Raw genomic sequence first — 52,240 nt, forward strand, 5'->3', positions numbered from 1 at the left:
CGCGACATCACCCGCGAACTACAACTGGAAGAACAGTATCTCCAGGCGCAAAAGATGCAAGCCGTTGGTCAATTGACCGCCGGTATCGCCCACGACTTTAACAATTTGTTGACGGCCATCAACGGTTTTGCCGAGTTGGCCCAATCCAGGAGGGAGCCTAACCAGGCTTACCAGGACATGTTGGACAAGATTCTACGCTCAGGCCGGCGCGCCGCCGATCTGGTGAAGCAACTGATGGCTTTCTCCCGCAAACAAGTTTTAGAATCTCAAGTTGTGAATCTTAATGCGGTTGTGACCGATATAGAAAAGATGTTGCAGCGCATCATTGGCGAGCACATCACCTTGAAGACGGCGCCTGCGCCCGATTTAGGGTTGGTCAAAGTGGACCCCGCCCAATTTCAACAGGTCATCGTCAATTTGGCCGTCAATGCCCGCGATGCCATGCCGGATGGCGGTTGCCTGACCATTGAAACGGCCAACGTGACCTTGGACGAAAACTATACGGCTGAACATCTGGAGATGCAGCCGGGCGAATACGTGTTGCTGACGGTCAGCGACAACGGCTTTGGCATGAGCGCGGCGGTTAAGGCGCGCATCTTTGAGCCATTTTTTACAACCAAAGAGCCGGGTCAGGGCACCGGCTTGGGGTTAGCTACAGTTTTTGGCATTGTCAAACAGAGCGGCGGTTATATTTGGGTTTACAGCGAAGAGGGCCTTGGCGCCACCTTCAAGATTTACCTGCCGCGCATCCACCAAGCAGCCGGCCATGTGTCTTTTTCTGAATCTACTCAAGATTTGCCGGTTGGAACAGAGACGGTTTTGGTGGTTGAAGATGATGCCGGGGTGCGCGAGTTTATTACCCGCAGCCTGAATCAGCAAGGTTATGCCATGTTAGAGGCGGCCGATGGCCGCGAAGCGATGCGCCTGGTTCAAAACCACCGGGGAGCGATTCATCTTTTGTTGACCGACGTGATTATGCCCGGCGCCAACGGCAAAACCCTGGCCGCCGAACTGGGGCAAATCTGCCCCGGCCTGAAGATACTGTTTATGTCCGGTTATACCAACGCTGCCCTTGCCCAGCATGGCGTGTTAGAGCCAGGGATCGCCTTTTTGCCCAAGCCTTTTACAACCTTGGGCTTGGCCCGCAAGGTGCGCGAGGTGCTGGATGTGGCTTAACTCAACTAAGGTAGTTTGGCCCCCTCCCCGGCCGGTGATGCTCCACCGGCTTTTTTGTTTGGGCTAATTCTCCAAAACCTAACTTTTGATAGGTGACTCTTTGCCAGTCTGAATGATATACTCAATTCAGGAGGTAAAGTGATGCATAAAATACAATTGAAGCGCCTTTTGCTTCTGGCCTTGTTTTTTGTATTCCCGGCTTGTACGCTTCAGAGTAATGAGCTATCCAAACCAAATAGCGCCGCAGGACTTAACGGCAGTTTTGAAACCACTGACTCCGGCTACCCCATTAATTGGGCCTTTGGCCCAAATCCGGAATCTGGTGACATTTTCCAGGTTTCTGTTGACCCAACCAAAGCCCAGGCCGGGAATCAGTCGCTTAAGCTTACTACCAATCAGGGCGATAGAACGGTAGGCTGCCGCAGCCGCGAAATTCCTATCCAACCGGGAAAGACATACAAGCTTTCTTTTTCTATGCAGAACGCTGGATGTACCCTAAAGGTCAATCGTATCATCCAGGATGCATCAGGAAAAACCAATTTACGTTCAAAGATTATTGCGCACACGTCTACCCCCACCAGTGATTGGAAAACATTTGCCGAAACATTGGTAGCGTCCGCCGGTGAGGCCCAGGTGATTTTGATTTTTTTGGTTGATGGGCCGGGCACAATCTGGCTTGATGAGGTTAAAGTTGAAGAAGTTTTAGATTAGAACCAGGCCAATCCAGCTTCGTTGAGGGTTGAATTGGCTTAAGCTGGCAATACAAGGAGGTGATTATGGTAGGGTTATCTATTCTTATGTTCGTAACCAGTGTCATCCTGGCGATGGTGGTTTTCCGCCAAAACCCTGATCAAGGGGTGGTTTCTAACAGGCGGGCCAAATGGTTCCTGGGTGGGGGTCTTATCTTAATGGGGGCTTATGGCGTTTTCTGGCTAATATTTGGCATTGGCGAAATGCTCTCGGGAGATTTGAGTGGGGTGATACACTTTATACCGGTGCTGATGATCGTCATCCTGATGCTGCTGGCGATCATGCGCCCCCTTGAGGCAGGAATAGTGCTGGTTGGCCTCGGCATCTTTGCCTCAATTTTCACCAATGTTTTGATTGGCGGTATCCCCTTTCTGGTATTTGGTTTGCTCTTTCTCGCCGGCGCGGCCGTGGCTCATCTTGGCCGATAATAAAGATTAATAATTTTCTTCGGTAGTGTTACTCCAAAGGCTCCAGACCCTAAAGGTCTCAGAGACCTTTAGGGTCTTCAATTTTACCGAACCATTTTGTAAAACTACATTAAAACCTGTCGGGTCTCTTTGGATCACTCACAACTTGACCAGGATTTGTGCGTATTAAGTAATGCCAGATACATTCAAACCAATACAAATAAATTAGGAGAAGGTTATTATGCCAACGCACGAATCAGTAACTTCAAACCCTCAATCAAACAAACCCGCAAGACGCCACGACATTGATTGGCTGCGGGTGCTGGCGGTATTGCTGCTCATCATCTTTCATACCGCCCGTATCTTTGATATTTGGGAACCTTTTTATGCCAAAAATAGCCAAACCAGTGTTAGCCTGACCTACCTCTTCATCAGCAGCATCTTTGTTTGGCACATGCCGCTGTTTTTTTTGCTGGCCGGCGCCTCAACCTGGTTTGCCTTGCAATTTCGGAGCGGCCAACAGTATGCGTTAGAACGTTTTAAGCGGCTGTTGTTGCCTTTTATTTTTGGGCTGTTGGCGCTGGCGCCGCCGCAAGCCTATGTTGGGGCGCTCACCTATGGTTATTTTGAGGGATCATTTTTTGAATATTACCCCCTGTTTTTCCAAATTGGTCCTACCGGCGACTTGACCGGCTATATGGGCGGCTTTACCCCCGGCCACTTGTGGTTCATTCTCTTTTTGTTTGTTTTAGCCCTGGCCGGGTTGCCCCTTTTTCTCTGGCTCAAACAAGAAAGTGGCCGGCGCCAAATCAACCGGCTGGCCAATTTCTTCGCCCACCCCGGAATGATCTATTTGCCGGCGCTGCCCCTGGTGGTAACCCTGGCCTTACCCGACCTTGGCGGCAAGAACCCCTTCTACTATTTTGTCTTTTTTACCTATGGTTATGTCCTGATGGCGGATGCACGCTTTAAGCAGATAGTGGCCCGGCACAAGGGCCTGGCCCTGCTCTTGGGGCCGGTGGCCCTGGTGGCCGTGCTGATGGCCGAGATTTTGCTGGGGCCTAGCACCGGCTGGCTCAACCTAGCGGCCAATATCTATTTTCCCACTATGGGCAGTTGGTGCTGCCTGATTGCGCTGCTGGGTTATGGTCAAAAATATCTAAACTTTACCAACCGATTTTTGCAATATGCCGGCGAAGGAGCTTATGCCTTTTACATTCTGCACCAAACGGTCATCATTGTTATTGGGTATTACGTAACGCAGTGGGACCTTGGCGTATGGCCCAAATTTTTGATCATCGTCGTAGCCGCCCTGCTGGCCACTACCCTTGTTTATGATCTCCTGGTCAGGCGCGCCAACATGACCCGCTTCCTGTTTGGCATGAAACCCCGGCCCAAGGGGTCTATAAGGCCGGCCATAGGCCACCCTGCGCCGGCAAATCTGGGGGACATCGCTTCGCCAAAGTTGTAGAAATTAGGAGACGTGAAAAGGCGCGCTACCGGCGCAGAAAGCGCTATCTAAATGAGGTTCCCGATAAAACCGGACTGTTGAAGTTATCGGGCGCCTGATAATCGAATATGGCGGGTTCCCGGTATATCAAAGTTAGCGATTCCCGGCTTGGGCAGAAAGCTTCCCCTGTGAACCAAGGCTCTGCCTTCACCCAATCAAGGAGATTCCTTTTCACCCAAAAGAGCCTGGTCTACGGACCAGGCTCTTTTTAATTATGTCTAACAATACCCTGCGCCGGGAAAAAGTTTTGGGTTAGGGGGCGACATTCTTGAATAGTAGACTCGGTAGATCCAAAATGTTGTTTGGAGTGGGTATTTTAATGCCTAAAAAAACGCACTAAAGTGCGGACTACCAGCCCAAATTTGGATCTACTAAGACTCGATAGATCCAAATTTATCGTAGGACGGCATCCCTATGCCGTCTACCAAAAATTGGGCCGGTAGTACGCGCTTTTGCTACCCTGCGCCTTCACTAATTGGGCAAATTTTTCTTTTGTGGTACTATATCTTTGATAAATTATTTCTTTGGCGGAGCATCTTGACCTTGATGGATCTCTTTGAACAAGAATCTCTACCCTCAATAGCTGCTGACGAAGTAGATTTACCCCTGTTGCCGGTGCGCGACACGGTGGTTTTTCCCCGCATGTTGACGCCTCTTTTTGTGGGGCGCGATCGCTCGATGCTGGCCCTGGAGGCGGCGCTGGCCGAAGGCAGCGAAATGATTGTGGTGGCCCAGCGTAACATTGATGTGGAAGAGCCGGTTATTGACGACCTCTACACGGTGGGCACTGACGTGGTGGTGGGCCGCATGTTAAAAATACCCGACGGCAGCATGAATATCCTGGTTCAGGGCCAACAACGGGTAAAAATTATTGAATTTACGCAACAAGACCCCTTTTTTAGAGTTCGGGTGCAGCGCCTGGATGAAGAAGCAGAAAAAACCCTTTCTTCCGAAGCCCTGATGCGGGCTGTTTTGGCCCTCTTTGAAAAATGCGTGCAACTGAATCGTAACATTCCCGACGATGCCTATATTGCGGCCATGAACATAGATGAACCGGGCTGGCTGGCCGATATGGTCTCCTCGGTGATGGACTTTAAGGTGGAACAGCGCCAGCAAATTTTAGATTCGGCCGATCCCACGGCCCGGCTCCAGCACTTGAGCATTATGCTGGCCCAAGAATTGGACGTGTTAGAACTGGAGTCGCATATCCAGGACCAGGTGCAGCAAGAAGTGGACAAAGGCCAACGCGAGCACTTTTTACGGGAGCAGATCCGGGTCATTCAAAATGAGTTGGGCGAACTGGATTTTCAAACCGCCGAGATCAATGAACTGCGCCAGAAATTGGCCGGTATCGAATTGCCGGAACAGGTCAAGACCAAGGTAGAAAAAGAACTCAACCGCCTGGCCGCCATGCCTCCGGCGGCCCCTGAAGTGGGGATCATTCGCACTTACCTGGATTGGCTCATTGAAGTGCCCTGGTTCAAAACCACAGAAGACAGCCAGGACATTAACCACGTGGCCAAAGTATTAAACGATCATCATTACGGCATCCCCAAAGTGAAAGAGCGGATCCTGGAACACATTGCCGTTAAGCAGCGGGCCGGCGACAGGATGCGCACGCCTATTTTGTGTTTTGTCGGCCCGCCCGGCACGGGCAAAACCTCCCTGGGGCGTTCGATTGCCGAGGCCCTGGGGCGTGAATTTGTCCGGTTTAGCCTGGGCGGCATTCACGACGAGGCCGAAATCAGGGGCCACCGCCGCACTTACATTGGCGCTTTGCCCGGCCGCCTCATCCAATACATGCGCCGGGCGGGCACAATCAACCCCGTTTTTATGTTGGATGAAATTGACAAACTGGGCGCTGACTTTCGGGGCGACCCCGGCGCCGCCCTGCTGGAAGCCCTGGACCCCGAACACAACAACAACTTTACCGACCATTACCTGGAACTGCCCTACGACCTTTCTAAAGTTTTTTTTATCACTACCGCCAATATCTTAGACCCCATTCCCCCGGCCCTGCGCGACCGGACAGAGGTGATTGAATTTTCGGGCTATATTGAAGAGGAAAAACTGCAAATTGCCCGCCAATTTCTCATCCCCCGCCAAATTGAGGAGCATGGCCTGGGCGACGTGGCCCTGAAAATAACCGACAGCGCGGTACAGGGCATTATCCGTGAATACACCTACGAGGCCGGCGTGCGCAACCTGGAGCGAGACATTGGGCAGATTTGTCGCAAGCTGACCCGCCGGTTGGCCGAACAAAAAACAAACCCCAAAACCATTACCCGGCAATCATTAGCCAAATATTTGGGGCCGCCCCGTTTTACCGAACAACTGGCCGAAAAAGACGACGAAGTGGGCGTGGCCACCGGCATTGCCTACACCGAAGCCGGGGGCGATATTATGCCGGTGGAAGTCACCCTCATGCCGGGCAAAGGCCAATTAACCCTAACCGGCCAATTAGGTGAGATAATGCAAGAATCGGCCCAGGCCGCGCTTTCTTTTGCCCGCGCCCACGCCAAAGAATACGACATCAAACCCTCCTTTTTTGAGAGTTACGATATTCACCTGCACGTGCCCGAAGGCGCTATTCCCAAAGATGGCCCCAGCGCCGGCGTGACCATGGCCACGGCCCTTGTTTCGGCGCTCTCCAACGCCAAAGTGCGCCACGATGTGGCCATGACGGGCGAGATTACGCTGCGGGGAAATATCTTGCCCATCGGCGGCCTCAAAGAAAAGATTTTGGCGGCGCATCGGGCGGGCATTACCACCGTCATTGCTCCCTCTCGCAATAAAAAGGATTTGGTTGACGTGCCCAAAAAAGTGCAGCGCGAGTTGAACATTATTTTTGCCGACAAGCTGGAAGAAGTGTTAAAAACCTCGCTGATTGCCCCCCCCAAGAAAAAACGAAGCAAGAGTGCGGCCGCGTCCTAAATTTTATTCGGCTGTCAGCCGCTATTCATCAAAAAGTGACTGGCATCCTCTAATTACGCACATCCTAAGAGCGTGTTTCTTAAATCGAATTTGACCGCAAAATCACCTCAAAATGTCACTCTGAGCGACCATCGGGAGCGAAGAGTCTCCAATCCGCAGGCGGAGATTCTTCGGCTTCGCCTCAGAATGACATTTAAGAAACAGGCTCTAAAATCAATAGACTCCGGCCCGGGTTATCACAATCCGGGCCGATTTTTTGTTATGAGCCTGGTTTGACATAATCCAAATCTTTAACAAACGTTTGCACTTTATGTCTACATAGTGTAGAATTTAAGAAAAAGCGTATTGTTACCCCAAGCCCTTGTTGCCACTGTAAACCGATGTTTTTGGCAGCAACAAATTGCCCGTTTCTGGCAAAAAGTTTATGGCGTTGTCGCTGATATTAAAATGGAAATGGGCTTGTCAGGAGGTCTATTTTGGCTCTTGATCTCAGAATATGGTTTTTATTTTTTCTGGCCATAACCGCTTTTCTCTTCATTTTGCGCCGCGGCCCATTTTTGAGCCTGAACGATTTGCTGCAAATTGTGGTGGATTTCTTTTTGGTTTTGGCTATGGCCGGGACCGCCCTCACCTTTGGTTTCTTGCTAACCAGGCAGGATCCCCTGCCTTTGCTGCGCAATACAGCCTACCAATTGAGTCTACAACAGCTTGTTTCTTTTGAGCATATTGTGCCTGAACACCTTGAAAAGAGTTTAGCCACCAATAACATTTTGCGGCTGGATACGGATGGGGACAACTATAAAGAGTGGATTGTTTTTTATCAATTTGACCTGCAAAACTCGTCAAATCCCGTCCAGGCAATGGTTTACGACAATGACCGGGGCAACCCGCCCGTTATCTTCCCTTATGCCTTACGCCCTCCCCATCGAGATTACCTGGGTGAAGGCGAAGTTTCACTTGAATTGGAAAATGCCACCATAGATCAAAATGGGCCTGACCAGGAAGACCTGCAAGAAATTTTGGTCCGGGGGTCAAATGAGTTGGGCATTTTCCGCTTCAGGCAAAATTCTGAACAATGGGACTTTCCGCGCGACGCCCCCCCCCGCTATCAACCGATTGGCTTCTTCCGGGGCAGCGGCGGGGTGAGCTTTGATAAAAACACCAAAAATGTCACCGTGCTCGACCGGGCCGGTTTTGAACGCAGTCAATTGGTCAATCGTTTGGTTTATGCCGTCAACAAGGCTACCAATACTTATTGGGATCAGTTTTACGATCCGGCGGAGTTAGACCGAAAACTGGCCGCGCCGCTCATCTCTACCATAGACTTTCTGGGCGACCCGCCTCAAAATATACACGATTCCACGTTTCCAGAAAAAATTGTCCTGGCTTTTTATGCTTCTACTTGCGGTAGCAAAGCCGATGGGCTTTGCCGTAATTACAACACCGGCTGGAATCCCGACGATTTTTTAGACCCCAACGGTGACGCCTTTGCCGAATTGAAAAACGGAAACCCCGGCGACTTTGGCTTGCCCAGTTTTAACCACACATCAGATATTTTGGTAAAATACCTTCAATACTTTCCCCAATTGGAAACCGACCCGGATTTGCGAGAGACAGGTGGCGGACGGGACGTTGTCACCGGCGAAGAAGCAGGCAGAAATGTTGTAGACATAACGTTTGCCGTCAAAGATCGAAATGGTGTTTCTCAAGAAGAAACTCGTCGTTATCACATGACTTCGGTTAACGGCCAGTGGAAAATTCATAGGCGGTTAGAACTTGACGAGATGCCGGAATTGGGCCAACCCACCCAAATCCTTAACCGTTGAAATGTCCTGGCTAATATCCATCCCTATAGAACCGGGGTCAAGTCCCATGTCTCCCCCCTCAGTTTGATAAAGTCGGCATATTTTGGTACAATCGGTTTGAGTGGACATGCGGAAATCAGTTGGCCTTGTTCGTTTTCCGATTTTTGGTAAGCTAAAAAAGGAAAGGTATCAAAATCATGAATTGTCCAACGTGTGGCGCTGCCAATGAACCCGAGGCCCGTTTTTGCGCCGAGTGCGGGGCGCCTCTTGAAAGTCAAACTGACCGGCCGGTGGAAGATGATGATCGCACTATTCTATCCACCGTCAGCCAAATCTCTGAAGAGGCAAAAACAGTGGCCGTTACTCAAGAAGATATAGCCGAATTAGAGGCTGACCTGGAGCAAGCCGGGGAATATAAGTCAGAACCGCCCTCTCCGCCACCCGCTTCACCGGCAGGAGGAGGCGGCAGCAGTAATACCCAACGCTACATTATTATCGCCGTAGTGGTGCTTTTGGTATTGTGCTGTTGTTGCTGCTTGTTGTCCGGTATTTTCGGTTATATGTCCAATCCAGACATAATAGACGAGTTTAGCTTTATGCGTATGTTCCACCCGATGTTGGCTTTTATTTAAAATGGTTGAGTTACCTGATAAAGGCCGTCCGGTGGGGACGGCCTTTTTTATTTGTAAGTTTGATCTTAAGTTATCTATTTGGGGAGGATACCATGCATAAAATTAATTGCCTGATCAAAGACCCACCTTCTGGCCTGGCTTTTAACCCAACAAGTATTTACCCTACGGTAGACTTTTTGCCCACCTCGCCGGAAACCAAAACAAACGCCGGCGGCGACCAGCACGCTTCCAGACCCGGCGCGGCCAAAAACGCCACCCGCTCGACCCGTTACTTGCACTACCTGGCGCAAAGGCATCAGCAGGCCAGTTTTGAACGTCAACCGGCGTTGGCGGCCCAAATTGATGATTTCGATTGGCAAAACGTCAAAAAATATGTAGCCGATAATGCAGCCAGACTAAACACAGATTCGGTGGAGGAAGCATTATTTAAGCGGGGCTGTTTGCTTAAAGACGAGCAAGGCCGCCCGTACCCTACCAATGCGGGTCTGCTGCTTTTTGGCCGCGACCCCGCCCATCTTTTTCCCTCCGCCGAAATCATTGCCGTGTGTTATCAAGGTTGCCAGGCCGACGACCCCCTTGCCCGCGAGGATATTCGCGGGCCGCTGCCCACCCAGATCCGGCAGGCCGAGGCGTTTGTATTGAAATATCTGACGCCCAATTTCCATTTGCAAAACCTGGAGTGGACGGAGCAGCCGGGCCTCCCCCTCGACGTGGTCCGCGAAGTGATGATCAATGCTGTGGCGCATCGCGCCTACGATATCAGGGGCGACAGCGCCCGGCTCAGCATTTTTGCCGACCGGCTGGAGTGTTATAGCCCTGGCCGTTTGCCTGGCCAGGTAACGGTGGACAACCTGCTTGTTGAACGGTTCAGCCGCAATGAAACGATGGCGCAGGTTCTTGCGGAGATGGGCTTTATGGAACGATTAGGAGCCGGCCTTGACCGGGTAGTGCGCCGGATGGCCGAGGAAGGATTGCCCGGGCCAAGATTTGAGGAAACGGCGGCGGGCTTTAAAGTTACCCTCTTCAGCCAGCCTGCGGCGGTGCTGGCCGGCCAGCCGGATGTCCCTTCTCTGCACAAATGGCTGGCGCAAGGGTTATCCGCGCGACAGATCAAATTGATGAATTTTGTTTGGGAAAAGGGGCGGCTGGCCCACAGCGACTACGGCCAATTGTGCCCCGATGTGGCCGGAGAAACTTTACAGCGCGACCTGGCCCACCTGGTGCAGCGGGATTTATTGCTGCGGGTAGGGGACAACGGCGGAACCTACTACATTTTAAAATAAAAAAATGCCCTCGACGGGATTTGAACCCGTGTCGCAGCCTTGAAAGGGCTGTGTCCTAGGCCCCTAGACGACGAGGGCAAATAACGCCATCCGGCAGGCGGATACTATACCATTGTTGATGATTTCGGTCAAACTGAAGGTTGACTATTATGGGTGGTTGGCCCTCTTTCAGCTTAGAAGCGTATTTGCCAGCCCTATGATGGCCGTTGCCCCGGCGCAGTTGGGGCTATTGAGCACCAGCGGCTTGCCGCTATTGATGGCTCTAATCATTTCAGGTTCATAAGGGATGCTGGCTGCCACCGGTCGTTTAATAGCCTTTTGAATGGTTTCCAGGGGTAGCGCCCCCTGGGCCATAATCTGATTGACCACCAGGGCAATTTTATCTTCAGTAACGCCCAGCCGGGCCAGGCTTTGCAGGGCAATGGCTGTGGATTGCAAGGAGGGCATATCGGGGGAGAGGACCAGACCTATCTTGTCAAATAATTGCAAGGCAGCGGCAAAGTCTGGTTCTAAAAAACAGGGAATGTCTAAAACTACAAAAGGAAAACCGGACTTCAAAAGAGACACCAGTTGCTCTAACCGATGATCGGCTAACGACAACTCATGCCCATAAACATGGGATGAAGCCAGCAAATGCAGCCCGGCCGGATGCGGCATTAGATGGGGTTTGATGGCGTCGGGGGTGAGCGTGTTTGAGGCGTTGGTCAGGGCCTGGGCCAGGCTGCCGGTTGGGCGCAGGCCCAACATCAGGGCGGCGTGCCCGCCCAAGCGGGCCAAATCTACCAGAGATGTTGGCTTTTTCTGGGATTGAGCCAGAACCACGGCTAAATTAACGGCCAGGCTGGTTACCCCGGCGCCGCCGCGCAGGCTAAACAGCCCCACCACGCCCCGGGCGGCCACAGGCTTTTGGCTGGTTGAAATAAGTTCATTGATGCGTTTAATCAAATGATCAGGGGAAGTGGTTTTGGGCAAATAATCCGTGGCCCCGGCCTCCAACGCGGTTTGTTTGTCAACCGGCTGGAAGCGGGCCGAAAAAACAATGATGGGCGTTTCCTGGAGAACGGGATTGGCCCGGGCCTGCTTGCAGAATTCGTAGCCGGTCATATTGGGCATCATCACGTCGGCCACAATCAGGTCGGGTTTTTGGGCCTCGGCCTGGGCCAATCCTTGCAGGCCATCGGTGCTGGTGATGATATTGTGCCCGGCCCGTTTGATGGTAAATTCCAGCAGGCGCAAGATGCTCTGGTCGTCGTCTATTACTAAAATAGTGGCCATGGCTTCTTTCTTATTTTTTGTCGCCGATACACAGCATTTCCACTCTGGGTTTATTGACCAGTATAGCCGGCCCCTCAAAGGTAACGTCGGGGAAGTGGGCGTTACGGGCCGTGCCCTTCAAAATGGGTAAAAATCTTTGGGTGTCGGTGGCCATAATCTTTTTAACTTCAAGGTCGCCCAGCCATTGAAATTGGCCTTGTATTTCAAAGGAGGGGACGGTGATAAAAATGGGTAGCGTGACCCGGTTGGGCGTGTAAAACCGGTCTTTGGAGATACTCTCGCTTAAACTGGACAGAAGAATGAAGTTGATCTCTTGTTTAACCAGCGAGCCTCGGGGATAAGTAGCCACAATATTGCCGGGGCTATTAATCCGAGAAACATAAACGTCAACCAGGTCCAGATAGTCTGTGGTTCGATCAGCCAAAATATCAACCAGGCGCCGTTTGTAAACCAGAACGCTGGCCGAAAGACGATAGCTGCCGGTAAAAAAATCGGCTGTAACCCGACCCGTGGAAAGCGGACGAATATTGCTCATAAAACATTCCTGAATTTGGGGGTTGTCTTTATGCCGTATTTCCGGCTGTTTTTAAGTATTACTGCTAGAGATGGTTCTGGCCGGAGGCGGCGGATAAGACCAGAGCAATTGCTGCAAACTTTCTACCGCGTCGTGGTCGTAAATGCGGTCACCGCATACATCGCACACGACAGCCGGCATACGGTTGGCAATGAGCAGGGTATCATCGTGCCATTGCAGGTAAACCATAATCCGTCGCTGTAAACGACCAACATGACAGGATGGGCAGATGTTCATGATGCTTACGCCTCTTTAGCAATTTTTACGCCGACGCTACCCCCCAATCAGTAGCGCCCGCAGCAATCATTTTTGCAGTACCGGTCAGAGCCTCATTCACTCCCCGCATTCGCGTCGGGAATCAGTTTGCCAAAAAAGTGCTTGAGCGTCGCCTGTTCAGTGGGCGCATCATACGGAATAACGCCCCACTCGTGGGGCGGCCAATAAGATATCCAGGCCCGCCCCACAATATTTTCAATGGGTAAAGGCCCCCAGTTGTGCGAGTCGTTAGAATTATTACGATTATCGCCCAAAACATACACGTGGCCTTCAGGGACCACCTGCGGCGCCAACTGATAGGCCGGCGTTTTTGGCTGGAAAGGTTCCGGCAACTCCTGGCCATTAATGTATATCTTGCCGCCTGTGATTTCGATGGTTTCACCCGGCAGGCCAACAATGCGTTTGACGTAATCTTCGCCGGGATGGCTGGGCGGCTCAAACACCACCACGTCGCCGTGGCGGGGACCGCTCCAGCCCAAGGTTTCTCTGAGCAATTTACTGTAGGTCAACTTATCAATAATCAGGTATTGGCCGTCGTGCAGGTTATCAACCATGCTGGTGCCCACCACGCGAAAGTTGCGGATAACGGTTTGGATTAAAAAGAAAATGATCAGGGTGAGAATGATGGTTTCGCCCACCTCACGCAGCACTGCCCACGCTGTTTGCCAGCCGGAGGGGGATTCTGGTTCGGGCGCTTCATCTTGAAGGGGGGGCAAACTATAATCCGACCAGTCTGGCTCTGCCGGCGAGATTTGGTAGATATGTTTGGGGGGTGGGGGAAGCGCCAGCCTTTCGTTATTCAAGATAGCCGCTAACTCCGGCAAGGTATTGACCAGGGCTTTAAGGGGGGCCTCGTTTTCCGTTTTGGTGGGATCAAAAGCAGGGAGAGGCGTTTCTTCCGGCCCAAACGGGTAATCATCAGCAGGGTCAGGGTTGGCCTGCCTATCCAGAAAATCAGCATTATCAAAATCTGATTCTGAAGAAGGATTGGGCTTTTGAGGATTGTTCAATGAAAATGACATATTTTTAGACTGCGGACATAAAAAGTAGTTTTTTGCCTTGCCCCTCGCACCAGAATTTTAATTGGGCTAATTGGAATTATAGCCAACATAAGGTTAGGAGGCAAGATAGGGAGATAAAGCATCTAATCAGCGGTTGCCGATCTTTATTAAGGAATTGTACTCTAGCAGGCAGTGAGCGTCAATTCACGCCGGCGTTTGCCGGCTTGAATAGTGACAAATTTTTAATCAATCCCTGTCTCCGGCTCGCCGCGCAGCAGGTTGACCCGTTCCTCCCGGTTGTGGCGCAAATTAGTAGAACCCACCGCAGCATAAAAACTGGCGTCGTAGGTGCGGGTGTGGATAACAACAGGCATGGGTACGGCATGGCCCAAAATGAGGGCCTGCTGCCTGGTGTCCAAACGAGCCAACACCTCCCGTAACGCCCCCGCGCCGGAAACGCCGGTAAATACGGCATTAATATCCCGTTCGTTATCCAGCAGCGCGGTAACGCGAGTGCCAACTTGGCTCATTACCTCGTCGTCAATGCCGGAGGGGCGCTGGTCAACAATCAACAAAGTCACGTTATATTTGCGCAGTTCGCGCGCAATCACGCCAAAAATCGTTTGGCGGGCAATTTGGGGGTCCAGGAATTTATGCGCCTCTTCGATGACAATGAGCAGTTGGGGCGGTTCCTGGGCGGCTTCACCCAGGGCGCGTTCCATCCGTTCCACATACATCTGGTGGATGCGGCGCGTCAAATAATTGGCTACCAAAATGTAAGCTTCCAGCGAGTTGCCGTATCGGCCAAACTCCAGCACCACGCTGATGCCCTTTTCCAGGTATTCAATAATCCGCTGGGCCGAGTCGCCTTTCCAACTGTCGCGCAAAAAGTCAAAGCGGGTCAGCCGCTCCAGACGGCGGTTGAGCGCGTCCAGGCTGGAACGGTTGATGGTGGTGCTTTCCACCAACATGTCAATTTCATCTTTTTCGGCGCCGAGCAGTTGTTTGATCCAACCTCGTCCCCAGGCCCGGCGCAGGGTATAGGCGGCGCCAATCATCTGGTCGCTCAGGTCAAGGGTGGTGCGCAGCATTTCCAAATCTTCAGGCTGGATGTCGGACCAGTCCAGGACCACGGTAAAATCAGGCCGCACCCGCCGCCGCCGGCTAGATTCTTCGTCCAGGGTAAAAATGGCCACCTGCTGCTCAAAAAGTTGTTTCAGCCCTTTAACTTTGGTGCGACCCTCGCTTTGCACTTCCCAGCCGTAATCGTTGTGCATGTCAAAAATAAGGCTAACGGCCACCCGGCGCTGGATCACGCCGGCCAGCAGCATGCGCGTCAAAAAGCTTTTGCCCGTGCCGCTTTTGCCAAAAACGCCCACGCTCCGCTCCACCATCCGGTGGAGGTCCAGATTGATGTGGACATCCTCCATATCCAGCGGCTGGCCCACGTGAAAGTGCTGCTCATCTTCCCGGCCAAAAACCATATTAACATCCTCCTCGGCGGCCACGCGCACGGCGGCAAAGTGGCCGGGAATGGTTTTGACCGGGCGGGGTTCGCCGGCGCTTTTATCCAGCACCAGCATGGGGGCAACGTGCAGGCGGCCAAACACGCTGTTGCCGGTATACACGGTCCGCAAAAATGGGTCGCTGACATCGGGCGGGATTTTTTCAATTTGGGGATTAATATTGTCCAGGGCCACGTCGGTGATCATGCCAAAAAATTTCAATTGAGACCCCTGGATGGTAACGTAACGCCCTACGGCAATCTCTTCCACCGGCGCGTCGGGATTGAGTTTTACCTCCAGCCCCTGGCTCAATGAGCCGCTGATGACCACGCCCAATTCGCGGGTGGGGCGAGGGAAAAATTCATCGAGTTCGTTCATGTTATCGGCCATGTTGATTTTCCTTACTGATCCTGTTTGGATTTGCTTATTAGACCAGTTTTTATACCATTAGAGTATTGGACACATTTGTTATTTTTAGAGGAGATATGGTTATGGATTACAATTTTTTCAACGCGCCCATCCAAAAACTGCTTGAAGAAGTGCTTATTTTTATTCCCAAACTCGTCGTGGCCATTGTTATTTTTTTGGTGATGCTCTACGTGGCCAACCTGGCCGCCAAAGCGGTTAAAAACGCAACCCAAAAACGCCGGTTTGACGCCGAACTGTCCATGCTATTTTGCCGTTTGACCCGCTGGTCGCTCATTATTCTGGGCACTATCTGGGCCTTGCAGCAGGTTAGTTTTAATGTGACCGGCTTTGTGGCCGGCTTGGGCATTGCCGGCTTTACCATTGGCTTTGCCCTCAAAGACATTGCCGAAAATTTTGTGGCCGGTATCCTGCTCTTGCTGCAACAACCCTTTGACATTGGCGAATCAATTGAAGTGGCCGGTTACAGCGGCACCGTTACGGATATTCAGATTCGGGCCACCACCATCCATACCTGGGATGGTCTGCTGGTGTTAGTGCCCAATGCCAGTGTTTACACCAGCGCCATCACCAACTACTCAAAAGTAGACAAACGCCGCATTGGCCTGGACATCGGCGTAGGTTACGAAACCGACCTACAAAAAGCCCACGATACCATGCTCAAGGTTGTATCCGATCTGCCCGGTGTTATCAAAGACGATCCAGAGCCAACCGTTATCTTTAAAGAATTTGCCGACAGCGCTATCAATGCTTCCCTCTATTTTTGGGTTGACCTGCACCAAGCCGATTATTTTCCCACCCTGGATGCAGCTGTCAAAGCGATCAAAGTGGCTTTTGAAAAGGAAGGCATTAATATTCCCTATCCTATTCGTACGGTTTATGTAAATCAAGTAGCAAGGTAGCAGAGTAGCCAAGTAACAAATTTTATTACCTGCCTGCTACTCTGCTATCGCCCACACCTTCAAATTATCAAACGTTATGTGCGCGCCCGGCTCTTCGTAAGTGCCAACCACCAGGCCAATATCTCCCTGGCTAAAATCCGCATCTATGGCCGCGTCAACCAGTTCATCATTAATGTACAGGGCAAAGTGGGAACCAATTGCCTCCACCCGCAGAGTGTTGCGCTGCCGGCCCTGGTTGATGAGGTCGCTTTCTTGCCAGGGAATAATGTCAAGCAGTTCATCATCAACCAGCTTGGTGAAGGTGTAAAAACCATCGCCGCTAATTTCAAAACTATAGAAATTGGCATCGTCCTGATAGCGCAGGATAACGCCATAGTCGTTATTGTCGGGACCGGCCAGTTGGGTGGTCTCTACTTCCAGCACAAAATCCTGGTACGTCTCTCCGGCTACAGACCAGTAATTATAGTCCGTTGCCTCCACAACAATAAAATATTGGCCGTTAGCGTACCCCTTCCGATGTTCATTATCGTGGTGAACCGGCCACTGCTCAACACTAAAATCATCCTCCCGTAGCAGCCGTCCCTGCCGGGCCGGGCGTTCCGGGGGTTGGTAGGGGGCTGGCGCTTCGGCTGGCGCTTCGGCTGGCGCTTCGGTTAGCGCCAATTCTGGTTGGTCGAAAAAAGATGGGTCAATTGTGTTGCTCAAACCCATCCCCAAGCCCAGGCCGCCGGCAAAAACAAGGCAAACACAAAAAAGAATTAGAGCTGATACCAGAATAATGGTTTTGTTTTGTTGCATGGATCATTTTTCAAATGAAAGATTGATGAGACTTTTAGAAATCTGCAGATTTTGGGCGCACTTTGATAAAGGGGGGCACATCCAACCCGTTCCGCCTCATCATCCCCGGCCAACGAGAAGGCCAATGGTTTATTACGCTGCCTTAAATTGGATCAGGGTAACGGCCCCCTCCTCGTTATGAAGCGACAACTCTCCCCGCAACCCGCCCTGGACAATGGTTTGGATCAAATACAGGCCTACGTTATGACGCTCCAATTGCAAAACGTCCGCCGGGTAGCCTGGCCCATTGTCGCGGAATTTGAACCTGATCACGTTTTCATCTTCACCTATACGCACGCTGATTTTGGCCTTTTCCTGCTCGCGCAGGGCATATTTTATGGAATTGGTAGCCAGTTCATTAATAATCAGGGCCAGGTGATTGGCCTGGGCCGGCGACACCTCGATGGGTGAGGAAGACACGTCTACCGATACAGTTTGCACCGGCGAGAGCGCGTGCACGGCCGCGTGGATGATTTGGGTGGCCAAATCACTCAACGGCAGGGGGCGCCACTCGGCGGCAGACAAAAGTTCATGCACGGTGGCCAGACCCTGCACCCGATTGACCAGGGCATTAATAATCTCCTCGTAGGGGCGCGTTTCCTGGGCATGGCGTCGTTCGGCGTAGAGCAGGCCGATGATGGCGGTAAGATTATTCTTGACCCGGTGGTTGACTTCGTGGAAGAGGGCTAACTTGGTTTCCGCATCTTGACGCGCCTGCTCGTACCACTGGGCGTTCTGAATGGCAATGGCCGCCGTGGCCGCCAGCGATTCCAGCAGGGTCTCGTGGGTTTCGTCAAAACGATGCGGGCGCTCGTCCACCACCTGCATCACGCCAAGCACCTTTTGTTTAACCAGCAGCGGCACGGTAAGAATGGAGCGCAAGTGCAGCCCGGTTTTTTGGTCAACGCCTTTAAAGTGACGGACCTCGGCCAGCACATCCGGCACATTCAGGCTCTCTTTATGCTCAACCACCCAACCGCCAAGGCCCTGCCCCGGCGCCAGCCGCCAGCCTCGCACAAGCTGGCCCTGCGGTTCGGTGACCTGGCGGCACACCAATTCGTTTGTCTCCGGGTCAATCAACCACACCGAGCAAGCTAAAACGTTGAGCAAACGCTGCACCTCTCCCAACACGTTAGCCAGCACCTCGTCCAAATTGAGCGAAGAACTGAGCGCCCGGCTGGCCTGGTTGAGCATGGCCAGTTCGCGGTTGCGTTGGCGAAGAATTTCTTCGCTCTCCTTGCGCTCGCTCACGTCACGCGAGATACCAAACAAAACGTCTTGCCCACTCCATTTACCTTGCGTAACCTTGGTTTCAACCGGAATCTGGGTGCCATCCCTGGCCAGTAAGGGGATGGCACAAACGGTAGCCTTTCCGGCCAACATATCCGCAATAACGACGGCGGCTTCGCGCTGCTCCGCCGGATGTACAGTGAGTATGCTGGCCCCCACCAATTCTTCGGCCGAGTATCCCAATCGAGCCTGGAAGGCCGGATTGACCCGCACAATCCGGCCCTCGGCGTCAAGAATAATCAAAAAATCATCCAGGGCGTCAAAAAAAGCCTGCAAATTTGCCTGACTCTCCCGCAGCGCGGCTTCAGCCTGCATGTGGGCAATCGCCCCGCCAACTTGAATAGCCACAGTCTCCAGCACCTCTCGCGCCCTGCCGGGAATCTCGTCGTGCGTGTGCGAGGCCAGGTTGAGCGCAGCCATAACCTGCCCCTCATACCGGATGGGGATGACGGCCATAGCGCGCAAGCCTTCACCCTGCCGGACTTCATCCGTGATAGGGACAATTTCAGCATAGGAGCGGTAGACAGGCTTGCCGGCCATAATCAAGCGCGTTTGGGGCGAGTTAGCCTTGTAATGAGAAACCCGCTCCACAAATTGAGGCGGCAAACCTTTATGATAGATCAGGTCCAGCTCCCCCGTATGCCTATTAACCAGATACACCCCGCCGCAATCAAGGCCCTCTATATTGAAGGTGGCCTCCAGTAATCGGCGCAAAGCCTCTGCCAACTCGTTGGTTGAACTTAAGGCCAGGGCCAGGTCTCGCTGAAGTTGCAGCGCCTGCTCTGCGTGGGCCCGTTCGGTAACGTCTTCAATGGTAAAAACCACCCGCTCTACCTGATCTGACTCATCAAGTAGCGGCGCGCCGTTGACGGAAAGCAAAACCCGCCGTCCATCAGGCCACTCAATGGCGTGCCGCACGTTGGACACCGGTTGGCCGGTGGCCATCACCCGGCGGAAGGGTAGTTTTTCGTCGGGGAAGGGCCGACCTTGATAATCGGTAATGCGCCACTCTGGCGCATTGTAAGCGCGGTCGGTAATTTCAGTCTTGGTCAAGCCCAATACCTTTTCGGCCTGAACATTAGCAAATATAATTTGCCCGGCCCGGTTGACGATAGTAATGCCGGCCGGGCTGGTCTCCATAATCCAGGCCAATAAACTGTGCTCGCGGCGCAGCGCCTGCTCTGTTTGCTTGCGGGCGGCCAAACCGTTTTGAAAAAATCGTTTTATCCCGGCGGGCCAAGGCCAGAACTTCATCACCCTACTCCGCCACCATGCCGTTGGGCATAATGGCAAATTCTAAATCAGCGCCGGCTAAACTTGCCTCAACCAGATTGGCCCCACTCAGGTCGGCTTCCCGCAGCGTGGCTTCTCTTAGATTGGCTCTATACAGATTCGCCTGGCGCAGATTGGCTTCACTCAGGTTAGCCTGGCTCAAGTCGGTTTCACTAAGATTGACACCACTCAGGTTGCTCTCGCTCAGATTGACCTGGTTGAGCGCGGCCTTGCTGAAATCCGCCCCGCTCAAAGTAGCCCGGCTCAAGTCAGCCTCGGTCAAGGTAGCCTGGCTCAACACGGCCTGGCTCAAATTAGCGCCGCTTAAAGCAGCCTGGGTTAAATTGGCCCCATTCAGCTTGGCCTGGCTCAAATTGGCATAAGTCAGATCGGCCCCGTTGAGGTTTGCCCCGTTGAGGTTTGCCCCGCTCAAATTGGCCCGCAATAAACGGGCCTGGCGCAAATCTGCTCCCTGGAGGGTTGCCCCGCTCAAATCGGCGTTGGTCAACCAGAGGGGACGCTGGCCGCTTTGGAGGAGTTGGTTGAGTTGGGTTTGGGTGTATTTCATCATGCCTCGGGTTTAATGCGTTTCAAAATTCCGTCCAGTCGTACCAGGTCAAAACTGAGCAGACGGGCCAACTCGCGTCCGGCATTTAGCAAAAATTGGCGACGGGTTTCAGGAGAGTACACCGCCGCAGCCTGGCGCAAGTTGGCAATAAGCAATTCATCGGCCGGAATCTGGCCGGCGTTAAGCACCAGCCGCATATAGTCTAACTGTTTGGTGAACGCCCGAATGTCGGTTTCGTCGCACATTACCAACACATCCAGGCTGATCGGCGGTTGGGGCGGCAAGCCTTGAATAATTTCCTGGCCCTGTTGATAACCCACCACCAGCACCCCAATTTCAATGGGCACCAGCCGGTTCTCCCGTTGGTCCAGGATTGCCTCTGTTTCCATCTCTCCGGCTAAAATCAGTTGGCGGACGGCCGGGTCGTCCTGCACTTGCACGTCGTAGATCAGGCCAAAGATGTGGGTTTTTTCATGGGGCAACGGCACTTTAACCAGATTGCCAAATTGGGGCACGCTGGGCTGCAATACGCGGCAGCCAACGGTAAAACCAACGGTGCTGGCCCGCAAAACCCAGCCAATGGTGAATGTTGCGCTCATAATCTAAAACCTTCCTTGCCGGTGAGTAGGGTTTTGTTGAACTCTTTGGGAGAAAGCGCCGGCAGCAAACCCTGGCGACGCATTTCCACGGCCAGCATCATTTCCACCGCCTCCCGTTCCTCGCCGGAAATAATCGCCAGTTCATGGGCGCGACTCAAAACATAAGGATAACTGCCGGTAATGCGGGCTTGCCGAACCAGCGTGGCGTGTAGGAGGTCAATGGATTGAGGATTGGCCGCCACCCAGGCTGGAATTTCTACCCGGGCCAGGTTGGGGCTGGCCTGGTTACTGCCAACGTTCAGATAAAAGAAATGGATGGCGTGTCCGGCCAGGCTGTATTTTTCCACGTTTTTGGCCTTAATGGTAAAAATGGCGCTCCGCTCGCCCGGGTCAAGAAAAGTGAACAGATCCAGATCGGTCAGATGGCGGAACGGATTCTGGCGCAAGTTTTCTTCGGTGATGGCCGCCGGGTCCAGGGAGGCCAGGTGCAACAGGGCCAAAACAAAGGTGCTGCGGGGGCGGTCAACATAACCGGACGGCAAAACCTGGGTTTCCCGCAGGCGGTGGAGTAGCTCAATGTATTCGTTTTGACACGCCTCTTGCCGGTCAAACGGCAAATCAATAACTCGCAGGGTCAACCGGCCATCCATCAGGGCCACTACCGGCTCTGTTCCGGCGTGGGTGTAGGCCGGGGCCAAGTCGGCCAACACCCCCAATTCCGCCAAATCACGTTTCACATTGACCTCGCCCGGCGAGATGAGGCGGCCTTGCGCGTCAAGAAGTTCATCCGGGGCGTAACAGAGCAGGGGCTTGGGGTTGTAGGTTTCCGGCTTTTGGTTTGAACCATGCCGGTAAACAATACTGCCAATGTTAACCAGATAGTAGAGGGTGATGGCGTGACGGCTGGGCAGTATCTGAGAGCCGTCACTGGCAATCACGGTGACGCGCTCCGGGCAGGGAGGGAGAGGGTAGGCCTGGCCCAGGGCTTCGGCGGTGGGGGCCGCGCCTACCCAATCAAAGCGTAATTTTTGCTGCACTTTTTCGGCCAGGCGGATGCGCTCGTGGAGCGTGGACTGGTTGGTAGAAAATTGTTGTAAAAGTGCTTGCGCCTGTCGCCCGGCTGCATCGCGCAGCGGGTTTTGTTCGGCCAAACTACGTCCCATGGCTTTCACCTGGGGGGCAACTTGATTGAGTTCAAGCGTCATAGGCTTCTGTTTCCAAAAATACGGACCAGCCAGCTAAATTTTTGCTGAAAAAAGTTTTGGGTTTCCGCTTCTGCTTTTTGCTCAAAAAATAAAAGTTGGGCGGTGGGGAGATGGTGTTCGTTATAATCAATGCGGGCGTAGGGCAGGCGAGCGGCGGCATGATGGGACTGCCAGGAGCCGCTAAAAAGCGCGGCCCAGGTTTCAGGCGAAGCATCGGAAAAATCTTCTATCCAACTGCCGGTATTAATGTAAACACTGTCGTTGTTTAAAAATTCTTGAACCGGATAGTGGGTGTGTCCAAACAGAACCACCCTGGCCCCTTCTCGTTTGACTATTTCTGTAGCCGCATGATGTAGCATGGCTTGTTGTCGCTGCCGGTCGGCCTGGCCTATGGCCAAAGCATTATCGCCAACGACAAGTTGAGGAGAGGAGGCGACTTCCCGGTTATCTTCATCCGTTAGCCGGAGATACGGTTGCAGTTGTTGATGAAACTGCTGCCGAAAAGTCGGATCATTGGCGTAACGCCGGGCCATAGCCCCCCGTTTCTCATCATCTTCCAAATCTTGTAACAAATCGTCTTCCGTTGAAACCGTATGGCGGATATAGTGGGCCAACATTTTACCGGCAAAGTCAAAATCCCAGGGCAGGGCGTACCAGATTAAAGTGGTGATAGGTTTAATATGGTCCACAAACCAGTATTCATTTTCAAGTTTATGGCCGGCATTAATCACCAGCCGGGAGCCAACCGGGTAGTGAAGTTGGGTGGGATTATCGGGCGAGCGAGGGTCAAAAAAATCGGGATAACGATTCATTTTTTCGGCGCGCTGGTGGCCATGTTCAACGTATATTTTTTCCCGGCTCACAAATTCGTCGGCAAAAAGCAACAGCGAGGCCCGGGTGCCCGAAGCGCCCAATATCTCGCGCAAACGGCTTTTAACGCCGGGCCAAAAGAGGTTGACATCGTGATTGCCCTTGATAAGGGTAATCCGGCGTTGGGGCTGTTCAACGTGCATAAAGTCTGAAAGGGCATTGAATACCTCGGGATGGCCTTCGGCAATAATGTTGAGCCGTTTGATCGAGGCTGCTTGAGAGGAGTCAAGGTAAGCTTCCAGAGGATAATGTTTGAGGGGTTCGTAAACTTCTACGGCTGGCACTTGTAGAAACTCAAAAAAATCGCCATTGATGATCAGTTCAATTTCACGCTGCTCTCTTTCGCTTTCGCGCCAAATTGTATGCAAAAAATCACATAATTCCCGGTCGGCGGTAAAACCTTTCCGGCGATTTTGGCTCTCCCGGGCATAGCCGGCGCCCAGGTGTAAATCTGAAAGAACAAATTTTAGTTTTTGGCCCGTCATGCCCTACATTCTCCGCTGTAGTTTATGAGGGCATTATACCACACTCAAGGGGGAACGTTAAACAGCGTCAATTTGCATAAAGAAAAGTTGCTTTTGCTAATTGGGGGTAACGTGATAAACTCATGGGGGAGAATTTAAAATTGTAAAATTAAAGAGGAGGTTGACATGCTCATCGGCGTTTTTTCAGACGTACACGACAATCTTGAGAATTTGCACAAAACTCTGGAAATCTTCAACGCGCAAAGGGTTGGCGCGCTGATATTTTGCGGTGATTTTTGTTCGCCCATTCCCTCCAGGGTGATAGCCGGTGAATTTAAGGGCGATATTCATTGTGTATTTGGCAATGGAGATGGGGACAGGTTTGCTATTTTAAATGCGGCCCACACCCAATATCCCAATCTTAAATTACACGGCGAGTATGCCGAGCTTGAGTTTGAGGGAATCAAAATTGCGGTTACACATTACCCGTTTTACGCCAAAGCGTTGGCGCGCACCGGGGATTACCAGGCTGTATTTTCGGGACACACCCACCAACGCCACCAAGAAAAAATAGGCCATTGCCTGTGGCTGAATCCGGGCGAGGTGTTGGGCTGGCAAGGTGAAGCAACGTGCGCCATTTATGATACCGCCACCAATTCGGCGGAATTCGTCAGGATAGGGGTTTAGCGGCTAATCGCCAAACAAATCATCGCCCTCTTCAGGTTGCCGAGGGGCAAAGTTGGGGGGCATTGTTTGCAATACTGCTGCCGCCACCTGATTTAAAATTAAAAGCAAAGCTACATCGGCCTCGGTGAATTCATTATCCTGTTTGTTGACCAATTCAATCACGCCAATGGGTTTGTTATCGGCCAGCACCGGGGCGCACACAATTGAGCGGGTGGAGAAGCTAAATTCCTGGTCAACGGCCAGCGAAAACCGCCAATCCTGGCGGGGGTTGTTGACGATGATGGGCTTTTGATTACTGATAGCCCAGCCAACCACGCCGGCATCGCCTTTAAGGCGATACCCCGGCAGTTGCTCTCGCAGATCGCCGTGGACGAGGACAAAAACTAATTCGCCGGTTTCTTCATCCAGGCGTGATAAAGAACCATCTTTGGCCCCCACGGTGTTTATCACCTGGTAGAGCAGTTGATCGAGCACATCAAGCGGTTTTTCGGCAAAGGGTATTTCTTGATTGGCCTGGTAAATCTCTTTAACAATGTCCAGGTAATGATACAGCGTTTTGTTCTTCTGTTTCAACGCCTCGTTCTCTCTTTTTAAACGGATATTCTCTTGCTGCAAAAATCGGGTGGCTGACGTATCCATTGGCAACCTCCTGAACAAACCCTGTCACTTTTCTCTAAACATTTACCACCAGTATAACAAAAATAAGCTTAAAACAAAAGAAGATGTTGGTACTAAGGCTGCTGCTTGCATAAATTTTGCTTAAAATTGACATATCCGGTAAATCGTGCTATCGTGTTTTGTTATGCCCGGCCAAATGGGAACACTCCGGTTGGAGAATGGGCCGGTTTGAAGGAGTTGCGGCGCAGAGCCAGGCGATTTTTTGTTGCCTGCCCGCAGCTTTTGGCGATTTATCTGGATAGTGTTTGTTAGTGTTTGCAGGAAGGATGCGTGCATGATGAAAACAGTCACCAAATTAGTGGCTTTGGCGGCGGTATTGCTGCTGTCCACGGCCCTTCCGGCCTGGGCCAGCCAGGGCGTGGGCGGCAGTCCCTATACCGCGGACCTGTTGATTAGCGGTTTGAATACCGGCCAACTCAATCCCGGCCAGGAGTATTGGTATGCCTACAGCCGGATAGACCTGGGCGATCCGGGCTACAACTCCGTTATTCTCAGTTTGAACTTTGAAGCCGAAGGCCGGTCCATCGCCAGCCGGGTTAATTTTCAGGTCTTCAACTTTTCGCAGGTGGAAGCCTGGCTCAAAGATAACAGCGGCCCGGTTGACAGCCTGGGACTGGGCATCCCGGCCAGCGCCGATTTTGACGTAACTACCGGCGAACGTTTCTGGGCCGGCTCGGTTGCGCCCAATGATATTTACTACGTGCGCGTATTTAACATCTCGCCCAGCCCGGTCCAATACCGGCTGACCGCCCTGGGCCAAAAAAGCGCCGGGCTTGAACCCCTGGCCGCCTCTGCCGCTGCTTTTGAGCCGCAAGTGATTCCGGCGGCCATCAGCGTGCATAATCCGGCCGCTCCCGGCAAAGCTGCCGCCCCGGTTTCGGTGGCCCCGCCTGTTTCCGCCCAACCTTCCGTTATTGATACGTTGCCTATTCAACCGGACGACAGTTCCCCGGTTTCCACGGGTTGGCTGCTGGCCGCCCAGGCCATCAACGGCTTGCCTCCGGCTGAAGCGGCGGCCTGGCTCATGTCGGCGGCCTCATTGGGTTGGCTGCCGGTCGGTTCACCGGCCCTGGCGCCCATTAATCCCGACGCCCAGGTAGCCGGGGTGACGACGCCCGGAGGTGACAGCGGCAATGCCTCAGGGGTTGTAGTCACTACCCCCCCTGACCCCAGCCAGGGTTATAGCATTTATCCCAACCAACCCATTAAACTTTTGCAAGGCCCTAACATCGGCCGGCTGGCCCCCAAAACGGAGCATTGGTATACCTTTACCGCGGGTAAAGTGGATGATATCCGTTTTGAAGATATGTCGCTAACCATCTTCTTCACCCCCGGCGAACCCAACCTTGCCAGTAATGTTATCTTTGAAATGTTTACTGCCGGGCAATATCACATCTGGGAACGCGGCACCCCAAACGATATGGAGCATTTTGGCGTTGGCTCGTGGGTTTCCCGGGACGGCGACTATAATACCGGGGAACGCCTCTGGCGGGGCATGGTCATTGACGGCGACCAATATTTTGTCAAGCTGACCAACGGCAGCAACGAGTGGATTGATTATTACCTGATTCCCGGCGACATCATCAACATTGAAATGGGGCCAAAAACCGAAACAAAACCCCAGCCCGTTGCATTGACGCCCACCGGCCACGACATCGGCTCGCCCTTGCCGTTGAGCCTGGGCCACACCCGGGCCACCCTGGCCGCCGGAGAAGACATCTGGTTTCAGTTTGAATATAACCTTGCCGACCCCGACGAATTTGAATTTCACCCCTATTTGATTGAGTTGAATCACACTCCCGGAGCCGGGCATATCACCAATCACGTTAATTTTGAAATTTATCCCTTCCAGGAACAACATCTCTGGCGGCGCGGCGATACCGACAAAATTACCCCTTTGGGCGTCGGCAGCGACCTGAAGTACGATAAAGCCAGCGACACGCATACCTGGGTTTGGGACGGCCACCTGGTTTCCAATACCATTTACTTCATCCGGCTCAGAAACGATTCGCCCCACCCCATAGATTATGATTTTTTCATCAAGCGAAAATAAATTCTGCTTCAAAAAAGATTGAACATTAACACGCGAAGTAGCTCTACTTCGCGTGTTTTGTTTTTAGACCTTGCAATAAAATTGTAAGATTTCTGACATAAGCTAAATTCACCGGTATGGAGGGAATGGCATAACCAGTACAAAAACGATGGCCTGGTCATCATCGGCGTGCATACTCCCGAATTCAGCCACGAAAAAGATATTGACAACATGAAAGAAGCCATCAACCGCCTGGAGGTGCCTTACCCCGTGGTCATTGACAACAATTGGCAAACCTGGCGAGCTTACAATAATCACTACTGGCCCGCCAAATACATCATTGACAAAACAGGCCATATCCGTTACATTCATATTGGCGAAGGCGGTTATGAAAAACAGGAGCAGATTGTTAAGGCGCTGTTGGTTGAAGAAACGTGATAGGCCATACGTAGTGCCTAAATCTGGCAAATGAAACGAGGTCTGTATGTCTGCCAAACAACGCATCCTGGTTGTTGACGACGAACCAAATATCCGTGAAGTTGTAGAACTATACCTGCGCCGGGAAGGGTTTGAGGTGGAAGTTACGGCCGATGGGCCAACGGCTTTGGCCGCCATTGAGCGCAAAATTCCGGATTTGATTGTGCTTGATTTAATGTTGCCGGTGGTGGATGGCCTGCAAATAACCCGCATTCTGCGCCAGGGCGACTACGATATTCCCATTATCATGCTCACCGCCAAAGGCGAGGAGTCGGACCGCATTGCCGGCCTGGAATTGGGCGCAGACGATTACGTGAGCAAACCCTTTAGCCCCAAAGAATTGGTGGCCCGCGTTAAAGCTGTGCTGCGCCGGGCCGGGGCTAAACCCCTGGTAGACCCTCACGCCCAACCCCTGAGCAGGGGCCAGATCACGCTTAATCCCGCCACGCGCCAGGTGTGGGCCAAAGACGGCCAGGAAGTAATGTTAACGGCCAAGGAGTTTGATTTGCTCTGGTTTTTGATGAATCATCCCAACCAGGTTTTTACCCGCGATCAGTTGCTTGATAACGTGTGGGGTTATGACTTTTTTGGCGATGCCAGCACCGTGACCGTGCATGTGCGCCGGTTACGGGAAAAAGTTGAGCAAGACGCCACCAAACCGGAACACATTTCCACCGTGTGGGGCGTTGGCTATAAATTTAACGCCCAGGCGCAAGCAGACAGGTAAGAGAACCGATGAACACCCAAATGAACTGGAAAAAAATCTGGTGGCTCTCGCTGTTGGGCTTGGCGGGGGCTTTTTTAACGGCGGTGGGCATTGCCATTTACATCATGCAGGCTCCCGCCGATGATTTAAGGGCCTTGCTTAGATTTTTGTTAACCTCCAGCGTGCCTTCGTTGTTGGCCGGTTACCTTATTTTTATGCTGGGGCGTAAGTGGCTGCACAGCATCCGTTATAAAATGCTGCTGGCTTACGGCCTGGGCATTGTCATTGCCCTTATCAACATTTATGTAACCTCCCAATTGATGTTTGTTTCTATGCACGACTTTCTGTTGCTGGGACTGCTATTGATTTTTGCCGGTATGCTCTCGGTGTCATTTGGCTATCTATTGGCGGCCAGTATGGCCCAATCCTTGGGCCAGCTCCAGGAGAGCGCCCACAAAATTGCGGCCGGGGATTTTTCAACGCGGGTCAGCGTGAGCGAGGCCGACGAGTTGGCCGACATGGCCCAGGCTTTTAACAAAATGGCCGACGAGTTAGCCAGGTCGTTTGCCCGGCAAAAAATGCTGGAACAGGCTCGCCGGGATTTAATTGCCGCCGTCAGCCACGATTTACGCACGCCGCTCACCTCGATGCAAGCCATGATCGAAGCCCTTGAAGACGGCGTGGTTTCCGACCCGCCCACTGTGCAGCGCTACTATGGCACCATCCGCTCGCAAATAGAAAACCTATCCCATCTCATTAATGACCTGTTTGAATTATCCAAACTGGAAAGCGAACACGTTCAACTCCAACTGGAGCCGGTCAATCTGAACGATCTTCTTTCAGATGTGCTGGAGTCTATGCAGGCCCAGGCCAGGGCCAGACAAATTTTGGTGCGGGGCGTTTTTGGCCGAGACTTGCCCATGGTCCAGGCCGAGTTAGCCAAAATCCAACGGGTGTTGGATAACCTGGTGCAAAATGCCCTGGCCCACACCCCGGCTGATGGCTCAATCACCCTGACCACCCACACAACGCCGGAGGGGGTGCAGGTAGATGTCGCCGATACCGGCGAGGGCATTACCCCCGCGGATTTGCCCCACGTATTCGACCAGTTCTTCCGGGGCGAAAAAAGCCGCAGCCGTAAAACCGGCGGGGCTGGCCTGGGTCTGGCCATTGCCAGGCGCATTGTTGAAGCGCATGGCGGCCGGATTTGGGTGGAGAGCCAGGTGGGGCAAGGAGCGCGATTCAGTTTTGTATTGCCGGTTTTGTCACTATAAGGGATTGTCCCCAGGGAGACGCTTGGGAGAGACTCGCCCGGCCATTCTGGCGCTGCCTTTTAAGTTTCAGCGGCTAAATCATTTAACAGCGCGGCCAGCGTGTCTGCATTGTTTTGAGGGGCGGCCCGGTAATTTTGACAGGCCAGTTCAAACAAGCCTTCAGCTATCTGCTCAAAGTTGTATTGGGGATTGGCCCGGCGCAATGTTTCAATATGTTCAAGGGGGATAACGTCAAACGTTTGCCAGGCCCCGGCCAGGGCGCAGGCAATGGCCCCCACCGTATCGGCTTTGCCCGACAGGGCAGCGGCAAACATGGCCGTTTCAACCGGGTCGCCGTTGGCCATGGCTAACACCCCAAAAGCACAAGGGACAGTATCGGCGGCGGAAAGGGTTGAGCCGATCAGGTCGTAGAGGTTGCGCAGGCGGTCGCGTTCGGACAGGCGGGCCTCAACGGCCCAATTGACCGCTACATCAATTTTCCGGGCCACCGAGGCTCCCAAACCGGGCCGACCGTTTTCGCGGCCTATCTGAGCGCCGTGGACGGCCACGTTAACAATCTCTTCCAGGGTGGTATCGGCCGACATGGCCTGGGCTACGGCCGCCGCTACGGCGCACGCCCCGGCAATAGCCACGTCTACAAAGTGGGTGGGGGTGCAAACGGTAATGGCGTCGGCAATGGCCGCATCAGGGTTGCCGGAATGGATCAAACCAACCGGGCTAATGCCCATGGCCATGGTGTTGGTATTACAATCCAGGCCAGATAGGCTCACGTTTGCGCCAGATTTAAGGGCGGCTACAAGGCGGCGGGTGTTGGGGGCCACAAAGGGAGCGTTGTCGCCATTTACGTGATCGTACCAGTTTATAATGGCCCTGGTGGCGCCCTCAAGGGTCACCTGGCCATCCGCAATAATGGTTTGAGCCAGGGTCAGGGCCAGGTGGGTGTCGCCCGTAACCTGTCCGGCTTGCAGACCGGCATGCAGGGGATGGTCGTCGGGAGCCGGCAGCAGGGTTTCCAGCCAGCCATCGAAATGTTCCCAGGTTTGTTCGGGCCGGAAATAGGCCGGCATGGCCCAAGCATCGCCCAGAGCCTGCCCGTACAACGCGCCCGCAATATGGCTATAAGCATAACTTTCGAATTCCATCTATCCTCTTTTGGAATTCCGGTTTCTAATCCGCTAAGCTTCCATTTTTAAGAAGTGCGCGGCGTTATCCCAAATGATTTTGGGCGTAATTTTGATTGGATGCACGCGGCGCGTAATGGCCCATCCTTTCCACAATTTGTGATTCCACCAGTAGAGGGTGTCTATAAATTTATGGCGAGGCGCTTTGATCAGCACCCGGATTACCGGTTCTAGCCAGGGATGTTCAACGCCCAGGGCAAACCAGCGTTGTAGATATTCCATCTGGTTTTTTTCTTTTTTATCGCGGATGAGAATGGACCTATCCCAGGCAATGGCCCCAATATCCTCAAAGCTGCCGGCCATGTGGCCATTTTGCAGGGTAAATTCACCCAACTCGGTGGCCGGATACGGCTGGAACAAAAAAGCGTGGGCATACTTTACTTTGGCGGCGGCATTAAGGCGCATGGTTTCAAGGTCGTCTTCCAGGGTGGCGGTGGGTAGGGCCAGGATGTTGGTGGCGGTCAGGTTAATACCGGCCTTGTGCAACATCCGGCCCGATTCGATGATGGTTTCGCGGGACATTTTGCGTTTGAGCAGTTCATTGCGCAGCCGATCGTTGCCGGCCTCAATGCCCATGCTCACGGTGTTGGCCCCTGCTTTTTTGAGCAGGGCCACTTTTTCGGGGGTTAGCAAATTGGAACGCACGTTGCAGAAGAAGGGCAGGCCCACCTCTTTGGGGAAACGCTCGGCAAATTCTTCCAGCCAATCCATGTAGATGATGAACAGGTCATCCAGAAAAACAACCTGTTCCAGCGGATAGCGTTCCCGCACCCAATTGACCTCTTCGATGACGGAATCAATGGTGCGCTGGTAGCCGCGCTTTTCGCGGGTGTAGATTTTGTACCAGGCGTGGTTGAAGCAGTAGGTGCAATGGTAGGGGCAACCCCGGCTGGCCATAAAGTGTTTGATGGGGCTGTTGCGGGTGGGGGCGTGTTTGCTGTAAATCAATTCGCGGTCGGGCATGGGCAAGTTGCCCAATTGGCGGATGAGCGGGCGCACCGGGTTTTTGATGATCTCGCCGTCAACGTCGAACCACCAGTTGAGGAGGTTCGGCCGGAAGCCGCCGTTGTCCAGGGCATTGGCCAGGTCCACTATTGGGCCTTCACCTTCACCCACGCAAACGCCATCAACGCCCTCTTCGTGAATGATGTCGGGGAAGAAGGTGGGATGCGGGCCGCCAAAAACGCTCAACACTCGTTTGCCCCGGCCGTTCAAGGCTTCCTTGAGACGGCGGTTGAGTTTAAAATAATAATGCTGCGAGCCGGTCATGGTGCTAAACCCGAGAATGTCGGGCTGAAAATCTTTGGCAACCTGCACCGGGTCTTCCTGGGCGGCAATGGTGAGGGCCACGTGATGCCCGGCCTCTTTTAACACCGCAGACATAGACATGATGCCCTGCGGTTCGTAATCAATTTGTTTTTCTACCCATAGAACTCGGGCCACGGGGAACCTCCTGCAAAAGCAGTATTGGAAATGAACGGTTAGATTATAGAGGAGGCTATTTGTTTTGTCAACTTTGAGGTGATTTTATAAACTTTTAGATTACTAAAGTTTATTATTTTATTTGCGTTCGTATATCCCTACTAATTCTGTTTGGGCCAGGATGTGGGCTGGCATGGCCTGCAACACTTCTTCTTTGGTGGCGCCGGCGGCCAGGTTGAGGCCGGTATCCAGAGCGTAAAGGCTAAAAACATAGTGGTGAGGGAAACCCGGCGGCGGGCAAGGGCCGCCATAACCCATCCGCTTAAAACTGGTGGTGCCGCTCAAACTGCCGTCAGAAAGTTGAGCGTCTGCCGGAACATTTTCGGGCAAGGAACGGGTAGAGGCGGGTACATTGTAGAGCACCCAATGCACCCAAACGATACCGGCCACCTGCACCGCGTCGGGGTCATCAACAATGAGGGCAAAACTTTGCGCGCCGGAAGGTGGTTCGTTCCAACTCAGCGGGGGGGAGATGTTTTCGCCATCACAGGTATATTGCTGAGGAACTGTGTCGCCTGATCCAAAGGCGCCGCTTTTCAGGGCAAACGGTACAGTTGTTGGCGTGGGGGGGGCAAGGGCAGCGGTGGGTGGAGGGGTGGCAGTAGGAGGGACAGGGGTAGCGGTGGGCGAAGGGATGGGCGTAGGAGGCACTGAGGTGGTGGCTGGCCGGAGTGTAGGGGTTGGGAGAAGGGCCGTTTCCGCCGGGGGAGACGTTGCGCCGCAGCCGTTTAACATCAAAGTAAGCGCAATTATCAAGCAAACCAATAAGCACTGCTTTTTCATTGTTGCCTCCTCAGTAGCTATAGGACACTTGTAAGTTGCTGCTATTTAATAGGATTGGATTGGCAGGGTTTATTTTTTTAGTTGCGTCTGAATTGTTTCAAGCAAGTTGCTGGAACTAAAAGGTTTGGTCAGGTAAGCGTCGGCGCCCATTTCCGAGGCTTTGGCCACTTCTTCTTCCTGACCAATGGCGGTAATCACGATGATGGGGATGTGCCGGGTTTCGGGGGATTCTTTGGCGGCGGTCAAAAATTCGTAGCCGTCCATAAGCGGCATAGAAATATCACAGGTAACCACGTCCGGTTTTTGTTCTCTTAACAAAAGTAAACCCTCAAGCCCGTCGGCCGCTTGCAACGTGGAAAAACCGGCCTGTTCTAACATTCTGGCTACCAGGCGGCGGATATGTACGGCATCATCAATTATCAAAATGGTTGCGCTCACAGAAATTTACACGGTTCGCTTAAATCAGGCTTTGCCTGGCATCGTTATAGGTAGGATGAATGGGAAAAATCCGGTCGAGCATGGTTAAACGAAAAACGGTTTGGGCCTGGGGTTGGATGCCGCTCAAAGCAATAATTCCATTTTTTTCGCGCGCCAAACGCAAGCCCGACACCAACGACGCCAAGCCAGAACTGTCAATAAAAGGCACCTCTTGCAGGTCAATAATTATTTTTGGCTCATCTTTTTCCAATAATTTTTGCAGGGTGGCCCTGACTTCCGGGCTGGTGGTGGCGTCGAGCCGGCCATTGAGGCGAACCAGCATAACGTCCGTCTCGAGGTTTTGGGATATGATGTCCATTGGCTTTTGCCTTTCACTCTTCCGGACTATTCAAGGCATCCTCAACACTATCATGAATTTCAAAAACGCGATCAAACATGGTCAGTTCAAACAACAAACGAGCCTGTGATTGGGGAGCGGCCAGTTTGAGATTGGCGGATTCGCCGCCCAATGTTTTTAAACCGGAAACCAGGGCGGCCAGGCCGGAACTGTCAATAAAGGGCACCTCTTTTAGATCAACAATTACCTGGGTGACACCCTGTTCAACCAAGTTTCTGAATGTCTGTTTGGCCTCTTCAGCCGAACGCGCATTCAAGGCGCCGTTGAATGAAACAATATTGACCGCCGAGGATACAGACTTTGTAGTGATCTCCATAGATTTCCTCCAAATGTGTTTGCAAGTTGATACAATTAGGGTCAGGGTAACTTTTTTGTTTGGCTGAACCCGGTCCGCCGGTGGCTCAAACCCAGGCCGAGGGGTTTCGACAAACGGTTAGAACATGTTACAGATTGTTGTTTACTCAGTCAGGCTCTATTGTAATCATTAAAGAAACAAGATGCAATTTAAGCGATACAGTATGATCACCAGGCCTTGCGGCTCAGGCAGGTGGCAATAGTTTTAAGAGACGCCAATGATTACCTGTTTCAGCATTGTAATCATAAGAAACAACATCCATTATCTGGCGGACAATGTGCAAGCCATAGCCGCCTTCTTCCAGCCGGTGAGGGTCGGAGTTGGGCGGTGGAATAACGGTGGGATCAAAACTTTCGCCGGTATCGTAAAGGTCTAATTGCAACCCGTTATTGAGCAAGGTTATCTGGCCTTTGATCTGACCGTCTTTACGGGCATAGGCATGTTTGATAATGTTGGTGCAAATTTCTGAAATAGCCAATTCAACCAGGTAGATAAAATCATCGGCATTGGGGGAAACCGGTAAGGCGGGTAACTCCTGGCAGGCAGCGCTTACTGTTTGGGAAATGTCGCCCAGGTATTTCACATCAGCGGGATAAGAAAAGTTCACGGTTTTGATGATGGTGGAAATATCTTTAGGCGCGACCCCCTCTGATTGGGGCAGGATTTTAACAATAAGCAGCGTGGCGTCATCTCGTCCCAGCGCATTGCGCCGAAAATTGGCAATTTCAGACTGGATGGCCTGCTGGAGCACTTCGGGCGGCTCGTTAACCCGCGACTCAATGGTGTAAATGAGGCGATTAAGGCCAAACAGGTTGCCGTTGGGCGCTTGCGCCTCGGTAATGCCGTCGGTGTAAAGAACCAGGGTATCGCCAGGGTTGAGGTGAATGGTGTCCACCGCTTTGCTCTGATGGCCAAAAATGCCTATCGGCGGCGAGGTGGCCCGCAATTGTTCGGTGGTGCGCGTATTGACCCGCCAGAGAATACCGGGGGTGTGACCGGCGCTGGCATAATTGAGGGTGCTTTCGTAAGTATCTATCACCGCCACAAAGGCCGTGGCAAACGAGTCGATCCGGCTTAAATCTTGGTGCAGCACGTTATTGGCCTGGTCAATGATCAGGTGGGGGAGTTCGCCCCGCATGGCCTCTACCCGCAGCATGGTTCTGGTAACCGAGGTGAGCATGGCCGCCGGAATGCCCTTGCCGGCCACATCGCCAATAACCAGGGTCAGATTGCGCTCGTCAACGGTGATAAAGTCATAAAAATCGCCGCCAACTTCTGAGGCGGGAATAGAGGCCACGGCAATGGCCAACCCGCCCATTTGGGGCAACTTGGTTGGCAAAAAACTTTCCTGGATTTCGGCGGCAATTTCCAGTTCGCGGGTCAAACGCTCTTCCAGAATTAGCTTTTGGTGGGTCAGGAAATTTTTAATGATCGTGCCCACCTGTTGGGCCAGGGCGGCCAATAGTTTCACATCGCCTGCCGTAAAGTTTTTATTGGCTTTGTTAATTAGCCCCAGGGCTACTTTGGTTTCTTCTTCATCCAGGATAAGCAAGGGCGTGGCCAGTAAATTTTCAACATAGGCCGGCGCATCCGGCCAAAGGTCACGACAGGTCGCGATATCGTTGCACAACACTACATGATTGGCCTTAATAAGATTGTCCAGCAGTGTTTCATTATGCACTTGATGGCGCAAACCGGGCGTACAGGTGACACACTCTAAACTACCGGCGCGTTTTAGTAAAATAAAGCCGTTTTGGGTGTCAATCACTTTGCGGATTTCTTGGAGGATGGATTTGAGCGTGGCAATCAGGTCTGACGTGAGGGCCAGGTTTTGGGTCACTCGATAGACCAATTCCAGTTGATCCCAGGCCCCAATCAACTCGTCGGTCATATCTTGCAAGGCCATTTCGTCGGTCAGGCGGGCCACGATGGTTTCTGCGCCCCAGGTTAACAAGGGGGTATCCTGGGGCTGGGCATCGAGCGCCACCAGATAACCGTGGGCCTGGTGACTATCGGCCAGGGGCGCGATTAATACGGCCTGGTTGGCATGGGTTAAAAAAGTGGGATGGTTGGGCGCGGCTTGGGCTAATATTTCCGGCCAGTTGTTGGCCGGGACGCCGTTGGAATTGGCCAGCACTTCTCCGGCCGGCGATAGAAACAGAATCTCGCTGCCAACAATGCCCTGCCAGCGTTGAATAAAGTGATTAAAAAGATTAAGTTTGAGCGGCGCCGCCAAGTTAGACATAAAGATTGAACACAACCAAAATATGTTTTATTATACCATATTTTTGCCATGTGGTGCAGGGAGAATGTTACTATTTTTAGAGTTTTTTCAAAACCAAAAATCTGGCTCTCCTGACTATCAAACTTCCAATTTATCTGGAATTTAAAATTTGAAACGCATCCGAGATAAAGTACAATGACGTTTCATTATCTTATCCTATTGGTGATTTGTGACCACAAACATTATCAAACAAGATTTTTTTGCTCAACCTACCTTAACCGTGGCCCGGATGTTATTGGGCCAGCGCCTGGCGCGAGAAATTGAAGGCCATTATTTGAGCGGCCTGATTGTTGAAACCGAGGCCTACATTGGCCCGTTTGATACGGCCAGCCACGCCAGCAAAGGACGCACGCCTCGCACCGAGATAATGTTTGGCCCGCCGGCGCGCGCCTACATTTATCTGGTCTACGGCATGCACTATATGCTGAACGTGGTCACTGAACCGTTAGATTTTCCGGCGGCAGTGCTTATTCGGGCCATAGAGCCAACGGCAGGCGTGGCGGTTATGCAGGCCAACCGGCGGGGGCATCCGGCCAACGCGCCAAATTTAACCAATGGACCGGCCAAACTGTGCCAGGCGCTGGCTATTGACAAAACCCTCAATAATTGGGACATGACCTTGGGCCAAAAATTGTGGCTGGAATTTACCGCCCCCATCCCTGAAGCCCGGATTGCCACCGGTTCTCGCATTGGCATTGATTATGCGCAGCCCCAGGATCAAATAGCGCCCTGGCGTTTTTGGCTCAAAGGCAATCGGTTTGTGTCAAGATAGGGGCTGTTTCAAATGACAACAATTATCTGCCGCCGTTGTAATAGAATTGGAGTTATGATATGATAAAATGGTCTAACGGCTAGTGATGAAGGAGATAGGACCATGGCGGTTCGGGTGTTGGTGGCTGAAGACGAAGCCACTTTGGCGATGAATACTGAGCATAAACTCCAAGCGTTAGGCTACAATGTGGTGGCGGTTACTGCTATGGGGGAAGAGGCTGTTCATCTGGCGGTTGAAACCCGGCCTGATTTAATCTTGTTAGACATCAAACTGAAAGGCAAATTAGACGGCGTGGAAACCGCCGCCCAAATTCGGCAGCGTTTTGACATCCCGGTAATTTATCTTACCGCGTACGCCGACGCGGAAACTATCCACCGCGCCAAAATCACCGCACCCTTTGGTTATCTGCTAAAACCATTTGCTAAAGAGGAACTGCACGCCGCCATTGAAACAGCCCTCTACCGGCATGGCCTGGAAAAAAAACTGCGGGAATCAGAAGAGCTGTACAAAACAATGGCCGAAACCTCGCCCGACGCCGTGATGGTGATTGATCTGGCCGGCAACATTACTTACGCCTCTCCTCACATCCTTGATCTCCACGGCTTTGACACGTTAGAAGAAGTATATGGCCAAAACATCTTTGACTTCATCGCCTCAGAAGACCGGAAAAGAGCGATGGCCAATCTGCAAAAAACCATCCAAGAAGGGACGACAAAAAATATTGAATATACCCTGCTGCGCCAAGATGGCGTTTGTTTTCCCGGTGAAATCAGCGCAACCTTAATCAAGGAAGCTTCGGGAAAACCTTTTGCGCTGATGACTGTGACCAGAGACATCAGCGAGCGCAAGCAAATAGAAGAGGCCCTGCAAGAGAATTTTCAGCAATTAAAAATTGCTTACGAGCAGGCCAGAATCTATGCCCAGGAACTCACCCAAGAAATTAGCGAACGCAAACAAGCCCAGGCCGAAATCCAAAAACTCAACACAGAATTGGAGCAACGAGTTGTGGGCCGCACCCGGGAACTATCGGCTCTGTACGACGTATCCGCAGCAGCCAGCGAATCTCTGGACCTCAAAACAATCCTGGAACAATCCCTGGCGCGATTGCTGGCCGCTATGGAGGCCAATGCAGGCGCTATTCATTTATTGGAAGAAGACCCGTTGGCCGGGGAAACGCTTCGGTTGGCGGTGGAACAGGGCATCCCTGGTTTGATGGGCCGGCTAGACTCCCCGACCGGAGACAGCGGTTTAGGCAGTTGGATCATTGAACACGGCGAGCCGTTGGTGGTGTCTGATGTAACTGCCGACGCCCGTGTGCCGCTGGCTATCCGCCAGAGTAACTTTAAGGCTTATGCCGGCGTGCCCATGCGCGCCAGGGGGCGGGTATTGGGCGTAACCAGCGTGCTTGGCCCGGCCGGCCATCAATTCAACGTGGAAGAAGTCGCTTTGCTGGCTTCCATTGCCGACCAGGTGGGTGTGGCTGTGGAAAATGCCCGGCTGCGCTGGCAGGCCGAACAGGCAGCCGTAATGGAAGAACGAGCGCGATTGGCCCGGGAACTGCACGACTCGGTGACCCAGTTACTGTACAGCCTGAACCTGTTGGCCGGGGCCGGGCAACGCCTGGCCAAAGAAGGAAACCTGGAAAACGTTGAAACTTACATGACCGACCTGGGGGACATTGCCCAACAGGCCCTTAAGGAAATGCGTTTACTGGTTTACGAATTGCGACCGCCAACCCTGACCCAGGAGGGACTGGTTGGCGCATTACAACAACGACTGGATGCGGTTGAAGAACGGGCCGGTGTAAAAACCCGGCTGTTGGTGGCAGGCGTAGAGTTGCTGCCGGCCATTGTGGAAGAGAGTCTCTACCGCATTGCCCAGGAAGCCCTGAACAACGCCCTCAAACACGCCTCAGCTAACTCCGTTGTGGTGCAGCTTCAGGCAGAAGACGGTTTAGTGACGCTTGAAGTGGCCGATGACGGCCAGGGCTTTAATCCTGACGCCGTCGGCGATAGGGGCGGCATGGGCCTGATGAGCATGCAAGAACGAGTCGAGCGACTGGGCGGCTTCTTGACCGTTGTGTCGAACCCTGGCGAAGGCACGACGGTCAAAGTGAGGGTCAAAATGAACCAAAGTATGGAGGAGTCGTTATGACCGGTTCAAACCCGATCCGCCTGCTCATTGTTGACGACCATCCCGTGGTGCGGCGGGGTTTACGCGCCCTTATCTCCAGCGAGCCGGATATGGCCGTGGCAGACGAGGCCGTAGATGGATTGGAGGCCATAGCCAAAGCCCGTTCTTTGCAGCCCGACGTTATCTTGCTGGATTTAGTGATGCCGCGCATGAGTGGTTTAGAAGCCATCCCGGGGATCAAACAAGCGTACCCTGAGGCGCGAATTCTTATCCTGACCAGTTTTGCCGAAGACGATAAAGTCTTTCCCGCCATCAAGGCCGGCGCCCTGGGCTACCTGTTGAAAGACTCATCGCCTGATGACTTGCTGGCCGCCATCCGGGATGTCTATCAAGGCCGGTCGTCGTTACACCCTACCATTGCCCGCAAACTGATCAACGAACTCAACCAACCTTCCGACTTACCGCCCACCCCGGACCCCCTGACCGGACGCGAGGTTGATATTCTGAAACTGGTTGCGCGGGGGTTGACCAACCAGGAAATCGCCGCCGAATTGGTCTTGAGCGAATGGACGGTCCGCACGCACGTGCGCAATATTTTAGACAAACTCCACCTGGCCAATCGCACCCAGGCCGCCCTGTACGCGCTGCGCGAAGGCCTGGCCAATTTAGATGGGCCTTGATGTTGGCCGGGTAAAAACAAATTTTGGTTTTACGACCATGCATTTCAACACCTTTGATCGTTACGTAACCAAAGAGAGTCTGATCCACCACCTGGACCCTCGCGTTAAGGTAGTGGGCGCCCTTCTTTTTATTATCTCCAATGTGCTTTTGCCCGATGGAGCCTGGCCGGCTTTTTTACTGGCCTGGGGTTTGATTTTGGGGGTCAATGGGCTGGCTCGCCTGGAATTGACGTATGCCTTTAAGCGATCCTTCATTGCCCTGCCCTTTGCCCTGGCCGCAATGACCGTGATTTTTACGCTGCCGGGCCAACCCATCTTCACCCTGACGCTTGGCCCCTGGCAGGCCGTAGCCACGGATGCAGGCTTGACCCGCTTTGCCAGCGTTGTCATCCGCAGTTGGCTGTCGGTGCAGATGGCTATTTTGCTCATTGCTACCACCCAATTTCCAGATCTGATGCACGCCCTGCGCCACCTGCGTTTTCCCCATTTGTTGGTGGCCGTCATCTCCTTTACGTATCGCTATTTGTTTGTGCTGGTTGACGAAACAATACGCCTGTTACGCGCCCGCGAGGCCCGCAGCGCAAAACCGGCCGGTGGGAGAGGAGGCGGCTCGATTATCTGGCGGGCGCGCGTGGCCGGGAATATGGCCGGGCAGCTCTTTTTGCGCAGCTACGAGCGCAGCGACCGGGTGTATAACGCTATGCTGGCCCGCGGCTACCAAGGCCATTTCCAAACCCTTAACCCCCACGTAATGCGCTTCAGGGATTGGGCAATGGGGGGCATAGCCCTGGTAATGTTAACCGCGCTGCAAATAATTGGGCGAGTGCCCCTGCGTTAGAACCAAGGCATGTAATGTACACAGGGTATTCGCACGGGATACGCAATACGAGTTACGCCCGCTATTCAAACTAAAATTTTCTGGACAATCAAGATGCCTGTAATTCACGAAGCAAAACAAAAAAAAACAGCCGGACCATGTACCCCGGTTGATGACCAGCCTACCCTGGTGGTAAAAAATCTTCATTTCAACTACCCGGATGGGCGAACAGCCTTGCGCGGTGTATCGCTGCAAATAGAGCCGTGCGAAAAGGTGGCCCTGGTGGGACCAAATGGGGCCGGCAAAAGCACGCTCATGCTACACCTCAACGGCATTTTGACCGGCGACGGGCACATTCAGGTGGCCGGGCTGCCGGTGGTCAAGCCCAACCTGCCGGTTATCCGGGCCAGGGTGGGGCTGGTTTTTCAAAACCCGGACGACCAACTTTTTTCACCCACGGTTTTTGAGGACGTGGCCTTTGGCCCGCTGCACATGGGCTTTCCCGAAGCCGAGGTGTACGCCCGCGTGAATGAGGCCCTGGCCCAAGTGGCCATGCTTGATTATGCCCACCGCCTATCGCACCACCTCAGCGTGGGCGAGAAAAAACGCATTGCCATTGCCACCGTTCTTTCGATGAAGCCGGATATTCTTATCCTCGATGAGCCATCGGCCGGGTTAGACCCCCGCGCCCGGCGCAGTCTCATCAACCTGTTGCACGACCTGCCCCTGACCATGCTTGTTTCCACGCACGACATGTTAATGGTACGCGAGCTTTTTCCCCGGATGGTGATTATGGACGAAGGTCGCATTGTGGCCGACGGCCCCACGATTGAACTAATGAACAACGAGGCGCTGCTGGAAGCGCACGGCCTGGAACGGCCCTAAAAAACAGGCCTTTCGGGTCTAAAAAGACCCGAAAGGCCCTGATGCGCTCAACAACCTATCGTTTTCGGGCAGGTCATCAAGAATTCTTGCGGATAATGGGCAAAAATATGCCGCCGGCCGCGCTGCGGGCATATAAACCGGCTGCGGTGCCCACATAAAGTATATCCTTATCGGCCTGGTAAAAAACGGACAGGATCATCACTGAGGGCAGCCCGTCGCCCATTACCCGGCTCCAGGTAACCCCATCATCGCTGCTGGATACCAGACCATACTGGTGCAGGGCCGCGTAAATTACCCCCGCCTTGCTGTCGTAAGCCAGTTGGCCAAAAAGCGGGGGGAACGGCACCAACGAGGGCTTGAACGTGGTTAAGCCCAGGCTGGCGGTGATGTAGGCGGGTGTCCAGGCAGCGCCATCGTTAAGACTCTTCAAAAAAACGCCCTGGCAATCCATGGCATAAACCGTGCTTGGCGTAATGGGGTTGACCAGCACATCGTTGCCGCCACAGCCGCTACTGGTGATGAGATCGGTCCAGGTCAATCCGCCGTCACTGCTTTTAATGGTCACGGTAGGCCCAGTATGGGTAGCATAGAGGACCAGTGGATTGGTGGGATGCACGGCTATGGCTGTCCCACCTATGGCCAATCCGGTTAGAGGGGTCCAGTTCTGGCCGCTATCGGTGCTTTTTGCTAACAGGCCAAAACTTGAAGCGCCATAAATGGTGGCCGGCGTGGTCGGATCAATGGCCAAGTCTGAAGGCAAATCTGGCCAGCCAGAGGTCGAGGCCACCCAGAGGTTGCTATCGGTGGTGCGCCACACATCAGGCACTCCAAGGGAAGATAGGCCGCCAAAGTAAGCGATGTTGGGATTGGTGGGATGGATAGCTACAGCTCCGGCATAGTTGCTTTCCCCGCTGCTGGACCGGCTCCAACTTTGGCCGCTGTTGGCGCTTTGGATAAGGCCCTGGCCACTAATCAAAAGACCATCAGAAGCGCCTGTGGCCGCGTAAACCGTATTGTTCAGAGCAGCAATGCCATTGACCGGGTAAGCTCGCAGGTCAGTATTGGCCGCCACAAACTCAAAGGCAGTGGCCCCCACCTGGTAACTGGCCGGTGTTTTATATACCCCGGCTGAATTATCGTTGGCAATGCTGGCAAAATAGAGTACGCTATCACTGTTGGGGTCAACGGTCAAATGGTTGATACTCTTTTGGCTGGGTGCCTGGCCCAGCAAGCCCCAACTATTCCCCTGATCCGTGCTGCGATAGACAGCGCCAAGGACCGGCGGAAGAGGAAAAAGAAGGGGCTGCGTTGTGGCCACGTAAAGCCACCCCTGGCTGTCAATCGCCATGGCGTTGGGGACATAAAAGAGCATTCCGGGTTGGTTAGGCAGTTCGGTCCAACTCTGGCCCCGGTTGGTAGTCGAGTACACCGTGCCCGCGGCACTGGCAACCGGGGAGAGATCCCCTCCTACCAAAGCATAGGCCCGGTTAACGTTGGTGGGGTCGGCCACAATTTGCATAAATACTTCATTGTCGCTGCCGATATAGGCCTGGGTCCAATTGACCCCGTCGGTGCTGGTATAAACAGTTTCGTTATAGCCGCTGCCGTTATCGGCTTCGCCACCGGCATACATAAAGCCGCCCCCGCTTTCGGCCAGGGTGTGAATATTGGCCGTAATTGGGGTTACATTGGCCAGGTTCCAGGCAGCGCCATTACTGCCGTAAAAGAGGGGCCGGGTGATAGGCGCGCCACCAATTGCGCCGGGGTCTGAACCGGCGATGATCCTGCCAGCGCTGCTGAAGTGGGCCAGGGCAAAGATATTGCTATTGGGTAGCACCACGCTGTTCCAGCTATTGCCCCCATCCGCGCTCCGCCACAGGCGAGAATGTTGCGGTGTAGGCCCACCCACCTGGCCAATCAGGCTGGAGACATAAATATTTTGGCCGTTAGTCACCACAGCGACGGCCGTTAACCCCTGGTGTACACTTTCGTGGTCAACTTCGACGGGCAGGCCGGTTAGTTGCCAAGTTGCGCCGGCATCGGCACTTTTCCACAGGCCGGCGCCGGGTTCAAAATATGCTCCGGAAAACAGGGCATCGCCGGCGCGGGCGTAGAGGGTGGTGGGGTTGGTTGGGACCGCCACAATTTCAAACACCCACCCGCCGTCAACCCCTATTGCCTGCCAGTTGCCGGCAGCGGCCACCAGGCTAATGGCGACAAATACCATCAGGCCGGCCAATCCCAGGCTAACGTTTATCATTAATAGTTTTTTCAACATGGACATTATTTTCCTCCTGAAAACAACTTAAATCAATTCCCCAACCCTGTAAAACGTTGTTAGCAAATATCAACCCCTTTCTAATAGATAAATCTCTTAAAAGTCATACAACTATTACTGAGATGCACGGCCGTGCGTCTCTACAAGAATCCTAATGCCAATTTTGTGAAACGGGTTGTATGAGGTTTATCTGGTTTCCCTATAATAAGGGTTCTATAAACTCATCTAACCTGGGAGAATATAAGAACAGGCTACAAATAGGTTCAAAGTGAGGACACCTGACGGCAAGGTAAAGTGATGAGTTGAGGTTAATGACGATTAGCCATAAAAGGCCTGGCTATTTTTGGAAGCAGGCAGTTTTGTAACCCGGCTTCCAGTTTAACCGATATAGCGGGAAAAAGCAATAGGAAGATTTTTAAACCTGACCGCTAACCCATAACATTTTACCGATACGCCGTTGGCCGCAAGGCCCAGGCCAGCTGGCGCTCAAAGCGCCCCCGCCGGTCCAGAGTATGGGCCAACCCCAGTAACCACTCGATAAGGTGTTCCCGGATATTATCCAACCGGCCGGGCAACGAAGCAATAATCATAGCTCGTAATTCGGGCAGCAGGTCGGCATACTCCGCCGGAAATGTTATCTCGGCCAGGATGGCGGGGTGAACCGGAATAACGGCGGCGTTGAGCCAGGCTTCATCCAGGTAACGCTGGGCGCGAGGCGCGTGATAAAGGTGGGTGATGGCAAAAATTTGGGCCAGGCCGTAAGCGCGGCGCAAGGCCCGCGCCGCTCTCACTTCCAGCATGGTGCAGTTGGCTCGCCGGCGCACAATCAGATAGTCGGCGGGAATCTGGAATTTTTCTAACAAGGTTGATTTCACCACTTTCGCGTCGGGCCGACGCGCCGGCCCGTGAACGTCTGAGGCTACAAAAAGGAGATAAGGTTTGGGCTGCGGGGCGCTATACCACAGGGCGGCGGCCATAGCCACCCGGCCCCGCAATTGTTTATTCTCTTTTTTTGTGCCCTGGCGTTTGCCCATAATGAGAATGGCCGAAGGGGTTTCAGGCCAGGTGAGTTCGTCTTCAGACGCAGAGAGTTTTTGATCCGGTCCCATCACGTATCCTGGGCTAACAAACTTCTGCGTTTGAATGTACCTGATTTGTTAGGGCTGGTCAAGTTGTTGAGTGATTGTGGCTCTGACTCAAAAAAGAGGTTGTCTCTTAAACGCGACAACCTCTTTGGCTGACAATTTATAGGAGATTATTTATTCTTGAGAATAATGGGCAAATAAATGCTCATTTTCTCTGAACTGAACACATACGTGTTGCCCCCCACAATGGCATCAACCAAGGCTACGCCCGGCCCCCCATCAATGGCTTCGTAGATCGTCACCGTGGTCGTATCAACCGACGGCGCATTGACCCACAAGGTGACGGTTTGGGTCTCACTGCCGTACATCGGAATACCGGCAATGGTGCCCGAACTGGCGTTGGTGATGGTTATCACACTGCCCCCGGTCCAGGCAATCCCACTGGATTTGGCATATCCATTCACGCTGGCCCAGCGCCCGGCCAACTCACTGTCCAGGTCCAGCCGCACCGCGTTGGCATCAGGCACATTGGACACATCCACAATGAGGTCAACGGGCTTGGGCGCGCTCTTGATATTGGTCACCTCAAACACAATGGCCCCCACTGCCTGCGCTCCGGCTCCACCGGGAATGATGTCCACATTGCGCTGGCTGAGGTTGTTGTCCCAGGGGATGTCACACTGGTGCACCACCGGGTCATCAGCAGAGTTGATTTCGCCGTGCAAACAGGTGTGACCGGTGCGGGTCGGTATCCAGCTAAATTTGAGGAGTTGCGTGCCGGTGGTGGGGGCAATACTGTTTGTCGTCGCCGTGCCAATGAGCGCCCAATCGTCGCATTTGATGCCCAGTGACGGTTCGTGCCAGTAGACCTTGATAGTATCACCCGTATGAGAGGCCGCGCTGCCCCGGTTACGCACGATCATATAAACATAGTTGGTCGTCCCGCTAAGGGGGTTCTGATGTTCCAGGCCGCCGTCATCGGCATTGCGCACCCAGATGTCGGGGCTTTGCCAGAAGGAGGTGGTGGGAACGTCGCCATTGTCACTGTCATTATCCCGGGCCCACAGGTCAATCACGTCGCTGGACACGGCAACGGTCTGGGTCTGCACATCATTGCTGGTATCCTGGTCGCCGGTCAGGGTGACGGTAGTGGTGAAGTGGTAGCTGCCCACATTAGCGGGCGTGAGGGAGGGAAAGCTCAATGTAGCATAGCCCAACGGCGGTAGGTCTGTAGATTGGTTGTGAGGGCCGTAGTCTGCGCTCAGGGCTGTCCCACCGGCCTGCACCGACACGTTGATGCCAGTCTCAGCCGTAGTGCCCGCATTGCCGATTTTGACCGTCGGGATGACCGATTGCCCTTGTTTGCCCGCCTTTTTAGGTTGGAGAATGGCAATCACCTGCACATCCACCAACGGCTCGTAGGCCGAGGAGAACTCCGAGGTGTTGCCGGTGTTATCGGTGGCGGTGGCCGTCACGTTGGTGCCGGTGAAGGCGCTGGCCTGGGTGAAGGTGAAGTTACCGGAGGCGTTGGCAGAAGTGGAGCCGTGATAGTACTGTCCTTCGTCCTCGGCGTCAGAGAAGATTTCCACTGTGCTGTTGGGTGGGGCCTGGCCCGAAACGGTGTTGGTGCTGACGTTGGTCAGAATGGGCGGGAAGAGTTCCTGGTTGCCGCCGTCTCTCAAAAGAATGCCATTGTCGTCATTATGGTAAATGCGGTTCTGCCGCAGCGTATTATTAATGCTACCGTTCTCCATAACAAAAATACCGGGGCCGGGTCGTTGATCAACTCTGTATTTTGTATAAGCAATCAAATTGTTCTCCGCCAGGTTGTCGTGAGCGCCGTAGCGGAATAAGATGCCGTAGCTGGTGTTTCCCAAATCAATGGTACCACTTGCGTCGGTGCCAATGTAATTCCCTTTAACAATATTGTTGTGAGCGCCCACAGAAATAATGATACCACCATAAGCGTTACCACTGACCAAATTACGCTCGGCTGGGGTATTACCGCCAATCAGATTATGCCCAGCCCAATCAATAATAATCCCCAGGTTTGTATTGCTGACGATTGATGTTCCTGTTATATTGGTGCCAATGTAATTGCCGCTAACCGTATTGCTCATCGTGTCAAGGTCTCTGATGATCACGCCATCAACATTGCCGCTGATGAGATTGCGCTCTCCAGGGGTATTACCGCCAATGATGTTGTACCGTGCCCCTTCAGAAATAAGCACCCCCGACATAGCATTACCTATTGCAGCCAAACCATTAATATTAGTGCCAATGTAATTAGCTTTGATGGTATTGCTCATTGTGCTACTACCATCAACCCGCACACCGTATTCCTTGTTGCCTGAAATCAGGTTGCGTTCACTGGATGTGGTTCCACCAATGGTATTGTTGGTCGCGCCATCATCAATGGAAACACCACTCCCGCCGTTGTCACCGTTGTTCAGAATGTGGTTGCCACTGACGGTGTTACCTGTTGTGGCGCTGCCATCCAGATCCACCCCATCATCTTGATTACCGATGATGAGATTACAATCACCGGCGCAGCCCGTATCAGGTGAACTGTTTATGCCGCCAATCGTGCTGGTACTTGCATTGGTCAGGTGGATGCCATTGCCGGGGAAATCTTGGATTTGTAATCCCCTGATGACGGCATTATTGGTTCCGGTAATGACCAGTCCATCGCCAACCCCTAAACTACTCCCATCTATAATGACGCCCGCATTACTGCCGTCAATCGTAACAGTATCGGTGGTAATAAAAGGCAAGAAACCGGAAGTTAGCGTAATAGTAGCCGGAGTGCCTAGTGGAAAAACAGAGTTACTAAACGTAATCGTCGCTCCTGCCTGCAAGCCCAACATACACTGCCGCAACGAACCCGGCCCGCTGTCTAAGGTGCTGGTCACTGTACAATCGCCGGGCGCGTAGAGCGGCCGAACCGGCGGCGCAGCCTGGGCCGGGCCAGCAGCCAGGATACCAAAAACTACTACCAGAGCCATCAGCGGTAGACTGACGGCGACAATCATAGGATAAAACTTCTTCATTTTGTCCTCCGTTGAGATTTTGATTAATAAGGGGTCATGGGTCCCTTTACCCTACCATTCATTGATTGATATGGCCAAATTCCGAAAACGCATCAGTTCTTGAATATAGTCGGCAGGTATACTTTTCCCCTGGTTTCCGAGGTATAACGATATATCCCGGCTTCAACCAATGTCTCTTCGGCCATACCATCCAATTGCATCCCGCCGGTAGTGACACTGCCGCCGGCGGTACCGGCATATAGAATCACCCGCTCTGCTGCTATTCCGGCTGCCAGCGAATTCACATTGGCATAGCCTAAAGCCCCGGCGGCCCGCTGCCAAGAGTTACCCAAATTGAACGAGCGAAACAGGCCGGTTGTTGTGGCTTGATAGAGAGCCAGGGTGGGGGGAATACCGGCAAAATAGAGTTGCTCTACCTGTAACCCTAAATGTTGGCCAACCATCTGCCAGGATACCCCCCCATCACTTGACCTATATACCCCGCTGCCATTGCCAGCAAACACCCGGTAGGGCGATGTCGGCTCTACCAGGATGTCAGTAGCCAGACGTAACTCCGCAGTCTGAGCGCCAATGTCCAGCCAACTATCGCCATTATTAGTACTCTTAAAAAGGCCGCTCCCCGATGTAGCGGCGTAAACTACGTTTGAGTTTATGGGATCAAAGGCCAAATCAGTGACCTGGCTGATTTCCTGGCTAAAACTCATGCGGGTCCATTGCGCCCCATAATTGGCACTTTTGTAAATGCTACCTTGAGCGGAGAAAGCACTCCCACACGCATGTTGAATCCCAGCCAGCAGAACGCCAGAATTTAACGGGTCGGCTTTTAATACTTGTGGCCATAGCCAGCAACCGGCATATTGCGGCGGCGACATAAGCGTACCGGATATGGGCCAGGTTACCCCGCCGTCGCTGCTGATATAAACCTTTTCATTGGTGCCATAGTAAGCCCGGCCCGGTATAAATGGGTCCAGCAACAAACTGCTGCTTCCTTGTATCCCATTTTCCAAAAATTGCCAGGCTCCCCCCCCGGAGTCGGTTTTAAAAACGCCCGGCCAGCCGTCCACCAGGGCATAAACCTTTTCTGGATGGCCGGGGGCCACAGCCAACTGTTTGGGTCTGATTGCTGCCAAACCTTGATTAACGATGGTCCAATCTGTACCATTGTTGGTTGTTTTCCAAACTCCATATTGGCTGTCGGATGCGAAAATGGTATTGGGGATGGTTGGGGGTAAGGCAAAGTCTGTTACCAAATTATTAGGGCCAAAAGAGGTCCAATTTGCGCCGCCATCAACCGTTTGATGATTACCCGAATGGCCGGCAATAAATACGCGGTTAGCCGTAGCCGGGTCAAAAACAATCATCGAAGCGCAGCTTGGCTGGCCGGTAAAGATTTCAACGGGCGACCATGTGGTCAAGTCTGAACCGGTACTCTTTTTAATTATGGCCCCGGCTGGACAGCCGGTGAAATAATCGCTCCCTATCCATACTTCATGAGGACTAAAGGGATTGACGGCCAAACCGATAATAGTTACATCAGCAGTGACCGTAACCGGCCGAGAGGCAAAGGTCCATGAGTCGCCGCCGTTGGCTGTGCGAAAGAGATAACCATTCTCGGTGGCCAGGTACATAGTCAGGGGGTTGGTTGGATGAAACGCCAGGGCGGCCACTTCTGTATCGGTCAGGCCAGTCATTGCGCTTGCCCACGTTTGACCATAATCAACAGATTTAACCAGCCCCGTCCCCGGATTGGGCGTACCCGGCACAGATTGAGCCGTGCCGTATATAACTCCCGGACTTGTAGGGTGGGGGTATATCTGAAAATGGCTGGGGGTGCCGCCACCGGCCCACAATGAAGGGGAAATAGGAATAGGCGTCCAGGTGTCACCCTCATTATCTGAGCGATAGGGGCCTGCCTGTCCATGATTAGCATATACTCTGTTAGGCGACAGGGGGTCTACCGCCAACGCGCTGGTGTTTCTATCAGCAAATACAAACACCCAACTGTCACCTGCATCTCGGCTACGGAATATACCTACGTCAAAGGCGCGCGCATAGAGCGTAGTAGGAAGGAGAGGGTTGAGAGCAAGCTGATTGATGGTGCCGCCATACGGCCCACCCGTAGTCCATATCCCAATGGCTTGGGTCACGGTAAAAGCGTTAGACAGGCCGGCGGAAGCGCCATCCGGGTTGGTCACAGTTAAGGGGTAAACGCCAGGCTGCAAGCCCCACGGTACGGTTGCAGTTAAGGTGGCGCTACTGACCCACCCTACATCTACCAACGTTGTGCTGCCCACCTGCACCGTGGGGGGAGTGATGACAACAGTACCGGACAACTCGGCAGTAAAATTACTGCCGGTGATAACAATCGCTGTCTCAAGGTCATTGGGCGCAGATGAGGGGTCAACCTGGGTTACGACAGGGGGAGACTTCAGGGGCGCAGCCTGGGCCGGGCCAGCGACCAGGATACCAAAAACTACTACCAGGGCCACCAACGGCAGGCTGGTGGCGACAATCATTGAAAAAAACTTCTTCATTGTGACCTTCCTGTCATTTTTATGCTGATGTTAAGAGAATTTTTAAGGATGGTGATTGTACTGATGGAGAGAGTGGCAGTGGTTGCTTCTGATGCTCGGACAGAATTTTTGTGGTTAGGCGTTGGCCCAATGATACTTTAAATTCTGGAATGTGCAACTAACCCATTGTAACAAAATACCCCTCCCTATTGATGGGTTTGGGTACATTAGGATTTTTGTCCGATTCCCCTTTTTGGGCAGACTGAGTATCATAAACCATGCAAACTGCCGGGAACTATGCTGATGCTTCACATCCATTTATTGGGTCAACTCCGTGTCTTTTTCAATAACCACCCTCTTGACGTTGCCGCTCGCCCTAAAGTAGAGTCGCTGCTGGCGTACCTCTTGCTGCAACGAAACCAGACCCTCTCCCGCGATACAGCAGCCTTTGCGCTCTGGCCCGATGTGTCCGAAACCGACGCCCGCGCCAACCTGCGCCGACATTTGCATGCCCTCAACCGCGCCCTCCCCTTACCCAACCCGCCGGCCGAAACCTGGATTTTACGCGACCACCAAACCATCCAATGGAATCCCCAAGCCGATTACTGGTTGGATGTCGCTGAATTTGAGCAACAAAGCCGGACGGAGGCGACTCTGGCGGCGGCTGTCCAACTTTATACGGGCGATCTGCTGGAAAACTTGTACGAAGATTGGCTCTTTTACGAGCGCGAACGACTGCGCGATCTTTACTTTGCCCTCCTGACCCGTCTCACCGCCGGGTATCGCGCCCAACGCAACTTTGCCCAGGCGTTGCATTACGGCCAGGAAATCTTGCGGCGCGATCCATTGCGCGAAGACGCGGCGCGACAACTGATGATAATTTATCAAGAAAGCGGCAACCGCGCCGGCGCGCTGACCACCTACGAACGATTTGCCCGGCACCTGGCCGAAGAACTGGCCGTTGAGCCGATGCCCGAAACGGTAGACCTTTACCAACGCATCAAGCGCAATCTACCCGTAACTGAGCCGCAACAAGCCCCACTGGTAATCGCTGCCTCAACCGGCCCAAAACCGAGGGAACTATTGCCCTTTGTGGGCCACCAGACCGAACTGGAGCAATTACATACCGCCTGGGGTCGAACGGCGCAGGGGCGGGGCAGCCTGGTGTTGGTCGGCGGTGAAGCCGGTATTGGCAAAACCCGGTTACTCAATGAACTAACTAAAATGATTGACCCGGAAGAAGGGCGGGTATTGTTGGGCGCAACCACGTTTACCGAGCCAATGCCCTATCAAGCCATCGTGCAGGCCCTGCAAAGTGCCTTGCCTTTAGTGGCGGCGCTGGACATTTCTGAACTGTGGCTGGCGGCCTTGCAGCCTATTTTGCCCGGTTTGCAGGCCCGCCGACCCCATTTATTCCATGCGCCTCCCCTTGAGATTGACCAGGAACGCGACCGGCTCTTTGAAGCGATGGCCCATTGTCTCATCGGCTTGGCCCAACCGCGCCCGGTACTTTTGGTATTGGAAGATTTTCATTGGGCCAGCGCCAGTTCGGTGCTGCTGCTGGAATTTTTAGCCCGCCGCCTGGCCGAGCATCCGGTGCTGTTGGTAGTTTGACAATGTTAGATTATTATGTCAAGTAAAAAAACAGAATAGAAAAATGGACAAAAAAGATAAAAGCCGGTAAAAAACAGA

General features: G+C 53.1%; 43 protein-coding genes and 1 tRNA gene. 20 read left to right on the forward strand and 24 right to left on the reverse strand.

The window, feature by feature from the left end; translation table 11 throughout:
* The 8 genes from JW953_03695 to JW953_03730 form a co-directional block, all read left to right on the forward strand.
* Nucleotides 1-1,176 (forward strand): response regulator (locus JW953_03695; protein ID MBN1991781.1); only part of this gene is annotated, 1,176 nt, incomplete at its 5' end.
* A 141-nt stretch (nucleotides 1,177-1,317) separates the two neighbouring features.
* On the forward strand, nucleotides 1,318-1,887 hold the full coding sequence (locus JW953_03700; GenBank protein MBN1991782.1) for a carbohydrate binding domain-containing protein: 570 nt from the start codon (nucleotides 1,318-1,320) through the stop codon (nucleotides 1,885-1,887).
* A 65-nt stretch (nucleotides 1,888-1,952) separates the two neighbouring features.
* Nucleotides 1,953-2,354 (forward strand): hypothetical protein, encoded by a 402-nt coding sequence (locus tag JW953_03705; protein MBN1991783.1) that lies wholly within the window; start codon nucleotides 1,953-1,955, stop codon nucleotides 2,352-2,354.
* 220 nt (nucleotides 2,355-2,574) lie between these two features.
* A complete protein-coding gene (locus tag JW953_03710; protein MBN1991784.1) occupies nucleotides 2,575-3,804 on the forward strand; it encodes an acyltransferase family protein in 1,230 nt (409 codons plus the stop codon).
* Between the two features lie 585 nt (nucleotides 3,805-4,389).
* Nucleotides 4,390-6,777, forward strand: coding sequence for an endopeptidase La (gene lon / locus JW953_03715; GenBank protein ID MBN1991785.1), 2,388 nt, complete (start codon nucleotides 4,390-4,392; stop codon nucleotides 6,775-6,777).
* A gap of 476 nt (nucleotides 6,778-7,253) precedes the next feature.
* The gene (locus JW953_03720; GenBank protein ID MBN1991786.1) at nucleotides 7,254-8,603 is read left to right on the forward strand and encodes a hypothetical protein; all 1,350 of its coding nucleotides are present in this window, start codon (nucleotides 7,254-7,256) and stop codon (nucleotides 8,601-8,603) included.
* A 176-nt stretch (nucleotides 8,604-8,779) separates the two neighbouring features.
* A complete protein-coding gene (locus tag JW953_03725) occupies nucleotides 8,780-9,214 on the forward strand; it encodes a zinc ribbon domain-containing protein (GenBank protein ID MBN1991787.1) in 435 nt (144 codons plus the stop codon).
* Nucleotides 9,215-9,306: 92 nt separating this feature from the next.
* The gene (locus tag JW953_03730; GenBank protein MBN1991788.1) at nucleotides 9,307-10,497 is read left to right on the forward strand and encodes a transcriptional regulator; all 1,191 of its coding nucleotides are present in this window, start codon (nucleotides 9,307-9,309) and stop codon (nucleotides 10,495-10,497) included.
* Between the two features lie 5 nt (nucleotides 10,498-10,502).
* Here JW953_03730 and JW953_03735 read toward each other — a convergent pair.
* The 6 genes from JW953_03735 to JW953_03760 form a co-directional block, all read right to left on the reverse strand.
* Nucleotides 10,503-10,575 (reverse strand) — tRNA-Glu (locus tag JW953_03735).
* A gap of 90 nt (nucleotides 10,576-10,665) precedes the next feature.
* Nucleotides 10,666-11,772 (reverse strand): response regulator, encoded by a 1,107-nt coding sequence (locus JW953_03740; GenBank protein MBN1991789.1) that lies wholly within the window; start codon nucleotides 11,770-11,772, stop codon nucleotides 10,666-10,668.
* A 10-nt stretch (nucleotides 11,773-11,782) separates the two neighbouring features.
* On the reverse strand, nucleotides 11,783-12,307 hold the full coding sequence (locus tag JW953_03745; GenBank protein ID MBN1991790.1) for a hypothetical protein: 525 nt from the start codon (nucleotides 12,305-12,307) through the stop codon (nucleotides 11,783-11,785).
* A gap of 51 nt (nucleotides 12,308-12,358) precedes the next feature.
* Nucleotides 12,359-12,583: a YgiT-type zinc finger protein gene (locus tag JW953_03750; GenBank protein ID MBN1991791.1), complete on the reverse strand. Its 225-nt coding sequence runs from the start codon at nucleotides 12,581-12,583 to the stop codon at nucleotides 12,359-12,361.
* A 92-nt stretch (nucleotides 12,584-12,675) separates the two neighbouring features.
* Nucleotides 12,676-13,644, reverse strand: a complete 969-nt coding sequence (gene lepB / locus JW953_03755) for a signal peptidase I (GenBank protein MBN1991792.1) — start codon at nucleotides 13,642-13,644, stop codon at nucleotides 12,676-12,678.
* A gap of 221 nt (nucleotides 13,645-13,865) precedes the next feature.
* Nucleotides 13,866-15,518 carry an ATP-binding protein gene (locus JW953_03760; GenBank protein MBN1991793.1) on the reverse strand — a complete coding sequence of 551 codons (1,653 nt, stop codon included), beginning with the start codon at nucleotides 15,516-15,518 and terminating at the stop codon, nucleotides 13,866-13,868.
* Nucleotides 15,519-15,619: 101 nt separating this feature from the next.
* Between JW953_03760 and JW953_03765 the strand changes: the two genes are divergently transcribed.
* Nucleotides 15,620-16,456 carry a mechanosensitive ion channel gene (locus JW953_03765; GenBank protein MBN1991794.1) on the forward strand — a complete coding sequence of 279 codons (837 nt, stop codon included), beginning with the start codon at nucleotides 15,620-15,622 and terminating at the stop codon, nucleotides 16,454-16,456.
* Between the two features lie 36 nt (nucleotides 16,457-16,492).
* Here JW953_03765 and JW953_03770 read toward each other — a convergent pair whose 3' ends face one another.
* The 6 genes from JW953_03770 to JW953_03795 all read right to left on the reverse strand — a co-directional run bounded on the left by JW953_03770 (nucleotide 16,493) and on the right by JW953_03795 (nucleotide 23,582).
* A complete protein-coding gene (locus JW953_03770) occupies nucleotides 16,493-17,254 on the reverse strand; it encodes a hypothetical protein (GenBank protein MBN1991795.1) in 762 nt (253 codons plus the stop codon).
* A gap of 132 nt (nucleotides 17,255-17,386) precedes the next feature.
* A complete protein-coding gene (locus tag JW953_03775; GenBank protein MBN1991796.1) occupies nucleotides 17,387-19,837 on the reverse strand; it encodes a PAS domain S-box protein in 2,451 nt (816 codons plus the stop codon).
* 4 nt (nucleotides 19,838-19,841) lie between these two features.
* On the reverse strand, nucleotides 19,842-20,426 hold the full coding sequence (locus tag JW953_03780) for a pentapeptide repeat-containing protein (protein MBN1991797.1): 585 nt from the start codon (nucleotides 20,424-20,426) through the stop codon (nucleotides 19,842-19,844).
* Complete coding sequence (locus tag JW953_03785; protein ID MBN1991798.1) at nucleotides 20,423-21,022, reverse strand: hypothetical protein; 600 nt, start codon at nucleotides 21,020-21,022, stop codon at nucleotides 20,423-20,425. The genes JW953_03780 and JW953_03785 overlap by 4 nt, the downstream gene beginning before the upstream one ends.
* A complete protein-coding gene (locus JW953_03790; protein ID MBN1991799.1) occupies nucleotides 21,019-22,227 on the reverse strand; it encodes a DNA double-strand break repair nuclease NurA in 1,209 nt (402 codons plus the stop codon). Before JW953_03790 ends, JW953_03785 begins: the two co-directional genes overlap by 4 nt.
* Nucleotides 22,224-23,582 carry a metallophosphoesterase gene (locus JW953_03795; GenBank protein ID MBN1991800.1) on the reverse strand — a complete coding sequence of 453 codons (1,359 nt, stop codon included), beginning with the start codon at nucleotides 23,580-23,582 and terminating at the stop codon, nucleotides 22,224-22,226. Before JW953_03795 ends, JW953_03790 begins: the two co-directional genes overlap by 4 nt.
* Nucleotides 23,583-23,747: 165 nt before the next feature.
* On the opposite strand from JW953_03795, the gene JW953_03800 reads away from it, so the two are divergent.
* Nucleotides 23,748-24,248, forward strand: a complete 501-nt coding sequence (locus tag JW953_03800) for a metallophosphoesterase (GenBank protein MBN1991801.1) — start codon at nucleotides 23,748-23,750, stop codon at nucleotides 24,246-24,248.
* Nucleotides 24,249-24,251: 3 nt separating this feature from the next.
* Here JW953_03800 and JW953_03805 read toward each other — a convergent pair whose 3' ends face one another.
* Entirely contained in the window at nucleotides 24,252-24,887 is a 636-nt protein-coding gene (locus JW953_03805) for a GAF domain-containing protein (protein ID MBN1991802.1), read from the reverse strand.
* A gap of 313 nt (nucleotides 24,888-25,200) precedes the next feature.
* Between JW953_03805 and JW953_03810 the strand changes: the two genes are divergently transcribed.
* The 4 genes from JW953_03810 (at nucleotide 25,201) to JW953_03825 (ending at nucleotide 29,415) form a co-directional block, all read left to right on the forward strand.
* The gene (locus JW953_03810) at nucleotides 25,201-26,979 is read left to right on the forward strand and encodes a hypothetical protein (protein ID MBN1991803.1); all 1,779 of its coding nucleotides are present in this window, start codon (nucleotides 25,201-25,203) and stop codon (nucleotides 26,977-26,979) included.
* 153 nt (nucleotides 26,980-27,132) lie between these two features.
* Complete coding sequence (locus JW953_03815) at nucleotides 27,133-27,396, forward strand: redoxin domain-containing protein (protein MBN1991804.1); 264 nt, start codon at nucleotides 27,133-27,135, stop codon at nucleotides 27,394-27,396.
* A gap of 46 nt (nucleotides 27,397-27,442) precedes the next feature.
* Nucleotides 27,443-28,162 (forward strand): response regulator transcription factor, encoded by a 720-nt coding sequence (locus tag JW953_03820; protein ID MBN1991805.1) that lies wholly within the window; start codon nucleotides 27,443-27,445, stop codon nucleotides 28,160-28,162.
* Nucleotides 28,163-28,170: 8 nt separating this feature from the next.
* Nucleotides 28,171-29,415 (forward strand): HAMP domain-containing protein, encoded by a 1,245-nt coding sequence (locus JW953_03825; GenBank protein ID MBN1991806.1) that lies wholly within the window; start codon nucleotides 28,171-28,173, stop codon nucleotides 29,413-29,415.
* Nucleotides 29,416-29,474: 59 nt separating this feature from the next.
* On the opposite strand, the gene JW953_03830 is transcribed toward JW953_03825, so the two are convergent.
* The 7 genes from JW953_03830 to JW953_03860 all read right to left on the reverse strand — a co-directional run bounded on the left by JW953_03830 (nucleotide 29,475) and on the right by JW953_03860 (nucleotide 36,296).
* Nucleotides 29,475-30,557, reverse strand: a complete 1,083-nt coding sequence (locus JW953_03830; GenBank protein ID MBN1991807.1) for an ADP-ribosylglycohydrolase family protein — start codon at nucleotides 30,555-30,557, stop codon at nucleotides 29,475-29,477.
* Between the two features lie 33 nt (nucleotides 30,558-30,590).
* Nucleotides 30,591-32,039: a radical SAM protein gene (locus JW953_03835; protein MBN1991808.1), complete on the reverse strand. Its 1,449-nt coding sequence runs from the start codon at nucleotides 32,037-32,039 to the stop codon at nucleotides 30,591-30,593.
* Nucleotides 32,040-32,156: 117 nt separating this feature from the next.
* Nucleotides 32,157-32,813, reverse strand: a complete 657-nt coding sequence (locus tag JW953_03840) for a YbhB/YbcL family Raf kinase inhibitor-like protein (GenBank protein ID MBN1991809.1) — start codon at nucleotides 32,811-32,813, stop codon at nucleotides 32,157-32,159.
* 117 nt (nucleotides 32,814-32,930) lie between these two features.
* Nucleotides 32,931-33,299, reverse strand: a complete 369-nt coding sequence (locus JW953_03845) for a response regulator (protein MBN1991810.1) — start codon at nucleotides 33,297-33,299, stop codon at nucleotides 32,931-32,933.
* Between the two features lie 19 nt (nucleotides 33,300-33,318).
* Complete coding sequence (locus JW953_03850) at nucleotides 33,319-33,657, reverse strand: STAS domain-containing protein (protein ID MBN1991811.1); 339 nt, start codon at nucleotides 33,655-33,657, stop codon at nucleotides 33,319-33,321.
* A 13-nt stretch (nucleotides 33,658-33,670) separates the two neighbouring features.
* Complete coding sequence (locus tag JW953_03855) at nucleotides 33,671-34,012, reverse strand: STAS domain-containing protein (GenBank protein ID MBN1991812.1); 342 nt, start codon at nucleotides 34,010-34,012, stop codon at nucleotides 33,671-33,673.
* A 223-nt stretch (nucleotides 34,013-34,235) separates the two neighbouring features.
* Nucleotides 34,236-36,296: a SpoIIE family protein phosphatase gene (locus tag JW953_03860; protein ID MBN1991813.1), complete on the reverse strand. Its 2,061-nt coding sequence runs from the start codon at nucleotides 36,294-36,296 to the stop codon at nucleotides 34,236-34,238.
* A 220-nt stretch (nucleotides 36,297-36,516) separates the two neighbouring features.
* On the opposite strand from JW953_03860, the gene JW953_03865 reads away from it, so the two are divergent.
* The 5 genes from JW953_03865 (at nucleotide 36,517) to JW953_03885 (ending at nucleotide 41,622) form a co-directional block, all read left to right on the forward strand.
* Complete coding sequence (locus JW953_03865) at nucleotides 36,517-37,107, forward strand: DNA-3-methyladenine glycosylase (GenBank protein MBN1991814.1); 591 nt, start codon at nucleotides 36,517-36,519, stop codon at nucleotides 37,105-37,107.
* Between the two features lie 102 nt (nucleotides 37,108-37,209).
* Entirely contained in the window at nucleotides 37,210-39,261 is a 2,052-nt protein-coding gene (locus tag JW953_03870) for a PAS domain S-box protein (GenBank protein MBN1991815.1), read from the forward strand.
* Nucleotides 39,258-39,920, forward strand: a complete 663-nt coding sequence (locus tag JW953_03875) for a response regulator transcription factor (protein MBN1991816.1) — start codon at nucleotides 39,258-39,260, stop codon at nucleotides 39,918-39,920. Before JW953_03870 ends, JW953_03875 begins: the two co-directional genes overlap by 4 nt.
* Nucleotides 39,921-39,957: 37 nt before the next feature.
* Entirely contained in the window at nucleotides 39,958-40,758 is an 801-nt protein-coding gene (gene cbiQ / locus JW953_03880; GenBank protein ID MBN1991817.1) for a cobalt ECF transporter T component CbiQ, read from the forward strand.
* A gap of 93 nt (nucleotides 40,759-40,851) precedes the next feature.
* Entirely contained in the window at nucleotides 40,852-41,622 is a 771-nt protein-coding gene (locus JW953_03885; protein MBN1991818.1) for an ABC transporter ATP-binding protein, read from the forward strand.
* Between the two features lie 76 nt (nucleotides 41,623-41,698).
* On the opposite strand, the gene JW953_03890 is transcribed toward JW953_03885, so the two are convergent.
* From JW953_03890 to JW953_03905, 4 genes are all read right to left on the reverse strand, one after another.
* Complete coding sequence (locus JW953_03890) at nucleotides 41,699-43,906, reverse strand: hypothetical protein (GenBank protein MBN1991819.1); 2,208 nt, start codon at nucleotides 43,904-43,906, stop codon at nucleotides 41,699-41,701.
* A 437-nt stretch (nucleotides 43,907-44,343) separates the two neighbouring features.
* The gene (locus tag JW953_03895) at nucleotides 44,344-45,009 is read right to left on the reverse strand and encodes a YdcF family protein (GenBank protein MBN1991820.1); all 666 of its coding nucleotides are present in this window, start codon (nucleotides 45,007-45,009) and stop codon (nucleotides 44,344-44,346) included.
* A gap of 146 nt (nucleotides 45,010-45,155) precedes the next feature.
* Nucleotides 45,156-48,035, reverse strand: a complete 2,880-nt coding sequence (locus JW953_03900) for a right-handed parallel beta-helix repeat-containing protein (GenBank protein MBN1991821.1) — start codon at nucleotides 48,033-48,035, stop codon at nucleotides 45,156-45,158.
* Nucleotides 48,036-48,127: 92 nt separating this feature from the next.
* A complete protein-coding gene (locus JW953_03905) occupies nucleotides 48,128-50,569 on the reverse strand; it encodes an IPT/TIG domain-containing protein (protein MBN1991822.1) in 2,442 nt (813 codons plus the stop codon).
* 282 nt (nucleotides 50,570-50,851) lie between these two features.
* Between JW953_03905 and JW953_03910 the strand changes: the two genes are divergently transcribed.
* On the forward strand, nucleotides 50,852-52,162 hold the full coding sequence (locus tag JW953_03910) for an AAA family ATPase (protein MBN1991823.1): 1,311 nt from the start codon (nucleotides 50,852-50,854) through the stop codon (nucleotides 52,160-52,162).
* Nucleotides 52,163-52,240 lie beyond the last annotated feature (78 nt).

This window comes from Anaerolineae bacterium, from assembly GCA_016931895.1.
GTDB lineage: Bacteria > Chloroflexota > Anaerolineae > 4572-78 > J111 > JAFGNV01.

Coding starts and splice junctions, on each gene's coding strand:
- cbiQ (MBN1991817.1), top strand. CDS start 39,958: ATGCATTTCAACACCTTTGATCGTTACGTAACCAAAGAGAGTCTGATC.
- JW953_03830 (MBN1991807.1), bottom strand. CDS start 30,557: ATGGAATTCGAAAGTTATGCTTATAGCCATATTGCGGGCGCGTTGTAC.
- JW953_03875 (MBN1991816.1), top strand. CDS start 39,258: ATGACCGGTTCAAACCCGATCCGCCTGCTCATTGTTGACGACCATCCC.
- JW953_03820 (MBN1991805.1), top strand. CDS start 27,443: ATGTCTGCCAAACAACGCATCCTGGTTGTTGACGACGAACCAAATATC.
- JW953_03745 (MBN1991790.1), bottom strand. CDS start 12,307: ATGAGCAATATTCGTCCGCTTTCCACGGGTCGGGTTACAGCCGATTTT.
- JW953_03760 (MBN1991793.1), bottom strand. CDS start 15,518: ATGGCCGATAACATGAACGAACTCGATGAATTTTTCCCTCGCCCCACC.
- JW953_03895 (MBN1991820.1), bottom strand. CDS start 45,009: ATGGGACCGGATCAAAAACTCTCTGCGTCTGAAGACGAACTCACCTGG.
- JW953_03860 (MBN1991813.1), bottom strand. CDS start 36,296: ATGTCTAACTTGGCGGCGCCGCTCAAACTTAATCTTTTTAATCACTTT.
- JW953_03890 (MBN1991819.1), bottom strand. CDS start 43,906: ATGTCCATGTTGAAAAAACTATTAATGATAAACGTTAGCCTGGGATTG.
- JW953_03850 (MBN1991811.1), bottom strand. CDS start 33,657: ATGGACATCATATCCCAAAACCTCGAGACGGACGTTATGCTGGTTCGC.
- JW953_03810 (MBN1991803.1), top strand. CDS start 25,201: ATGATGAAAACAGTCACCAAATTAGTGGCTTTGGCGGCGGTATTGCTG.
- JW953_03790 (MBN1991799.1), bottom strand. CDS start 22,227: ATGACGCTTGAACTCAATCAAGTTGCCCCCCAGGTGAAAGCCATGGGA.
- JW953_03910 (MBN1991823.1), top strand. CDS start 50,852: ATGCTTCACATCCATTTATTGGGTCAACTCCGTGTCTTTTTCAATAAC.
- JW953_03905 (MBN1991822.1), bottom strand. CDS start 50,569: ATGAAGAAGTTTTTTTCAATGATTGTCGCCACCAGCCTGCCGTTGGTG.
- JW953_03785 (MBN1991798.1), bottom strand. CDS start 21,022: ATGAGCGCAACATTCACCATTGGCTGGGTTTTGCGGGCCAGCACCGTT.
- JW953_03900 (MBN1991821.1), bottom strand. CDS start 48,035: ATGAAGAAGTTTTATCCTATGATTGTCGCCGTCAGTCTACCGCTGATG.
- JW953_03725 (MBN1991787.1), top strand. CDS start 8,780: ATGAATTGTCCAACGTGTGGCGCTGCCAATGAACCCGAGGCCCGTTTT.
- JW953_03870 (MBN1991815.1), top strand. CDS start 37,210: ATGGCGGTTCGGGTGTTGGTGGCTGAAGACGAAGCCACTTTGGCGATG.
- JW953_03795 (MBN1991800.1), bottom strand. CDS start 23,582: ATGACGGGCCAAAAACTAAAATTTGTTCTTTCAGATTTACACCTGGGC.
- lon (MBN1991785.1), top strand. CDS start 4,390: ATGGATCTCTTTGAACAAGAATCTCTACCCTCAATAGCTGCTGACGAA.
- lepB (MBN1991792.1), bottom strand. CDS start 13,644: ATGTCATTTTCATTGAACAATCCTCAAAAGCCCAATCCTTCTTCAGAA.
- JW953_03705 (MBN1991783.1), top strand. CDS start 1,953: ATGGTAGGGTTATCTATTCTTATGTTCGTAACCAGTGTCATCCTGGCG.
- JW953_03825 (MBN1991806.1), top strand. CDS start 28,171: ATGAACACCCAAATGAACTGGAAAAAAATCTGGTGGCTCTCGCTGTTG.
- JW953_03770 (MBN1991795.1), bottom strand. CDS start 17,254: ATGCAACAAAACAAAACCATTATTCTGGTATCAGCTCTAATTCTTTTT.
- JW953_03800 (MBN1991801.1), top strand. CDS start 23,748: ATGCTCATCGGCGTTTTTTCAGACGTACACGACAATCTTGAGAATTTG.
- JW953_03700 (MBN1991782.1), top strand. CDS start 1,318: ATGCATAAAATACAATTGAAGCGCCTTTTGCTTCTGGCCTTGTTTTTT.
- JW953_03840 (MBN1991809.1), bottom strand. CDS start 32,813: ATGTTAAACGGCTGCGGCGCAACGTCTCCCCCGGCGGAAACGGCCCTT.
- JW953_03805 (MBN1991802.1), bottom strand. CDS start 24,887: ATGGATACGTCAGCCACCCGATTTTTGCAGCAAGAGAATATCCGTTTA.
- JW953_03730 (MBN1991788.1), top strand. CDS start 9,307: ATGCATAAAATTAATTGCCTGATCAAAGACCCACCTTCTGGCCTGGCT.
- JW953_03780 (MBN1991797.1), bottom strand. CDS start 20,426: ATGATGAAATACACCCAAACCCAACTCAACCAACTCCTCCAAAGCGGC.
- JW953_03765 (MBN1991794.1), top strand. CDS start 15,620: ATGGATTACAATTTTTTCAACGCGCCCATCCAAAAACTGCTTGAAGAA.
- JW953_03885 (MBN1991818.1), top strand. CDS start 40,852: ATGCCTGTAATTCACGAAGCAAAACAAAAAAAAACAGCCGGACCATGT.
- JW953_03710 (MBN1991784.1), top strand. CDS start 2,575: ATGCCAACGCACGAATCAGTAACTTCAAACCCTCAATCAAACAAACCC.
- JW953_03775 (MBN1991796.1), bottom strand. CDS start 19,837: ATGAAGTTCTGGCCTTGGCCCGCCGGGATAAAACGATTTTTTCAAAAC.
- JW953_03740 (MBN1991789.1), bottom strand. CDS start 11,772: ATGGCCACTATTTTAGTAATAGACGACGACCAGAGCATCTTGCGCCTG.
- JW953_03855 (MBN1991812.1), bottom strand. CDS start 34,012: ATGGAGATCACTACAAAGTCTGTATCCTCGGCGGTCAATATTGTTTCA.
- JW953_03750 (MBN1991791.1), bottom strand. CDS start 12,583: ATGAACATCTGCCCATCCTGTCATGTTGGTCGTTTACAGCGACGGATT.